At 62.6% G+C, this 54,771-nt stretch carries 57 protein-coding genes and 7 pseudogenes (2 of these 64 only partly in view); 36 read left to right on the top strand and 28 right to left on the bottom strand.

What is annotated here, in order from left to right; translation table 11 throughout:
* On the bottom strand, positions 1–716 hold the 5' portion of the coding sequence (locus tag WKW77_RS25235; RefSeq protein ID WP_340359633.1) for a TetR/AcrR family transcriptional regulator. 76 nt of this gene lie to the left of the window's left edge; only the first 716 of its 792 coding nucleotides appear in the window; the start codon lies at positions 714–716; the stop codon falls past the left edge of the window.
* Positions 717–806: 90 nt separating this feature from the next.
* Here WKW77_RS25235 and WKW77_RS25230 point away from each other — a divergent pair, with 90 nt between their 5' ends.
* From WKW77_RS25230 to WKW77_RS25200, 7 genes are all read left to right on the top strand, one after another.
* Positions 807–1,646, top strand: a complete 840-nt coding sequence (locus tag WKW77_RS25230; protein ID WP_340359632.1) for a fumarylacetoacetate hydrolase family protein — start codon at positions 807–809, stop codon at positions 1,644–1,646.
* Between the two features lie 108 nt (positions 1,647–1,754).
* Positions 1,755–2,714, top strand: coding sequence for a VOC family protein (locus WKW77_RS25225; protein WP_340359631.1), 960 nt, complete (start codon positions 1,755–1,757; stop codon positions 2,712–2,714).
* 21 nt (positions 2,715–2,735) lie between these two features.
* The gene (mhpA, locus tag WKW77_RS25220) at positions 2,736–4,355 is read left to right on the top strand and encodes a bifunctional 3-(3-hydroxy-phenyl)propionate/3-hydroxycinnamic acid hydroxylase MhpA (RefSeq protein ID WP_340359630.1); all 1,620 of its coding nucleotides are present in this window, start codon (positions 2,736–2,738) and stop codon (positions 4,353–4,355) included.
* A 20-nt stretch (positions 4,356–4,375) separates the two neighbouring features.
* Entirely contained in the window at positions 4,376–5,626 is a 1,251-nt protein-coding gene (locus tag WKW77_RS25215; RefSeq protein ID WP_340359629.1) for an MFS transporter, read from the top strand.
* A 58-nt stretch (positions 5,627–5,684) separates the two neighbouring features.
* Positions 5,685–6,686 (top strand): MBL fold metallo-hydrolase, encoded by a 1,002-nt coding sequence (locus tag WKW77_RS25210; protein ID WP_340359628.1) that lies wholly within the window; start codon positions 5,685–5,687, stop codon positions 6,684–6,686.
* 3 nt (positions 6,687–6,689) lie between these two features.
* A complete protein-coding gene (locus WKW77_RS25205) occupies positions 6,690–7,115 on the top strand; it encodes a cupin domain-containing protein (RefSeq protein WP_340359627.1) in 426 nt (141 codons plus the stop codon).
* Between the two features lie 16 nt (positions 7,116–7,131).
* Complete coding sequence (locus WKW77_RS25200) at positions 7,132–8,163, top strand: amidohydrolase family protein (RefSeq protein ID WP_340359626.1); 1,032 nt, start codon at positions 7,132–7,134, stop codon at positions 8,161–8,163.
* Positions 8,164–8,717: 554 nt separating this feature from the next.
* Here WKW77_RS25200 and WKW77_RS25195 read toward each other — a convergent pair.
* The 4 genes from WKW77_RS25195 to WKW77_RS25180 form a co-directional block, all read right to left on the bottom strand.
* The gene (locus WKW77_RS25195) at positions 8,718–9,128 is read right to left on the bottom strand and encodes a helix-turn-helix domain-containing protein (protein WP_340359625.1); all 411 of its coding nucleotides are present in this window, start codon (positions 9,126–9,128) and stop codon (positions 8,718–8,720) included.
* An 894-nt stretch (positions 9,129–10,022) separates the two neighbouring features.
* Positions 10,023–10,574 (bottom strand): hypothetical protein, encoded by a 552-nt coding sequence (locus WKW77_RS25190; protein WP_340359624.1) that lies wholly within the window; start codon positions 10,572–10,574, stop codon positions 10,023–10,025.
* Positions 10,575–10,633: 59 nt separating this feature from the next.
* Complete coding sequence (locus WKW77_RS25185; RefSeq protein WP_340359623.1) at positions 10,634–10,792, bottom strand: DUF3309 family protein; 159 nt, start codon at positions 10,790–10,792, stop codon at positions 10,634–10,636.
* Positions 10,793–10,873: 81 nt separating this feature from the next.
* The gene (locus WKW77_RS25180; RefSeq protein ID WP_093169423.1) at positions 10,874–11,095 is read right to left on the bottom strand and encodes a CsbD family protein; all 222 of its coding nucleotides are present in this window, start codon (positions 11,093–11,095) and stop codon (positions 10,874–10,876) included.
* A 238-nt stretch (positions 11,096–11,333) separates the two neighbouring features.
* On the opposite strand from WKW77_RS25180, the gene WKW77_RS25175 reads away from it, so the two are divergent.
* Positions 11,334–12,020, top strand: coding sequence for a Crp/Fnr family transcriptional regulator (locus tag WKW77_RS25175; protein ID WP_340359622.1), 687 nt, complete (start codon positions 11,334–11,336; stop codon positions 12,018–12,020).
* Positions 12,021–12,219: 199 nt separating this feature from the next.
* Positions 12,220–12,534, top strand: a complete 315-nt coding sequence (locus tag WKW77_RS25170; RefSeq protein ID WP_340359621.1) for a BON domain-containing protein — start codon at positions 12,220–12,222, stop codon at positions 12,532–12,534.
* Positions 12,535–13,338: 804 nt separating this feature from the next.
* Here the strand turns inward: WKW77_RS25170 and WKW77_RS25165 are convergent.
* Complete coding sequence (locus WKW77_RS25165; RefSeq protein WP_340359620.1) at positions 13,339–14,358, bottom strand: IS110 family RNA-guided transposase; 1,020 nt, start codon at positions 14,356–14,358, stop codon at positions 13,339–13,341.
* Between the two features lie 282 nt (positions 14,359–14,640).
* Here WKW77_RS25165 and WKW77_RS25160 point away from each other — a divergent pair, with 282 nt between their 5' ends.
* On the top strand, positions 14,641–15,840 hold the full coding sequence (locus WKW77_RS25160) for an IS256 family transposase (RefSeq protein ID WP_340359619.1): 1,200 nt from the start codon (positions 14,641–14,643) through the stop codon (positions 15,838–15,840).
* 332 nt (positions 15,841–16,172) lie between these two features.
* On the opposite strand, the gene WKW77_RS25155 is transcribed toward WKW77_RS25160, so the two are convergent.
* Both WKW77_RS25155 and WKW77_RS25150 read right to left on the bottom strand, forming a co-directional pair.
* Positions 16,173–16,466 carry a hypothetical protein gene (locus WKW77_RS25155; RefSeq protein ID WP_340359618.1) on the bottom strand — a complete coding sequence of 98 codons (294 nt, stop codon included), beginning with the start codon at positions 16,464–16,466 and terminating at the stop codon, positions 16,173–16,175.
* Positions 16,467–16,901: 435 nt separating this feature from the next.
* Positions 16,902–18,029 (bottom strand): sensor histidine kinase, encoded by a 1,128-nt coding sequence (locus tag WKW77_RS25150; protein WP_340359617.1) that lies wholly within the window; start codon positions 18,027–18,029, stop codon positions 16,902–16,904.
* Positions 18,030–18,479: 450 nt separating this feature from the next.
* Between WKW77_RS25150 and WKW77_RS25145 the strand changes: the two genes are divergently transcribed.
* The gene (locus WKW77_RS25145; protein WP_340359616.1) at positions 18,480–19,079 is read left to right on the top strand and encodes a Crp/Fnr family transcriptional regulator; all 600 of its coding nucleotides are present in this window, start codon (positions 18,480–18,482) and stop codon (positions 19,077–19,079) included.
* A 239-nt stretch (positions 19,080–19,318) separates the two neighbouring features.
* Here the strand turns inward: WKW77_RS25145 and WKW77_RS25140 are convergent, their stop codons facing one another.
* Both WKW77_RS25140 and WKW77_RS25135 read right to left on the bottom strand, forming a co-directional pair.
* Positions 19,319–20,629 (bottom strand): PQQ-dependent sugar dehydrogenase, encoded by a 1,311-nt coding sequence (locus WKW77_RS25140; protein ID WP_340359615.1) that lies wholly within the window; start codon positions 20,627–20,629, stop codon positions 19,319–19,321.
* A complete protein-coding gene (locus WKW77_RS25135; RefSeq protein WP_340359614.1) occupies positions 20,617–21,024 on the bottom strand; it encodes a DUF2231 domain-containing protein in 408 nt (135 codons plus the stop codon). Before WKW77_RS25135 ends, WKW77_RS25140 begins: the two co-directional genes overlap by 13 nt.
* Positions 21,025–21,451: 427 nt before the next feature.
* Here WKW77_RS25135 and WKW77_RS25130 point away from each other — a divergent pair.
* Positions 21,452–21,712, top strand: a pseudogene (locus WKW77_RS25130) (IS630 family transposase); the annotation flags it as partial.
* Positions 21,713–21,758: 46 nt separating this feature from the next.
* Here WKW77_RS25130 and WKW77_RS25125 read toward each other — a convergent pair.
* Positions 21,759–22,341 (bottom strand): annotated as a pseudogene (locus tag WKW77_RS25125) (IS630 family transposase); the annotation flags it as partial.
* Between the two features lie 350 nt (positions 22,342–22,691).
* Between WKW77_RS25125 and WKW77_RS25120 the strand changes: the two are divergent.
* The 6 genes from WKW77_RS25120 (at position 22,692) to WKW77_RS25095 (ending at position 25,126) form a co-directional block, all read left to right on the top strand.
* Positions 22,692–23,024, top strand: a complete 333-nt coding sequence (locus WKW77_RS25120; RefSeq protein ID WP_340359613.1) for a cupin domain-containing protein — start codon at positions 22,692–22,694, stop codon at positions 23,022–23,024.
* 40 nt (positions 23,025–23,064) lie between these two features.
* Positions 23,065–23,604 carry a DUF488 domain-containing protein gene (locus WKW77_RS25115; protein WP_340359612.1) on the top strand — a complete coding sequence of 180 codons (540 nt, stop codon included), beginning with the start codon at positions 23,065–23,067 and terminating at the stop codon, positions 23,602–23,604.
* Positions 23,601–24,242, top strand: a complete 642-nt coding sequence (locus WKW77_RS25110; RefSeq protein ID WP_340359611.1) for a uracil-DNA glycosylase family protein — start codon at positions 23,601–23,603, stop codon at positions 24,240–24,242. The genes WKW77_RS25115 and WKW77_RS25110 overlap by 4 nt, the downstream gene beginning before the upstream one ends.
* Positions 24,243–24,315: 73 nt before the next feature.
* Positions 24,316–24,597 carry a succinate dehydrogenase, cytochrome b556 subunit gene (locus tag WKW77_RS25105; protein ID WP_340359643.1) on the top strand — a complete coding sequence of 94 codons (282 nt, stop codon included), beginning with the start codon at positions 24,316–24,318 and terminating at the stop codon, positions 24,595–24,597.
* Positions 24,598–24,656: 59 nt separating this feature from the next.
* The gene (locus tag WKW77_RS25100; RefSeq protein ID WP_340359610.1) at positions 24,657–24,788 is read left to right on the top strand and encodes a hypothetical protein; all 132 of its coding nucleotides are present in this window, start codon (positions 24,657–24,659) and stop codon (positions 24,786–24,788) included.
* A 188-nt stretch (positions 24,789–24,976) separates the two neighbouring features.
* The gene (locus tag WKW77_RS25095; RefSeq protein WP_340359609.1) at positions 24,977–25,126 is read left to right on the top strand and encodes a hypothetical protein; all 150 of its coding nucleotides are present in this window, start codon (positions 24,977–24,979) and stop codon (positions 25,124–25,126) included.
* Between the two features lie 236 nt (positions 25,127–25,362).
* On the opposite strand, the gene WKW77_RS25090 is transcribed toward WKW77_RS25095, so the two are convergent.
* The 11 genes and pseudogenes from WKW77_RS25090 to WKW77_RS25045 all read right to left on the bottom strand — a co-directional run bounded on the left by WKW77_RS25090 (position 25,363) and on the right by WKW77_RS25045 (position 33,767).
* Positions 25,363–26,022, bottom strand: a complete 660-nt coding sequence (locus WKW77_RS25090; RefSeq protein ID WP_340359608.1) for a competence protein CoiA — start codon at positions 26,020–26,022, stop codon at positions 25,363–25,365.
* 127 nt (positions 26,023–26,149) lie between these two features.
* Positions 26,150–26,362, bottom strand: coding sequence for a hypervirulence associated TUDOR domain-containing protein (locus WKW77_RS25085; RefSeq protein ID WP_340359607.1), 213 nt, complete (start codon positions 26,360–26,362; stop codon positions 26,150–26,152).
* A complete protein-coding gene (locus tag WKW77_RS25080) occupies positions 26,352–27,680 on the bottom strand; it encodes a transketolase-like TK C-terminal-containing protein (RefSeq protein WP_340359606.1) in 1,329 nt (442 codons plus the stop codon). The genes WKW77_RS25085 and WKW77_RS25080 overlap by 11 nt, the downstream gene beginning before the upstream one ends.
* A gap of 19 nt (positions 27,681–27,699) precedes the next feature.
* Positions 27,700–27,900 carry a hypothetical protein gene (locus WKW77_RS25075; protein ID WP_340359644.1) on the bottom strand — a complete coding sequence of 67 codons (201 nt, stop codon included), beginning with the start codon at positions 27,898–27,900 and terminating at the stop codon, positions 27,700–27,702.
* On the bottom strand, positions 27,845–28,075 hold the full coding sequence (locus WKW77_RS25070) for a hypothetical protein (RefSeq protein ID WP_340359605.1): 231 nt from the start codon (positions 28,073–28,075) through the stop codon (positions 27,845–27,847). The genes WKW77_RS25075 and WKW77_RS25070 overlap by 56 nt, the downstream gene beginning before the upstream one ends.
* Positions 28,072–29,097: a phosphogluconate dehydrogenase (NAD(+)-dependent, decarboxylating) gene (gene gnd / locus WKW77_RS25065; protein WP_340359604.1), complete on the bottom strand. Its 1,026-nt coding sequence runs from the start codon at positions 29,095–29,097 to the stop codon at positions 28,072–28,074. The genes WKW77_RS25070 and gnd overlap by 4 nt, the downstream gene beginning before the upstream one ends.
* A gap of 665 nt (positions 29,098–29,762) precedes the next feature.
* A pseudogene (locus tag WKW77_RS35055) lies at positions 29,763–29,858 on the bottom strand (tyrosine-type recombinase/integrase); the annotation flags it as partial.
* Between the two features lie 55 nt (positions 29,859–29,913).
* Complete coding sequence (locus WKW77_RS25060) at positions 29,914–30,663, bottom strand: succinate dehydrogenase iron-sulfur subunit (RefSeq protein WP_340359603.1); 750 nt, start codon at positions 30,661–30,663, stop codon at positions 29,914–29,916.
* Between the two features lie 34 nt (positions 30,664–30,697).
* Positions 30,698–31,039, bottom strand: coding sequence for a succinate dehydrogenase, hydrophobic membrane anchor protein (gene sdhD, locus WKW77_RS25055; protein ID WP_340359602.1), 342 nt, complete (start codon positions 31,037–31,039; stop codon positions 30,698–30,700).
* Positions 31,033–31,410: a succinate dehydrogenase, cytochrome b556 subunit gene (gene sdhC, locus WKW77_RS25050; protein ID WP_340359601.1), complete on the bottom strand. Its 378-nt coding sequence runs from the start codon at positions 31,408–31,410 to the stop codon at positions 31,033–31,035. The genes sdhD and sdhC overlap by 7 nt, the downstream gene beginning before the upstream one ends.
* Positions 31,411–31,421: 11 nt before the next feature.
* On the bottom strand, positions 31,422–33,767 hold the full coding sequence (locus WKW77_RS25045) for a nitric-oxide reductase large subunit (RefSeq protein WP_340359600.1): 2,346 nt from the start codon (positions 33,765–33,767) through the stop codon (positions 31,422–31,424).
* Between the two features lie 370 nt (positions 33,768–34,137).
* On the opposite strand from WKW77_RS25045, the gene WKW77_RS25040 reads away from it, so the two are divergent.
* A complete protein-coding gene (locus tag WKW77_RS25040) occupies positions 34,138–34,527 on the top strand; it encodes a hypothetical protein (protein WP_340359599.1) in 390 nt (129 codons plus the stop codon).
* A gap of 1,670 nt (positions 34,528–36,197) precedes the next feature.
* Here WKW77_RS25040 and WKW77_RS35050 read toward each other — a convergent pair.
* Positions 36,198–36,929: pseudogene (locus WKW77_RS35050) on the bottom strand (YihY/virulence factor BrkB family protein); the annotation flags it as partial.
* Between the two features lie 211 nt (positions 36,930–37,140).
* Between WKW77_RS35050 and WKW77_RS25030 the strand changes: the two are divergent.
* From WKW77_RS25030 to WKW77_RS24960, 15 genes are all read left to right on the top strand, one after another.
* Positions 37,141–37,302 carry a hypothetical protein gene (locus WKW77_RS25030; RefSeq protein WP_340359598.1) on the top strand — a complete coding sequence of 54 codons (162 nt, stop codon included), beginning with the start codon at positions 37,141–37,143 and terminating at the stop codon, positions 37,300–37,302.
* 14 nt (positions 37,303–37,316) lie between these two features.
* On the top strand, positions 37,317–37,628 hold the full coding sequence (locus tag WKW77_RS25025) for a c-type cytochrome (protein WP_340359597.1): 312 nt from the start codon (positions 37,317–37,319) through the stop codon (positions 37,626–37,628).
* Positions 37,601–37,849, top strand: coding sequence for a hypothetical protein (locus WKW77_RS25020; protein WP_340359596.1), 249 nt, complete (start codon positions 37,601–37,603; stop codon positions 37,847–37,849). Before WKW77_RS25025 ends, WKW77_RS25020 begins: the two co-directional genes overlap by 28 nt.
* 124 nt (positions 37,850–37,973) lie before the next feature.
* The gene (locus WKW77_RS25015; RefSeq protein ID WP_340359595.1) at positions 37,974–38,297 is read left to right on the top strand and encodes a DUF1840 domain-containing protein; all 324 of its coding nucleotides are present in this window, start codon (positions 37,974–37,976) and stop codon (positions 38,295–38,297) included.
* A 482-nt stretch (positions 38,298–38,779) separates the two neighbouring features.
* Positions 38,780–40,288: a F0F1 ATP synthase subunit beta gene (atpD, locus tag WKW77_RS25010; RefSeq protein WP_340359594.1), complete on the top strand. Its 1,509-nt coding sequence runs from the start codon at positions 38,780–38,782 to the stop codon at positions 40,286–40,288.
* Positions 40,278–40,667: a F0F1 ATP synthase subunit epsilon gene (locus tag WKW77_RS25005; RefSeq protein ID WP_340359593.1), complete on the top strand. Its 390-nt coding sequence runs from the start codon at positions 40,278–40,280 to the stop codon at positions 40,665–40,667. The genes atpD and WKW77_RS25005 overlap by 11 nt, the downstream gene beginning before the upstream one ends.
* On the top strand, positions 40,660–41,067 hold the full coding sequence (locus WKW77_RS25000; protein WP_340359592.1) for an AtpZ/AtpI family protein: 408 nt from the start codon (positions 40,660–40,662) through the stop codon (positions 41,065–41,067). Before WKW77_RS25005 ends, WKW77_RS25000 begins: the two co-directional genes overlap by 8 nt.
* Positions 41,060–41,392 carry an N-ATPase subunit AtpR gene (locus tag WKW77_RS24995; protein WP_340359591.1) on the top strand — a complete coding sequence of 111 codons (333 nt, stop codon included), beginning with the start codon at positions 41,060–41,062 and terminating at the stop codon, positions 41,390–41,392. Before WKW77_RS25000 ends, WKW77_RS24995 begins: the two co-directional genes overlap by 8 nt.
* Entirely contained in the window at positions 41,382–42,083 is a 702-nt protein-coding gene (locus tag WKW77_RS24990) for a F0F1 ATP synthase subunit A (RefSeq protein WP_340359590.1), read from the top strand. The genes WKW77_RS24995 and WKW77_RS24990 overlap by 11 nt, the downstream gene beginning before the upstream one ends.
* A 27-nt stretch (positions 42,084–42,110) precedes the next feature.
* Entirely contained in the window at positions 42,111–42,392 is a 282-nt protein-coding gene (locus tag WKW77_RS24985) for a F0F1 ATP synthase subunit C (protein ID WP_340359589.1), read from the top strand.
* Positions 42,393–42,395: 3 nt separating this feature from the next.
* On the top strand, positions 42,396–43,190 hold the full coding sequence (locus tag WKW77_RS24980) for a F0F1 ATP synthase subunit delta (protein WP_340359588.1): 795 nt from the start codon (positions 42,396–42,398) through the stop codon (positions 43,188–43,190).
* Positions 43,187–44,770, top strand: coding sequence for an alternate F1F0 ATPase, F1 subunit alpha (locus WKW77_RS24975; RefSeq protein ID WP_340359587.1), 1,584 nt, complete (start codon positions 43,187–43,189; stop codon positions 44,768–44,770). Before WKW77_RS24980 ends, WKW77_RS24975 begins: the two co-directional genes overlap by 4 nt.
* On the top strand, positions 44,767–45,687 hold the full coding sequence (locus tag WKW77_RS24970; RefSeq protein ID WP_340359586.1) for a F0F1 ATP synthase subunit gamma: 921 nt from the start codon (positions 44,767–44,769) through the stop codon (positions 45,685–45,687). Before WKW77_RS24975 ends, WKW77_RS24970 begins: the two co-directional genes overlap by 4 nt.
* Positions 45,684–46,586 carry an ADP-polyphosphate phosphotransferase gene (locus tag WKW77_RS24965; RefSeq protein ID WP_340359585.1) on the top strand — a complete coding sequence of 301 codons (903 nt, stop codon included), beginning with the start codon at positions 45,684–45,686 and terminating at the stop codon, positions 46,584–46,586. The genes WKW77_RS24970 and WKW77_RS24965 overlap by 4 nt, the downstream gene beginning before the upstream one ends.
* Positions 46,587–46,724: 138 nt before the next feature.
* On the top strand, positions 46,725–47,168 hold the full coding sequence (locus WKW77_RS24960) for a universal stress protein (protein ID WP_340359584.1): 444 nt from the start codon (positions 46,725–46,727) through the stop codon (positions 47,166–47,168).
* 46 nt (positions 47,169–47,214) lie between these two features.
* Here the strand turns inward: WKW77_RS24960 and WKW77_RS24955 are convergent.
* The 3 genes and pseudogenes from WKW77_RS24955 to WKW77_RS35045 form a co-directional block, all read right to left on the bottom strand.
* A pseudogene (locus tag WKW77_RS24955) lies at positions 47,215–48,012 on the bottom strand (hypothetical protein).
* Positions 48,013–48,146: 134 nt separating this feature from the next.
* The gene (locus WKW77_RS24950; protein WP_340359583.1) at positions 48,147–48,479 is read right to left on the bottom strand and encodes a hypothetical protein; all 333 of its coding nucleotides are present in this window, start codon (positions 48,477–48,479) and stop codon (positions 48,147–48,149) included.
* Positions 48,480–49,040: 561 nt separating this feature from the next.
* Positions 49,041–49,529, bottom strand: a pseudogene (locus WKW77_RS35045) (DUF3619 family protein).
* Positions 49,530–50,298: 769 nt separating this feature from the next.
* Here WKW77_RS35045 and zwf point away from each other — a divergent pair.
* Together zwf and WKW77_RS24940 are read left to right on the top strand one after the other, a co-directional pair.
* Positions 50,299–51,702 carry a glucose-6-phosphate dehydrogenase gene (zwf, locus tag WKW77_RS24945; RefSeq protein ID WP_340359582.1) on the top strand — a complete coding sequence of 468 codons (1,404 nt, stop codon included), beginning with the start codon at positions 50,299–50,301 and terminating at the stop codon, positions 51,700–51,702.
* A gap of 4 nt (positions 51,703–51,706) precedes the next feature.
* Positions 51,707–53,530: a glycoside hydrolase family 15 protein gene (locus WKW77_RS24940; protein WP_340359581.1), complete on the top strand. Its 1,824-nt coding sequence runs from the start codon at positions 51,707–51,709 to the stop codon at positions 53,528–53,530.
* A 410-nt stretch (positions 53,531–53,940) separates the two neighbouring features.
* Here the strand turns inward: WKW77_RS24940 and WKW77_RS24935 are convergent, their stop codons facing one another.
* Complete coding sequence (locus tag WKW77_RS24935) at positions 53,941–54,351, bottom strand: DUF302 domain-containing protein (protein WP_340359580.1); 411 nt, start codon at positions 54,349–54,351, stop codon at positions 53,941–53,943.
* Positions 54,327–54,771, bottom strand: a pseudogene (locus WKW77_RS24930) (ArsA-related P-loop ATPase); its annotated part runs 455 nt beyond the window's last position; the annotation flags it as partial. The gene WKW77_RS24935 and the pseudogene WKW77_RS24930, both read right to left, overlap by 25 nt.

Genomic DNA, 54,771 nt, shown 5'->3' with positions numbered 1-54,771 from the left:
CCTGGAATCTCGAGGGACATGAACGCAATGCGTTCCGCTTCCTTCGGCGAGATGCCGAAACCGATCAAAACGCTGCGCAGGATCTGCTCTGCGTGGTTGGCTCGGGTGGGCTCGGTCAGCATCGTCTCGATCCCGTAGAAGATCGCGCCGAGCACGATGTCGCGTGCCACGATCACGCTGTCGACGCTCAGCCGCTTTTGCTTCATTGCCAGTTCGAGGTCGCGCGTCAGGTAGACGTCGATGAGCTGGCCGCGAGTAGCGATTCGCGTGCCGACCCGCGTGATGAAACTTCCCCAGACTGGGTAGCGCAGCGCCATCTGCATGTAGAGCCGCGTGCCGCACGCAAAGCGCTCGACAGGATCATCGAGGTGAAGCACCAGCGGGTCCACGATCTCCAGGACCTCGTCGCTCATGGCCGTTGCCAAAGCGAGCAACAGCTCGTTGGTGGTCCGGAAGTGGTTGTAGAAGGTGCCCCGCGAAACGCCCGCCGCGGCGATGAAATCATCGATGACGGCCACATCCGGCCCCTTGTCGGTGAAGACCACCAGTGCACTTTCGAGCAGCCGTAAACGCGTCTTTTCACGGCGCTGAGCGCCGACCCTCACACGGTGGTCCTCGACCTTGGATTCAGTTGCTGCTTGTGCCATTGGCGTCGAGCGTACACCAGCGCTCCTTGCCGAAAAAGCAGTGTCGGTGCCTAGGGAAATCCCTATCATTTTGGCTCTAGTGTCATGTTGACGAAAACGTCACAACGGATAAAGTTCGTTCTAGACAAACAGTCTAAATCAACCAAGGAAGACATCACCATGAAGCTGCTACGTCACGGTCCCGTTGGAGCAGAAAAGCCCGGAGCGCTGGACGCCGCTGGCCAGGCGCGCGACCTTTCTCTCCTGATTCCCGACTTCACGCCCGAGTGGATGGCCCCCACCAAGCTGGAAGCCCTGAAGGCCATCGACCTGACGCGCCTGCCGCTCGTGCCCAAGGGCACGCGTCTGGGCGCACCGGTAGCGGGCGTTCGCCAGTTCGTTGCCATCGGCCTGAACTACCGCAAGCACGCGGCCGAGTCGGGGCTCGAGATTCCGAAAGAGCCGGTGGTCTTCACCAAGGCGCTCACCTCGCTCGCGGGGCCGGACGATGACATCGAGATGCCGGCCGGTTCCGAGGCCACCGATTGGGAGATCGAACTGGGCTTCGTCATCGGCACGCAGGCGCGCAAGGTGGCCGTGGCCGATGCGCTGAAGCACGTGGCCGGCTACTGCCTCGCCAACGACGTGTCGGAGCGCGACTGGCAGATCAAGCGCAACGGTCAGTGGGGCAAGGGCAAGAGCTTCGACGGCTTCGGGCCGATCGGCCCGTGGCTGGTGACCGCCGACGAACTGCCCGATCCGCAAGGTATCCCGCTGGAGCTCGCGGTCAACGGCGAGACGAAGCAGAGGAGCAACACGGCCGACATGATCTTCCCGGTCGCCGAGATCGTGTCCTACCTGAGCCAGTTCATGACGCTGCTGCCCGGCGACGTGGTGATCACCGGCACGCCCGAAGGCGTGGGCCTCGGCATCAAGCCGCTGCCGCAATTCCTCAAGCGTGGGGACGTCATGACCCTGAGCGCGGGCCCGCTCGGCATGCAGCGACAACGGGTGATCTGAGCGGGCATGGGCTCGCCCCTGCCCAACTTTCTACCAATTCGTGACAAGACAACGCCGTGCCCCAGGCACGGTGCGGGCGCAGCTTTGCCCGAACCATGGAGACAAGAGATGACTGCTGCAATCCCCACGCGCTCCGGCGTGCTCGCCGTGCACTCGGTGGACGAATTCGTCTTCAGCGTGCCTGCGCTCGAAGAAGCGCGGCACTTCTACACCAGCTTCGGCCTGGACGTGCGAGACGAAGGCGAAGCGCTTGCGCTCTACACCCACGGCCATCCGCACCGCTGGGCGCGGATCGTTGCCGGCACGAGCAAGCGACTTCTCTGGATGAGTCTGGGGATTCATGAAGCCGACGCGCAGCGCTTCGCACAGCGTCTGGCCGAGCGGGACATCGCTCGCATCGCGCCGCCCGCCGAGGCAGATCCCGAGGGCTTCTGGATCGAAGGGCCCGACGGCCTGGCGTTGCAACTCAAGGTGGCCCGGAAGTGCTCTCCTTCGCAGCCTGCGCCGCGCGAGTTCGTGCCTGCCTGCGACAACCAAGGCCGCGCGCCGAGCCGCAGCAAGGCGCAGGCCACGCGGCCGTTGTATCTCTCGCACATCCTTCTCTTCAGCGCCGACGTGGATCAGGCACGCAGCTTCTACGAAGACGTGCTTGGCCTGCGCCTGTCGGACAAGTCGGGCTCGGTCATCGCCTTCCTGCACACCCCGCACGGCAGCGACCACCACCTGATCGCGCTGGCCAAGTCAAACGGGGGCGGTCTTCATCACAGCAGCTGGTGCGTGCCCTCCATCGACGCGGTCGGGCAAGGGGCGCAGCAGATGGCCGAGGCCGGCTATGCGCAGGGCTGGGGCATGGGGCGCCACGTGCTGGGCTCCAACTACTTCCGCTACGTGCGAGACCCCTGGGGCAGCTACGCGGAGTACTCCTACGACATCGACTTCGTGGAGGCGGGCAACGCATGGCCCGCGGCCGATCACCCGGGCGAGGACTCCCTCTATGTGTGGGGGCCCGAACTCCCCGCCGATTTCATTGCGAACCACGAGCTGCCGGCTCCATCCGGCAATCACTGAACCTTCCTTCAGGAGACACCCATGAGCAACCCGATCCCTTTCTACGACGTCGTCCAGATCGGCTATGGCCCGGTCAGCGAAGTCATGGCCCTGGCATTGGCGCGCCAAGGCCGCAAGGTGGCCGTGTTCGAACGCTGGCGCGAACGCTACCCCTTGCCGCGCGCGGTGTGCATCGATCACGAGTTGTATCGCGTGCTGTCGGCGCTCGGCATGAGCAAGGACCTGCCCGCAGTGAGCCATGAGGGGCCGATGTACCGCTGGTTCAACGCCGAGTGGAAAGAGCTGTTGGCCATCGACTGGAAGTCCGAATCCATCTCGGGCGGCCCGGAAGTCAACTTCGTGCATCAGCCGACGCTCGAGAAGATGTTCGAGGAGCAGGTGCAGGCTTGCGCCAACGTCGAAGTGAACCTCGGATGGGAAGCCGTCGAGGCCACGCAGACGGCCGACTACGTCGAACTGGTGGTGCGGGACTTCGAGACCGACGAACGCCGCACGGTGCGTGCAAAGTACCTGATCGGCGCGGACGGTGCCAACAGCCTCGTGCGGCAGGCAATCGGATCGACCCAGGAAGACCGTGGGTTCGAGGCCGACTGGCTCGTGATCGACGTGCTGCCGAACGAGGGCGTCACGCTCGACATTCCGCCGGCCGCCCAGTACTGCAATCCGGCGCGGCCTACGACCATCGTGCCTGCCGGCATCAAGGACGGTCGCTACTACCGCCGGTGGGAGTTCATGCGGCTGCCGCATGAAAGCCGCGAAGACCTGGAGCACGAGCATGTGGCCTGGGAACTGCTCTCGCCCTGGGTCCGGCGCGACCAGGCGGTCATCGTGCGACACAAGGTCTACACCTTTCGCTCGCTGCTGGCCGACACGTGGCGCAAGGGTCGCATGCTGATCGCCGGCGATGCCGCCCACGTGATGCCTCCATTCATGGGGCAGGGCATGTGCGCGGGGTTGCGCGACGACTGGAACCTGGCCTGGAAACTGAACCTCGTGCTCGATGGCAAGGCGAGCGACAGCCTGCTCGACACCTATCAGCCCGAGCGTCGGCCGCACGTCAGCGATGTGATCGACCTGTCGATGTACCTCGGCAAGATCATCTGCATTCCCGATGCCGCCAAGGCCGCCGAACGCGATGAGGCTTTCTTCAGCGGCAAGGCGCCGCCACCGCCTGCGTTCCCCCGCCTGACCGACGGCATCCTGCGCCGAGACGAGACCGGCGAAGTCCAGGCGCCGGCCGGACTGCTCAGCCCGCACGGCGCGGTTCGGGCCGGCCAGCGGACCGGCAGGTTCGACGATGTCGTGGGCCTGGGCTTCGTGCTGGTGTTACGCAACGGCGCCTCTACAACGCAGCTCGGCGCCCGGCAGAAGGAATTCCTCGAGGCGCTCGATGCGAAGCACGTCGTCATTGCAGCGCAGGGCGAGAAGACGCCGGCCGCAGCGCTGATCGACGTGGACGACAAGTTCATTCCCTTCATGCAGGAACACGGCATCGATTCGATGATCGTTCGACCCGACTTCTACCTGTATGGCGCGGTAGCCGGTAGCGGTGATCTCAACGAACTTGTCGACGACCTGGCGGCCGACCTCGAACGCCACGGCGTGAGCTTCGAATCCGCCGCGCATTTCGTGACCGCCTGATCGCAACAGAAGGACATCCCATGAACTCCTACATCGCGAATGCGCCCGGCGCGACCTTCACGCGCCGCAAGGATGCGGGCTACGAATGGAAAACCGTGACCCTGCTGTGCCTGGGATTCGGACTGGTCGGCATCGACCGCTTCATGATCCTGCCGCTGTTTCCGGTCATCTCGAAAGAGCTGAACCTCAACTACCAGGACCTCGGCCATATCACCGGCATCCTCGCGATAGCCTGGGGCGTGGCAGCACTGTTCATGGGCAACCTGTCGGACCGTATCGGCCACCGCAGGGTGATCATCCCGGCCATCGTCGTGTTCTCGCTGCTCGCGGGGCTGAGTGGCCTGGCGACGGGCGTGGGCAGCCTGCTGATCATCCGGGCACTCATGGGTCTGGCCGAAGGCGCCTACACACCGGCGAGCATCGTCGCGACCATCGATGCGTCGAAGCCCAGCCGGCAGGGGCTGAACGTGGGCATCCAGCAGGCGGCGCTGCCTTTGTTCGGCCTCGGCATTGCGCCGATCCTCGTCACTCAGTTGCTCAAGGTCGTCGAATGGCACTGGATCTTTGCGATGGTTTCGCTGCCCGGCCTGCTCGTCGCCTACCTGCTTTATCGCGGCCTGCGCAACCCTGACCCGCAAGTGGCCGCCGCGCACACGGCCACCCGCGATGCGTCGGATCACAAATGGAGCGACGTCTTCAGGTATCGCAACATTCCGCTCAACATGATCGGCATGCTCTGCTGGCTCACGAATCTGGTGGTCCTGAGCGCCTTGCTGCCCAGTTATCTGATCGACTATCTGCACCTGACGCTGGAACAGATGGGCTACGTGCTGTCTGCAATCGGCTTCGGCGGCACGCTGGGCACATTGGTGATGCCGGCCGTCTCCGACCGCCTCGGGCGCAAGCCGGTGATGATCGTGTCGGTTCTCGGTGCGGGCGTCGGCCTCTACTTCCTCATGCAGGCGGGCGCGGAGCCGGCGCGGCTCTTCTTCAGCCTGGCCGCGACCTTGTTCTTCGTCTTCAGCATGATTTGTCTCACCGTCGGACCCATCAGCGCGGAGTCGGTGCCCGCCAAGCTGATGTCGACCGCTTCGGGCGTCGTCATCGGCACCGGAGAGATCTTCGGCGGCGGCATCGCGCCGGTGATCGCGGGCTACGTCGCGCAGCACTACGGCATTCAATACATCCTTCATCTGGCGGCAATCGCGCTCGTCGTCGGCCTCGTCGTCGCGCTGCTGCTGAAGGAAACCGCGCCGCTCAAGAGGCGCTGAGCAGCGACTCCAGGCAGCAACCTCCTCCTCGATCATTCATCACCACACCGGAGACTCCATGTTCGGCACCCTTTTCCCCGCCGCGCTGCGGCGCACCGCATGCGCGGCCATCATCGCCTGCGGAGCGATCACCACATCGGCCCAGGCGGCTCCCCTGAACGTGACGCTGCTGGGCACCGGCAGTCCGGTTCCGAGCAACGTCCGGTTCAGCCAATCCATCCTGGTGGAAGCCGGCAAGGACAAGCTCGTCTTCGACCTCGGCCGCGGGGTGACCATTCGCCTCGCGCAGCTTGGCATTCCGTTTCGCGACGTCACCGCCGGTTTCATCACCCACTTTCACTCCGACCATCTCGTGGGCCTGCCCGACCTGTGGCTGACCGGCTGGCTGCCGACACCCTTCGCATCTCGCACCATGCCGATGGAGATCTACGGTCCAAAGGGCACCGAGGCGATGACGAGGAACCTGACCGCGGCATTCGCGGAGGACATCCGCACCCGGATCGCCGATGAGAAGCTGCCGCCCAGCGGCATCGCGTTCAACGCACACGACATCGGCCCCGGCGTGGTCTACGAGCGCAGCGGCGTCAAGGTGACCGCGTTTCCCACGCATCACGGCGACCTGATCGAACCCAACTTCGGCTACGCGGTGGAGTACGACGGCAAGAAGGTCGTGATTTCAAGCGACACCACCTATGACGAGCGCATCGCGGCGCAGGCGAAGGGCGCGGACCTGCTGATCCACGAGGTGGCCGACATCGACCCCGAACTCCTGAAGGCCTACCCCCGCTTCAAGGAGATCACCGCGCATCACACGTCGCCGGAGGAGGCGGGGCGCATCTTCTCGATGGCTCGACCCAAGCTGGCGGCCTTCACACACATCATCGTGCTCAAGGCGAATGCACCGTTGGACGTGCCGCCCACCGAGGTGCTCGCGCGCACGCGCAAGACCTATGACGGCCCTCTCGCCTTGGGTGAGGACTTGATGCGCTTCGAGATCGGTGACACCGTCGAGGTGTTCAATGCTCGCAAGGAAAAAGTGAACGTCGATGAGCGCTTCTGAATCATGAGCAAACTTGCGCTCGAAACGATCTTCTCCCATGTCAAGCCCGCGGATACGCCGTTCGTTTCTGGCGGCTTGCGGGACTTCTTCACCTACCGCGATCTCGGAGTCGAAGAGGCCACCGGCGGCCGGGTGATCGCGCAGCTCGTGCGCGCCAACGAGGCGCCCGGGAAGGGCACCGGTTGGCACGTGCATGAGGCAAGGTTTCACATCGTCTACATGCTCAAAGGATGGGCCCGTTTCATGTACGAGGATCGCAATACGCTGGTGGAGGCTGGCGACTGCGTGCATCAAGCGCCCGGCATTCGGCACTTCCTGTTCGACTACTCACCCGACATGGAATACCTCGAAGTCGTGGGACCGGCGGATTTCGGCAGCATCGAGGTGGAGGGACCTTGCTCGGTTCCTGAGCCAACGCCTTGGGCATGAAGCGAAGCCGAGCATCATGACGCTCAAGCCAACCAATCCGTCGCGGCGCGCCGCGTTGGGAACCCTGACGTCCACGCTCGCGCTGGCGGCCGCGGGCTGTGCGACGGAACTGGCATCCGGCGACGAACGCAACCTTGCGGCGGTCGGCCGCTGCAACTGCGGACTGATCGACGTGCATTCCCACTACTTGCCCCCGGTCTACGCGCGTGCCTTGCAGGAAGCCGGACTCGTCACGCTCGACGGCGGGTTCCCCGTCCCGCGGTGGTCCGAGGAAATGGCGCTGTCGCACATGGACCGGCACAACATCGAGACTTCGATGCTGTCCGTCTCTTCGCCGACCGTCGGCTTCCTGAAGGATTCGCGCGCGCGCCGCCTGCTTGCGAGGGAGGTGAATGTCTTTGCCGCCGAACTCGTGCAGCGCAAACCCAACCGCTTTGGCGCTTTCGCGACCTTGCCTTTGCCCGATGTGCAGGCGTCGCTCGAAGAGATCGGCCATGCGCTGGACGTGCTGCATCTCGATGGCGTCGTCGTGGAGACGAACATCCATGGCATCTATCTGGGCGACGCGCGGCTGGACCCGTTGTTCGCAGAGCTGAATCGGCGGCGCGCAACGCTCTTCCTGCATCCCACATCGCCGCCATGCCTAGAAGCGGTGGGCCTCGGAAGGCCGGCGCCGATTCTCGAGTTCCCGATGGACACCGCTCGCACGGTCACGGACCTGGTGTTCGCCGGCACGCTGACGCGCTATCCGGACATTCGCATGATCGTTCCACATGCCGGCGGCGCTTTGGCGGCGGTTGCGGAGCGAATCGCCGGCTTTTCGACTCTGCCATTCATCAAGCAGCGGCCGGCGGGTGGTGCCGAGGAAGTCAAGCGGGTGCTGGCATCGCTTTACTATGACCTTGCGGGCTCGGCGGGCGACAGCGCAATCGAGCGCCTTCGGCGCCTGACGTCGTTGAGCCATGTGATGTTCGGCAGTGACTTCCGTTCACACCCGCCGCTGGCATTGATGCCAATGTCGAAGGATTCAGGAGACTCCGCGGCCTGAGTGACCTTGAGCACGAAGAGATGGCGAAGAGAAACGCGCTGAGGATATTTCCTCGGCTCGCTCCGAGCATTGCTGCCCTGGGCCGATCCAGTCATGAAGCATGACGCAATTCCAAGACTTGCAGCATTCCTACAAACAACACGACACACGACAACACGTGTAGGAACTCAGCGAAGATTTCAGTGGCTCCATTGGGAAGTGGGTCACTGGATCAAGCTACTTTTCAGTGATTTGACTCAGCGAAGATTTCAGTTTCGTACGCGGATGGGCCTCAGCCTGGATTGGCGACTCGCCTGGCGGCTGGCGGGCCGCGTTAGGCCCATCCCGACGGGCCCCGGCGCACCGCACTTCGGGCGATAACTGGCGCTTACCGGCTCCGACCCGACCGGCCGAGGGCCGGACCGGGTGGGCGCTTCGCGGGCGGGCCCCTCTCGGCAAGGAGATCTGCGCGCGAATCCGTCTCACAGCACGGCAAGCGTTCGAGCGCAAGGATCGGCGCGCGTCGCGGGGCGCGCACCAAGCCACGCATCCCGCCAGTCCGCGTCGATCGTTCTTCAGAGAGCACCCTGCAATGCGCGACCGGACCGCGCGTTGCCAATCAGTCTGTCTTTTTTGCTGAGCGGTTTGTCCGTCGATGGTTTCGCGCGAACCGATTTCTTCGCAGCGGGCGCGGCGTCCTTTTTCCGCGCGTGCTTTTGGGGCTCCATTCTGCGCAGGTGCAGGTGGGCCGAGAAAAAGGCACCCGGCTCCATGTTCAGACCTTCGAGGATGCGCATGATGTTGGAGAAGGACAGGTTGCGCTCGCCGCGCTCGACGCCTCCCATGTAGCTGCGGTCCATTTTGACGCGGTCCGCAAAGCCTTCCTGCGAAAACCCAAGCGCCTTGCGCTCTTGGCGAACCGCCGCGCCGAGTTGCGCCAGATATAGGGCGGTTGATTCGTTTTCCGTCGGGGGCGCGGCGCTCATGGGCGGGATGTTCCAACGGTGGGCAGAAAAACACCACGGACCATAAGTCGCCGGTTGATGAGTACGCTGACTTTAAGTACCATTTGCGAATGAGGCAGGCTGCGGATGCGCAAGGGCAAATCGATTGCGAAGCTGAATGGATTTAGGGCCATGCCAGCCCCGACAGGCAGTTCGCCGAGGGGTCAAGCAGTCGCTGGTCTGGTCTGGAATGAGCGCCTGCGCATTTTTGGCGTTTGGACAATAAATCGCGACGGCGAGTGTCCGAGGATCCTGATCACACGGCAAGGAGGGCAGACGTGCCCTGGGAAATCAATGCGAATGGAACATCACAGCGGGCAAGGCAGACGCGTGCCCATCACCGCGTGCCCTGAAGCTCTCGTCGACTTCACCGCTCTCCTGCGCTTGAAGTGATCTCGTCAACTGGTCCAGAAAAATCGGAATGCCGTTGGCGAGCTGCGCGGTCGTACTGGCTCGCCTGGGCCGCCGAGCGAAATTGGCCTTGCACCGTTCAAGGAGTTCGACCCGATGGTTGGAGATGAATCGATGCATAGGCTCCTCCCTCACCAGCCCCCGTTTCGACGAAGTCGAAATGCCGGGGGCATCGGTGCGTCGTCTGCACGCCGGCGAGGTCCGGCCAAAATAGTCCATGGCATTCACGGTCAGCTTGTCTAAGCCTTCGAGGTGAGCAAATAAGAGCAGAACGCCCGAAGCGCTACGAAGCCCGCATCAAGTGCCCCGTCGTAGTCCGGGAATCGACTTGATGACGCGACGACACATTCAAGGCAGCCACTGCTCTGCTTACTTACCAGCGTCCACGAGAATTCGCTCGGCCCAAACTCCTTGACGACCACCCGGAGTTCGCGGCTGGTCATTGGTCTCTTGCGCTGCGTCACTTCAGTTCTTGCCGAACCGTTGCTTCGCAGCAGCTATGCAATTGCCCTTGGCGTCGCCCGCCATAGCGTCACATTTTTCCACCGCCACCTTGTAGTCGGCATCGCGCTTTTCATCTGCGGCGTCCTTTCGGGCTCCACCGATTTCCTTGCCTAGTTTCGCGTCGGCCAAGGCCTTGATTTCAACCGCCTTCGCCTCCTTGATGCACACATCCTTGGCGTTGCCGGCCCGGTCATCGCACTTTTCCTTGGCGACGGCAAAAGCTGATTCGGCCTTGGCGACAAGTACCTTGTTGTGGTCGGTCTTCTTGCCCGTGTAGCCGAATTCCAGTTCGGCGCGCGCGACCTTTTCCTTTGCCTTGGCCTGTTCGATGCAGATGTCCTTGGCATTGGCCGCCAACGGAGCACACGCTGCCTTGTCGGTCTTGAAATCGGCGCTGATGCGGGTCTTGGCTTCCTGATAGTCGGCCTTGCTCATGGTGGCGGCGCTCGCCATTGGAATCACAAGCATGATGCCGGCTGCAAGCACGGCGTGGAACATGGAAATCCTGGTCATGACACCCTCTCAAAATCAAAACGTCGAACTGCGAAATGGCGCACTCCCGCAACGCCTCCCTAAATCCGTCCAAGGAGCAAGAGCACGATCACGACGAGCACCACAAAACCGAGCACGCCGCTGGGCGCGTAGCCCCAACTTCTGCTGTGGGGCCAACTCGGAATGACGCCGATCAGCAAAAGGATCAGAACAATCAGCAGAATGGTGCCTAAAGTCATGAGGTTCTCCCGGTTCGAGTCTATGAATTCGGCTTCCAAGCGTTGAGCTCTGCCGGATCCATTGCATTGACTTGGTCTTCACTAGCTCTTTGTGAACCACGAATCAGTTGCCTTGCTTTGCCATTCGTCGAGCTGCTTTTCGGCTTCCTCTTTCGCGATACCGTACCGCTCCTGAATCTTCCCGGCCAGTTGGTCCCGCTGGCCGGAGATGACGTCCAAGTCGTCATCGGTCAGCTTGCCCCATTGCGTCTTTGCCTTGCCGGTTACCTGCTTCCAATTGCCCTGAATTCGGTCCCAGTTCATGTGGTTCTCCTTGGCTGTGATTTCAAAATGAGCGATCGCAATGCCCACCAGCACCAGCCTAGGACGAAGCCGGAGCGCCATCTGTGCGTTACCGAACACAAGGGGATCCATCGTTTGACGTGGATCAAACGAGCGCCATTGAGGCAGCCGTACAACCTTTCATCCGGTTGAGACCAAGCCCCTCCTTGGTCTGAAGCCTCAACCAGAGATGTCGCTGTTGGACGGATGGACTCCAAGGATGAATCACCTCCTCGCCGCGCTGCCGGAGACGGTCCGGAATCGTTGGGCGCCGTTGTCCGATAGGGTGGAGATGCAGGCTGGCGTGGTGCTGTGCGAGCCGGGCAGCACCGTGGACAGTGTGTACTTTCCGATCAGCGCGATTGTTGCGCTGATGTACGGCACAAGAGACGGCGAACTCGCCGAAGTCGCAATCGTTGGCAACGAGGGTGTCGTTGGCATCTCATCGTTCATGGGCGGCGGGTCCACGCCCAGCCGAGCGGTCGTGCAATGTCCAGGCCAGTTCATACGAATTCCCGCCCGCGTCGTGAAAGCCGAGTTCGACGAGAGCGCTGAGACAAGGTATCTTCTGCTGCGCTATGCGCAGGCCCTGATGTCGCAGATTGAGCAAATCGCGGTATGCAACCGCTTTCATTCCGTAGACCAGCAGCTTTGCCGGTGGCTTCTAGTCAACATGGACAGCATTCAGGCCAGTGAACTCGCAGTCACGCAGGATTTGATGGCAGACATGCTCGGTGTTCGCCGCGAGAGTGTCTGCGAAACAGAGCAGAACTTGCAGAAGGCCGGCTTGATCTCGCGCTCACGAGGCCGTGTCCGGGTGCTCGACCGTGCCGGTCTTGAGCACCGAGCGTGCGAGTGCTACCGCGTGGTCAAGAAAGAGTACGAACGATTGCTGGGCGCACATTGAGACGATCAAGAGGAGTCTCACGGCTTGTCCGATCCGAAGCGAGAATTCGTCGCGACGGAGGTTCATCGGATTTCTCTTGATCTGAATCAACAGAACCGGTGGCGGCCGGGTTTCAATGTCTTGGCATGAGATCTTCCTCACCTTATGGGGAATTCCCGATCACGAGCGAGTCATTGTCAAACTTCGCAGGAGACAAGAGATGTTCATTCGTCACACCATCGCTGCCGCCATCACAGCCGCGGCGCTGCTCGCAGCGTCGGGCTGTGCAGTTACCCGGGGGCAGGAATCCACGGGCGCTTACATGAGCGATGCGGGCATCACAACGACGGTCAAGGCCAAGTTTGTCGAGAACAAGGCGGTTGACGCATCCAGCATTTCGGTCGAGACGCTGAACGGCACGGTCATGCTTTCGGGCTTCGCCAAGAACGCCACGGAGAAATCCACGGCGGAAAGCGTTGCTCGGAGCGTGAATGGTGTGAAAGCGGTCAAGAACGACATCATCGTGCGACCTTGAGATGCGCAAGCGCGACTTCTGTGGGTGAGGCCGCCTCCTCTCTTTGTTAGGTGGTGGCGACCGGCACAGAACCCTATTGGGTTAGGGACGTGAGGGACTGCTTTGGGGCGCACCCAAGGTCTCTTTTGGGCCCGAAGCTCCGACGGCCGCAACCGGCTACAGTCGGCCCAGAACCTGACGTTCGTGCCGGCCGTTCGGTTTCCAAATCGTCGGCCACGCACGCTGCCGTGTTCGCTATGGACGCAAGGTGGTTTGAGTGCGCAATACGTCACGAAATGAGGCTTGCCGTTGCAAGGCCGATTTCGGTGCCTGCGCAGCCATTGCTGACATTCGGTGGCCATGCCTTTGAATGACCGCTACGACTCGGCGCTGACCGAACGCCGCGAGCCAATGTCCGCGTGGGAGCGTGGACTGCGTCCTGCGAGGTCCTCGAACCGAACTCTGTTCTTTGGCCTCGCGGCGGCGCTCGTGGCGTTTGCGTTGGCTCAGGGGTTGATGTCCCGGCAAGTGGTGTAAGTCTTCTACATGAACGTCCCCCTTGTGCAAGCTCTCGTTCGTGGTGACGCTCAGGATGGGTTGCAGCTCTACATCCGGCCTGTAGTGTGGCTAGGTACAGCCACGGGCCCATATGAAATCCGCTGACTCGCGCCTCATTCTTTCGTCGAGGTCTGGGCCTCCACGACTTACTCAGGTTTGACGAGTTCCGGTCTTACCTGTGGTGTCATCACTTCTCGAAACGCCTGCGCAACCTTGGGACGGGTTGTACCGATCAACGTCTTGCTAGGAAGGCCTGGCTAAGGTCGCTCAGATTGCCGATGCATTGCCATCCCCGTTCCGGTATTGCTGGTCATGCGCCAATACCGCCCAAATCATCCTGGCCAACTTGTTGGCCATTGCCACGATGACGACGTTCTTCGGGCGACGCTTGAGCAGTTGCGCGGCCCATGCTCCAGGCTCCCTCACATGCAGCACCACACTGCGCGCGCCATGCACGAGCAATGTTCTCAAATACGTATCACCCCTCTTGCTGATGCCCTTGAGGCGGACCTTACCGCCCGAACCTGTCTGTGCGGGCACAAGGCCCAACCAAGCCGCGAACTCGCGCCCGGACCGGAACGACTTGGCGTCGCCCATTGTCGCCACGGCGGCCGTGGCTGTGAGTAGCCCGACACCCGGGATCTCGGCAATCGCCTTGCTGGATCGATCTTGCTTCATCCATTCCCGCAGACGGTGCTCGATGAGAGCGATCTGCTCGTCGATCGACGTTAGCCGCATCCACTGCTCGCGAAGGGTATCGATCAACATTGCCGGAAGGCGATCTGCCAGCCTTGCCAGCACGTCCGCGATTGCCTTGTCCAGCACCTCCCGGCGCCTGCCCATGACTTCGCCGTACTCGGCCATCAGACCACGCAAGCCGTTGATCTGCATCGTGCGAAACTTCAACAGCTGCTGACGCATACGGTGCAGTGCCAAGACCGCCTGCTGCGCTTCGGACTTGATCGCCACAGCCTTGCCTGGCTGCTGCACAGCAAGCCAGATTGCTCTCGCATCGGCAGCATCATTCTTGTTACCGATGTTGAAGGCCTTGACGAATTTCGCCGGCATTAACTTCACCTCGTGACCCATGGCGATCAGGCAACGCCCCCAGTGCTGTGATCCGCCGCAGGCCTCCATGCCAATCAGGCAAGGCGTGCGGTTGGCGAAGTACTCGAGGAATTTATTGCGTCTGATGGCCTTGTTGGTGATCTCACCGGTTTCGCTGTCAATCCAATGAACCTGGATGACGCTCTTTGCAATATCCACTCCAACTGGCGTAAGCTTCATGATGGATCCTCCGGTTTGCCTAGGAAGATCTCCATGATCTTCCACCTTGGGCACTTTGATGCCGTCGGCCCGTGAGGATCCAACCCTGATTCCTCACTGCGGCCTCACTCGTCGAGGAGGGGGACGTTCATATCATTCTTTCACTCGCTGCACGGCAAGGCGCGTAGGGCGTAGCCCGAAGCGGCTTGCCGTGCAGCGGCCGCTCTCTTCGGGGTGGTCATCGTGAAGTCCGGATAAGGTTTGAGGTGCGACCCACCAAACCTGTCCGTAAAGGAAATCACAATGACCACCGCCACTATGGCATTAGCCGAGCTCGCCGAGAAGGGAGCCGATGTCGATGTCCTGCGCCAGATGGTGCAATTCATGGCACAACGCCTGATGGAACTCGATGTCGAGGGCCGCTGCGGCGCCGCCTACGACGAGAAGAATCCGTCTGAACGCCTCAACAGCCGAAACGGCTACCGCGAGCGCACCTGGGACACCCGAGCCGGCAGCGTCGAGCTGAAGATCCCCAAGCTGCGCCAGGGCAGCTACTTCCCCGAATTCCTGGAGCCTCGGCGCACAGCCGAGAAGGCGCTCACCGCCGTCATCCAGGAAGCCTATGTGCAAGGCATCTCTACCCGCTCGGTGGACGATCTGGTCAAGTCGCTCGGCATGAGCGGCGTCTCCAAGAGCCAGGTCAGCCGGTTGTGCGGGGAGCTCGACGAGCGAGTCAACGCTTTCTTGGGGCGCCAGATCGAGGGCGACTGGCCCTACCTCTGGGTTGACGCCACCTACGTGAAGACGCGCGAGGCTGGGCGTATCGTGAGCGTGGCGGTGATAGTGGCCGTGGGCGTGAACACCGACGGCCAGCGCGAGGTCCTGGGGTTGAAGGTCGGTGCTTCGGAGGCCGAGCCGTTCTGGACCGAGTTCCTGCGCAGCCTGAACCGTCGAGGCCTGCGCGGTGTGAAGCTCGTGATCAGCGACAGCCATGAGGGCATCAAGGCGGCGGCTGCGAAGGTCCTCAAGGCCACCTGGCAGCGTTGCCGAGTGCACTTCATGCGTAATGCCCTCGCACACGCCGGCAAGACCCAGCGGCGCATGGTCTCGGCCGCCATCGGCACGGTGTTCGTGCAGGACTCGGCCGATGCAGCGCGGGCGCAATGGCGCTCGGTGGCCGATCAGCTCCGGGACAAGTTCCCAAAGCTCGGCTCGCTGATGGACGACGCGGAGAACGACGTGCTGGCCTTCATGACCTTCCCACGAGCGCACTGGACGCAGATCTACAGCACGAACCCTCTGGAGCGGCTGAACGCGGAGATCAAGCGACGCACGAATGTGGTGGGCATCTTCCCCAATGACGCCTCAATCACGCGCCTGGTCGGCGCCATGATGCTCGAGCAGAACGATGAGTGGTCGCTCAACCGGCGCTACATGCAACTTGAGGGTCTGCAGACCCTCAGCGATACTGCGCCCACTCGGCTGTCCGCAGTGGCACGCTGAGTACCGTGCATCTCAGCCTTCTCCGGGCTGTGGAGCTACACCACGGAATGGGACGCGATCGCTCAGGGTTGGCTTGTCCTGCCAAGACAGCGGCCATCCGGGGCGAAGCAGGGTGCGTCATTTGCACCAGTCGTGCCCGCTTCAACTCCGCCAGGTACGCCGGTGCCGGAGCCTTCTGCGAATCCCCGAGTTCAGCTCATCACCAAGTGCGTGGCACCTTCGGGCAGAGCGACTCTGATGGTGCCTGCCCCACGGGAACACGGGCCAGTACCGTTGCCGTTCGACCGGACGTCAACCTCGCCGGCGGCATGGACCCTGTGGCTCGGGCGGCATCAATCCAAGAGAACAGCGTCGTCACCCAGGAATTGCACGCCCACGAGCGACGTGTTGCTCTGAACGTGGACACCGCCGTTGCGCAATGCGCCCAGCTCGATGCGGTGATTGCCGCTCTTGATGCACAGGCCCGACAGCCTGCATCGGGCCTTGAGCAGGACCGCATAAGAGGCGAGCGCAAGCGAGCGCGAGACCGGCAGTTTGCCCTTCGGTGCCAGTGACGGCATTGAGGCAAATGGGAATTGGATGTGGGCCTGTCGGTCAAATTTCGGCCAGTTGCTGACCTTCAACATTCCGGCAGAATCCGGCAAGTCGTCCACCTTCCCGACCAACCTCTAGAGGTCCCTAACCACCGTCGACCATGGTGTTTCACCTGACCCACCGCTACGGCAGCATGAGCTCCGGGGAGCAGTCATCTGATTTCGCGGCGTTGCTGCGAGAGCTCGACGACCGACCGGAAGACACCGAGCATGGCTCGGTAGCCGTTACTCATGAGACTGAATGGAGCGTGTCCGTCTCCCGAGGTGGCGAGGTGGCGACGTCGCGTTCGAGAATCTGAAGACCGGGGGCGAACGGCACATGGACAACGTGGTCAGCAGAGGCACGTTGCAGCCAGGAACGGACCTTCGACTGCTGGGCTCACTCACCCAAAATGCGGAACTTCGCTAGCAACGCGTCAAACGTCCCAGATTGAACGGAACTGACCGTAGCCAAGGGATGCCCCCTTGCTAGTGAAGCGTCCTGAGCAGAAGCTTGATGGTGAAGACACAGCCCGTGCCCGGGAGGTCCCGGACGGTCAATACGCCTCCGTCAGCCTCCACGCTTCGTCGCGCGATGGAAAGACCGAGTCCCAACCCGCTCTTGTTCTCGCCAACTTGGACGAAGGGCTGGAAGATGCGTGCGGTAGCTCCTGGAGGAAGTCCCCCGCAATGGTCCTTGACGTCGACCAGGACATATTCGGCTTCGGCATGGGCGCTCAGTGTGACCTCGGTATGGGCGTGGGTGAACTTCAGGGCGTTCTGCAGCAGGTTCACCAACGCCGCCAGGAGCCGTTCCCGATTGCCGGAAATGCCCAGCGCGGCATCGACGTCCAGGACCGAGAGCGTGCAGCCCCGGGCGCTCGCGTCGAGCGAGGCGACGTTCCTGGCCTCCGCGACGAACAGGGCGACCGAAAAGGCCGCCTCCTTCGGAGCTTCGGCTGTGCCCCTGACCTGGGACAGCGACAGGTTGAGCAAGGCGGCCAACGAAGTCAGGCTCCTTTTCAACACGGCGCCGGTTGCACCGCCAATTGGAACCCTTCCCGATTCCAGGGCCATGAATGCGAGCGTTGCGGTGTGCAAGTAGTTCCGAAGCTCATGCACCAGTACGCCCAGGCGCTCGTTCTCCTCGGCGGTCTGCTGAAGTGCGACGCTGGCGTCCCGCCAGGTGCTGAACTCCGTGACCGCGTCGGCAATGGCGTTGTCGAGGCAACGGTTCAAGGTGCGGAACTCATCGACGGAGAAGGGTGCATCGCGCTCGACCGCGAGGTCTGTGATAGCTTGGCAAAGGTCGCCGTAGTCATGCACCACCTGGTCTACTGTAAATCCTAGCTCCGACAGTTGCTTGCCATGTGCAGCGGCGCTCAGGCCCATCTCGGACAAATCGCTTGCATCACCGCCTGCGGCCCCGGAAATTCGGAAGCTCTCACTAACATTGCCGTCTTCCTGGGCCTCGAGCGTTCTCATCAACTGGTCCAGGAACAGTGGAACTCCGTTGGCCAATTGCGCTTCTGTCGCGGCTCGTCTGGGTCGCTGTGCGACCTTCGTCTTGCAGCGTGCAATCAACTCTTCTCGGTTGTTGAATAGAAATTGATGCATGTGGTCCTCCGTCAGGGCCCTGGCCGAATCGTTCAGCGCGGAGCTCGGGCTTCCGAAAAGCGCCCACCCTCCGAGCACACATCGCGGAGCGAGCATCGTCAGGGTGAACGACAGACACTCCCCAACGAATAAGACATCTGGTGGCGGGGATGAGTTCCAGACGCTGATTCATCGAGCCCAAAACGGTAGCCTTGGCCGCACCTCACGTACCTCCGGTAGCCCTCATACGACGTTTGGCCACCTGGAGCCCTCTGTGCGCTAGCACACCAACCTTGGCAGTATGCGCCAGAATCTTTCATGCGTACTCGGTGTTCTGACATGTCTTCTACGCCGAGCTCATCGAAGCTTGGTGCAGCGCACAATGGCCTCTTGGAGGCATACCCCGGGCTTCATCAGCGCGGCTCTCCGGTTTCCCGTCAATCGGCAGCGCAATCGCGATCGGAGCTCCGTTTGGTCAATTTCGACAATCAGCTCATCAAGCTGCTGCCTCGCGTCGCACGTCTGAAACTGATCTCCGCCAGCGATAGTTTCGAACTCGTTCTGAATGATGTGATCTGCCAGGCAGGCGACGCGACGCGCTATGCGTACTTTCCGACCGACGGGTTCATCTCCCTGTTGAGGACGGTTGACAGCAGGCCCGGTCTGGAGGTCGGGATGGTGGGCCGCGAAGGAATGCTCGGCGTGCAAGCCGTCCTTGGCGTTGGGAGTATGCCTTTGCTTGCGGTGGTGCAAGGCCCGGGCGTTGCGCTGCGCATCGGCGTCGACCAGTTGGACTCTCAGCTGGCGGACAGTCGGGATCTACGGCGTGTGCTGAATCGCTACGTGTATGTCCTCATGGCACAGCTTGCGACCTCCGCCGCGTGCCTGCGCCACCATCAAATCGAGCAGCGACTAGCTCGCTGGCTTCTGATGACGCAGGACCGGGCACGGGCCGATCGCTTTCAAATGACTCAGGAGTTCCTCGCCTACATGCGGCGTGCGCCGTGTCAGCATCACCGCCGCCGCACGGGTGTTGCAGCGCGAGGGGCTCATCCGATATGCGCGGGGTGACCTTTCGGTCAACCCAGAAGATGAAGCCCGGTTCCGAAATGCCGGCTGTTGCGCTCAGCGAATCCGATCTGGACGCTGTCGTCCGCTACCTGGGGACTCTGCGCTGATCCCTGAGCGGCGGTGGGTCAGCCGATCGAGCGCCGATTGGCACACGTCGACCCTCCCACGCATCGATAGGGGCAAGTGCGCCTCGGCCGCCGCCCGCAGCGGCACGAACGTCCGGAGCGACTTGGCCGGGATTAGTCCCCGGCCGTCACGGACCACACGGCATTTCCAACATCGTCAGCGATCAGCAAGGCACCTTCTGCGGATTGCGCAAGACCGACGGGAGCGCCGAAAAGAGATTTCTCGTCTACAGACACGAACCCGGTGACGACGGGCACCTTTTGTCCGGTCGGATGCCCGTCCACGAACTTGACGTAGCTCACCTCATAGCCATTCAGTGGAGACCGGTCCCAACTTCCGTGCTCGCCGATAAACGCCCCACCTCTGTACATCGCTGGCAGGGCGGTGCCAGTGTAGAAAAGCAGTCCCAGGGGAGCCACGTGAGAGCTGAGCGCGAAATCGGGCGTGATGGCCTTCGACACGAGGTCGGGCCGCTGCGGCTGCACCCGCTGATCGACGTGCTGGCCGAAGTAGCTGTAGGGCCAGCCGTAGAAGCCGCCCTGCTGCACCGCGGTCATGTAGTCCGGAACCAAATCCGCGCCGATCTCGTCGCGCTCGTTGACGATGGCCCAGAGCTTTCCGGTTTGCGGCTCCCATTGGAGCCCGGTCGGGTTACGAAGCCCGGAGGCAAAGACGCGGCTGGCCCCCGTCGCGACATCCACTTCGAGGATCGATGCGCGCCGGTACTCCACCTCCAGGCCGTTTTCGGTGATGTTGCTGTTCGAGCCGACGCCGACGTAGAGCTTCTTTCCATCCGGACTGGCCAGCAGGGACTTGGTCCAGTGGTGGTTGATGGTGGCGGGCAGATCGGCCAACTCGACGCCTGGATCTGAGATGCGGGTCGCCCCCGCGGTGTAGGCGAATGCCATGATCTTGTCGGTGTCAGCCACGTACAGGGTCTGGCCGATCAACTGCACCCCGAACGGAGAATGCAGGTGTTCCAGGAAAACGTGCTGCTCCCATGGTCCGGTGCCCGCTGTCTTGCGCAGCAGCGTGATCCGGTTCCCGCCTTTGGCCCCCTTGCCGGAACGGTTCTTGACCATGCCTGCAATGAGCTGCTTGGGCGTCGTCACCGGCTCGGTGCCTGGCCCGTTGGATTCGACGACGAGCACATCACCGTTCGGAAGCGTCATGAGCTGCCGGGGATGCTGCAGGCCGCTTGCGATCTTTTCAATCGTGAGGCCGCTCGCCACCGTAGGATGCGCGTCGCCCTGCCATCCCACGCCGTCCGGAACTTGCATCGGTGGGACAAGAAAGTTCTTCGCAGCGGGCAAGCTAGGTTGAGCTCCAGTCTGCTGTTGCGGGTCGACTGCAGCCCGCTCTCCGCACCCGCTGAGTGCTGCGACCACGGCCGCTGCAAAGACTGTCCGCTTCATGTAGCCCATGCTCGTCCCCTGTGATCGTCGTTCGAATGGCGGAGGGTCAAGAACACGTTGCAGACGACCAGAAGCGCAACGGTCAATGCGGAAAGCCACAGGCCCTCCGGCACGACACCGTAGGCGTCCCGGCTGTGAACGAAGGCATTCGCAATGGCGGCCGCCACGCCCAGCAGGTAGAGGAAGAAGGCCACCTTGCTGGAGGCGGTGCTCTGCGTCCCGCGCGGAAACCAAACCTGAAACAGATTGATGAAGCGAGGGATCACCGCGAAAAGAAGACCGATGGAAATCAACCATGCGGCCGATTTGAACCACAGTACGTCCGCGCTATTGGCATAAAGCACGTCGAATATCAACGCCCCGACAAAGAACCCGAAGGGTATGGGATTGAGCAGATGGAACATGACCGCGGATGCCACGGATGATCGCTTTTCGGGTGTCATAGGCTCGGGCCGCTCCCATAGTTTGGAACCATGCGTCAGGGGGTGAAGATGAACCCATTTAGAGCGTCGTCGCGATACCTCTGCGGCTCCGTCTGTCCTGACTCTGTGTAAGGCAAATTCTCTTGTGCTGTCGCGCCACGGCGGCTGGAGCCAACCCGGTTTTCCTGATCGATGAGATCGACAAGGCCCCGTGCGTCTTGGTTCCGGTGCACTAGTCCAATGAATCATTGAAATCGGCTGTGTATGCTCCATCTCGGAAGAAGTTGACGGCCGACGAGCGCGGCGAATTGGAAGCGGTGATTCGCAAGCGCAGTGACAGTGCGGCGATGGAGCGGCGCGCGCGTTGCGTGCTGATGTGGGTCGACGGCGTTTGAACTTCAAGGTCTCCGCCGGGGTGGTGTCGCTGCACCCGGGCCGCGCGCCTGTACGGCCGGTGGCCAAGCTGGAAGCGGGGGTGCTCAACAAGACGCTCAAGCACAAGCCGAAAGATGGCTCCACGCACTGGAGCAGCCGCAAGCTCGCGGCCGAGCTGGGCGACGTGTCGTTCTCTGCCGTGCAGCGCATCTGGCGCAAGCACGGACTGCAGCCGCATCGGCTGGAGCGTCACCTTGTCTCCAACGATCCCGACTTCGAGACCAAGGCCGCGGACGGATGCGTCGGCCTTCGCCGGTCAAAAGTTCGCCTAGTCCACTGAATCAGAAGAATTGGTGGTGTCGGCGTTGGGGATTGTCGTACTTCCACTTCAGCGGCTTGGGGTCCTTGTTGTGCTGACGGATGTATCGCATGAGCTTCTTGTCCAGGTCCTTGAGCGAGGTGAAGATGCCGCGGCTGATGACGTCACGCTGGATGCGCGAGAACCAGTTCTCGACTTGGTTGAGCCAGGACGAGTAGGTGGGCGTGTAGTGAATCCGCACGTTCTTGTGTTCAGCCAGGAAGGCTTCGACCAGTTCGGTCTTGTGGCTGCTGACGTTGTCGCAGATGACGTGGATCTCGCGGCCCTGCGGCTGAGTGCCGACCACGTCGCCGAGGAAGCTGACGAACTGCTCGCTGGTGTGGCGCGGGGCGGTCATGCCCAGGACCTCGCCGGTGGCGGTGTTCAGGGCAGCGAACAGGCTGAGGGTGCCGTTGCGCTTGTACTCATCGTGATCGGCCTGTACCTGAACCCGCCTACGCACGCCGCCGTGTTCTGCGTGGACGAAACCCGTGGCTCTCGGCGCGGCCCGGCGCCAACGGCAGCATGCGGTCCTTGCGGTCCAGCGCCTGGATCGCCGTCTTCTCGCTGCCTCGAGTCGGAACATTGAGCAGAGCCGCGCCATCGGGCAGGACCCGCCCACTGGCCGGCCGAATGGGACGAGATGCCAACAACAAGAAAGCCGGCTTCCCTGGAACGCCGGACATCGGGACCGACCCGGCGCAAACCGAGGACGCGGCGGGGAAAAAGGGGCCAAGCAGTTTCCTGGGACATTCCTGGCTCTGGCTGACCGCGCCGTCGTGGCATCCCTGCGCGGATCGCGCGGAACGAAGCACCGTAATCCCATACTCGAGCGAATGCCTCAAGGCCGTGTGCGGCAACGCACAGACGCCATGGCGTACCGTGACAGTATTTTGAAAATCAGGAGCGTTGAGCAATGGCCATCCACCATGCCCTCTCGGGCGAAATGATCGACATCCGACCACTCGGCAACACGATACGGGCAACGCAAAGCGGTACGCTGTACAAGACGCAGCACCTCGAGGTGTTTCGCATGGTCCTGTTCGCCGGCAAGGAGATTCCCGAGCACAAGGTGGTGGGCGAGTCCACGGTTCGATGCCTCGAAGATAGCGTCGAGTTCTCCATCGGCACCACGCGAGACATCCTGCGGGCAGGAGACCTAAGGTGTCTGGCGGGGGGCGTGACGCAGTCGCTCTTGGCCATTGAGGACTCGTCTGTGCTGGTCACGTTGCTGCTTCATGGCGCCTAGCTTTATGCGAACGGTAAGCACATCGTCAAAGCCCGAGGGGGTGGTCTTCACCATCGGCCACTCGAGCCGGGCCATCGAGGACTTCATCGGTCTGTTGTGGTCGAATGAGGTGGCCGAGGTGATCGATGTGAGAACCATCCCGCGCTCGCGCCACAACCCTCAGTTTAATCTCGAGACGCTCCCCGGGTCGCTCGCTGCTGCGCGCATCGAGTATTCGCACATGGCGGGTTTGGGTGGGCTGCGCCACGCACGTGCCGATTCGCCAAACACCGGTTGGCACAACGCGTCGTTCAGGGGTTACGCGGACTACATGCAGTCCACAGAGTTCGCTTCGAACGTCGACGCGGTCGTGGCGCTTGCGCGCTCCCGGCAGTGTGCGCTGATGTGTGCAGAGGCTGTCCCCTGGCGGTGTCACCGTTCGCTGATCGCCGACGCGCTCCTGGTGCGAGGCGTACGCGTGGAGGACATCATTGGACTCCACGGGCGCAAGCCGCATGCGCTCACCTCGTTCGCCCATGTCGAGGGCCTGCGCGTCACGTATCCTGCAGTGGGGCCAACTCCGGATCGGGCGAGTCCATGAATGCGGCGGCGCGCCCGTGTCGGCTCGAGGCGATCACGCCTAGACAGGACCTCGACAGTGTGTTGGCTGCCGCACGCGGCTGTCGTGCGTGCGAGGCCCATCTCCCGCTGGGCCCGCGTCCGGTGCTGCAGGCCGGCTACGCCGCACGCATCCTCGTGGTGGGCCAAGCTCCCGGTGTTCGCGTGCACAAGTCGGGAATCCCATGGGACGACCCCAGCGGAGAGCGGCTGCGAAACTGGACAGGCCTCTGCGAGAAGCGCTTCTACGATGCGTGCCTGGTAGCGATCATTCCGATGGGATTCTGCTACCCCGGGCGCGGGCAAGGCGGTGATCTACCGCCTCGGCGCGAATGCGCGGACCTGTGGCTAGATGCGTTACTCGCCCAGCTGCCTCATGTCGAGCTCACACTGTTGATTGGCCTGCACGCACAGCGTCATTTCTTGGGACGTCGACGCAAGGAATCGCTCACAGAGACGGTCAAGGCCTGGCGGGAGTTCGCGCCGAATTGTTTTCCACTGCCGCATCCATCTGCCCGCAACACGCCCTGGTTTCAGCGGAACCCCTGGTTTGAGCAGGACCTGCTGCCAGCGTTGAGGCAGCGCGTCGTATTGTTGAAGCAGGATGGAGTGACCCCATGAGGCGGCGCGCTCCGGCTCGACCCGTGTTCTTCAGACTGACCAAGATTCGGATGCCGGTGGGCGCTCTACCTCGATCGCGTATCGCGTCACGGGCGTGATTCTGGCGACCGGCATCCCCTTTTGCCATGCATCATTCGCTCGACAGCGCGCAGTCGTACGAACGCCTGACGCGAATTGCGAGCAACGGTTTGTTGCGTTCGTCTGCGCGCTGTTTAATCGCCTCTTGGCAGGCGTGCGGCATCTGCTGATGGGCATCGGCATCGGTTCCGACCTGGCTGATGCGCGCCGAAGCGCTTGGCTGACTGACTTAGGCGGTGTGAGCCCGGCGCTCATGGCCGCTGGAGTCGTGCTGTGAGAAATCCCCTCGGCGGCGGCCCCACGCCATGGTTGATCCAGTGCCTAAGCGCGGTGTCCATGTTGGCATTCATCCGCTTCGTGCTGGCGCACTTTCTGGTCGATCCGACGGCTACGTACGAGGCATGGAGAGCCTGGGTGAGCAATTCCGGCCTCGGCGTCGCCGCGTTGTTTTTTTCGCCGACCTGCTGACGCATGCATAGGTCGGCTTGCGTGATGTGATCCTGGACTACGTCAAGCCGATCGCCGCCCGCACCGCAGCTCCGGTGCTGTTCGCAGTCGTACTGCTGGTGCAGGAGCTTTGGTCTTTCGCATTCTCTGGCTGGTTCAAGCGTAGAGGCTTCCCCCGAGGACTGTCTCAGATCCCTTGAAGGACGTTCATGAAATTTTCGATCGATCGATTCACTCCCGAGCAAGCCGTCAAGCCCTATCGAATTGAGCGCCTGAAGCGACAGACCGAAGAGCAGAACCGTCGGCCGCAGCCGCTGCAGGATGACGAATCAGAGCCAAAAGAACAGTGGGAACCATGAGGTTTCCGCATACCAGCAGTGCGGCCACGATCCCCGACCAGCGAGCTGGACGCTTTGGACCATCCGCGGGACCGTTCCGAAACCGGTGATCTGGACCGGCTCGCTTTTCTTGACTGCTGCCACGAACTTCGGCACCTTCGGTGCGGCGATCTTGATCTTCGTGCCGGCCTTCGGGTTGAATCCGGTGCGGGCCGGCGCGCGCCACTTGCTTGAACTCGGCACGCCAGGTTGCGGCCTCATCCAAAGCTTGGATCGCTTCTCGTAGCCGCCGGCGCTGTGTTCCTCTCCATGCTTGCGCCAAGTCTGATGCGCCACATGCAGCGCGAAGAGGCGAAGTGGACCGGGCTCGGCACCTGGCCATGACCAGTAGTAGACGCGCCGAAGTTCGCCGCATGGCACCAACGCTCCCAGGCCGAGGGGCTGTAGCGCTCGAAGTCGAGATCCCCGTTCGATAGAGCCCCCCAAATGACCGCGATGCCAAGGCGGCGGTAGTTGAGGGTACGGGCCGCGATGCCCTCTACGCCGAGGACGCTGCGCTGAACCTCGATCGCGACAGGGACGCCTAAGATGACCGCGTAGATATCAGGCACCGCGCCAGGCAAGCGCTTCTCCAGTTCGAGGTGCGTGACGCTGGCCTGATTGCGCGGCCCGTCGAAGATGGCGAGCTTCACCTGGAAGTGGGCTTGCATCTCGCGGAACCCCAGCCGGCACGACGTCGGCGCCTTGTGCGCGAAGTGGTGAATCCGGATGGATCCCTTCCTCATGATCAGCTCGGCCAGGTACGCGGGGCATGTGAACGGCGCGTGATGGCAGCCGGCATCGCGAGCCAGCATCTTGAGGTTGTCCGACCGGCGGTTGCACGCGGGCATCGTAGACGGCAGGATGTCCCGCGACAAGAGTCTGAGTCGCCAGGTTCTTCGGGTTGTGCCCGTGCGGGATAGCCGCGGGGCTTCTATTCACACGCGTGCCACGGTCATCAATATTTCGGCGCGCAAGCGCGCCGAGGCCGAGGTGAGGATTGAATCAGTCTATAGCGTGCAGCACCGCGCCTTTGTGCAGCGCGATGTGCTCGGTCTTGTCGCTCTTGATCTCGTACTGGGGCTCGGCCGGGCTGCAGCGATGGGTGTGGCCTTTGTAATCGGTGTCGCTGGTGTGCACCTTGATGATGCGGCCTGTCACGTGCCCCGCCTCAGAATTCCAGCGCACATGGTCGCCGACCTTGAACTCATGCGTCATGCGGGTCTCCCAGTCGTGGCAGCAGGGCGCGTGCGCGCGCGACCACGTTCTCGACCGTGAAGCCGTATCTCTCGAGCAGTACCTGCGCGGGCGCCGATGCACCGAAGCGGTCGATGCCGAGCATGTCGCCGCGATTGCCCACGTAGCGGTCCCAACCTTGTCTGACCCCGAGCTCGATCGCCAGGCGGGCCGTGACCTGCGGCGGCAGCACCTCATCGCGATAGCTTTTCGGCTGCGCCTCGAAGAGTTCCCAACTCGGCATAGAGACGCAGCGCACGGCGACGCCTTCGGCGCCAAGGCGCTCGGCGGCGGCGACGATGAGGCCGACCTCCGAGCCGCTTGCCATCAGGATCAGCGAGGGCGGCGTCTTCTCGGCGTCAGCGAGCACGTAGGCGCCCCGGCGCACGCCTTCGGCGCTCGCGTACCGGCTGCGGTCGAGAGTGGGGACGTCCTGCCGCGTCAGCGCCAGAAGCACCGGCCGGTCGCGCGTTTCGAGTGCCACCCTCCAGGCGACCGCCGTTTCGTTGGCATCGGCCGGGCGGATCAGTGTGAGGCGTGGAATGGCGCGCAGGTTGGCGAGTTGCTCGACGGGTTGGTGCGTCGGCCCGTCCTCGCCGAGGGCGAGGCTGTCGTGCGTGAACACGTGGACGACGTGTATACCCATCAACGCCGCCAGGCGGACCGGCGGTCGCATGTAGTCGGAGAAGATCAGGAAGGTCGAGCCGTAGCCGATGAAACCGTCGTGTGCCGCCAGGCCGTTGGCGATCGCCCCCATCGCGTGCTCGCGGACGCCGAAGTGGATGTTGCGCCCGCCATGGCTCCAGCCGCCGCCGTCGGAGCCCTCGTCGTCCTCGCCCGGGGTCAGCGGCGAGTTGAAGTCGCCCTCGCCCTTGAGCGCAGTGTGCGTCGACGGATCGAGATCGGCCGATCCACCCGACAGCGCCGGCAGCCTTGGCGCGATTGCGTTCATCACCTTGCCGCCGGCGACGCGTGTCGCCATGCCCTTGGCATCGGCGGCGAAGACCGGAACGTCGGCGTCCCATCCGTCTGGCAGCTCCTCGCGAAGCTGCCCCTGCAACTCGTGCGCGAGTTCCGGAAAGCCTTGCGCATAGGCTCCGATGCGCTCATTCCAATCGTCTTCCGCGGTCTTGCCGCGCCCCAGCGCTTCGCGAAAATGGGCGAGCGCCGCCTCGGGAACGAGGAATGGCGGCTCGATCGACCAGCCAAGCGCTTCCTTCGTTTTCTTCACGTGCTGCACCATGTCCACCGACAGGAAGCGGAGTGTGTCGATGCATTGGCGATCTAACGTGTCTGTCATGGGAAGATCCTCGATTCGTTCAGGCGTGTGGGCGGTCCGGTGCCGGGTTGTGCCAACCGCCGCCACCGGCGATGAGGGCGTCGGCGACCGCCAGACCCCAGCTACCGGGCGCGACGGCCGAGCCCGGCTGCAGCTCGAAGCGGGTGTAGTTGGCACCGTTCGCGTCAGTCGGCGAATCGTCGAACACGCGCTGCGGCGGCGCCTTCAGGCCAACGATCACTTCGGCTGCCGTCGGCGGCAGGTACTTGCCGGCGCGCAGATGCCACGGGCACGCCGGCCCAGCGCCACGAGTCGACGAACAGGCGCAGGGCGCAAAAGGTCTCGACCTCCGAATCGGCGGCGACGTCCTTTTCCTGGCGATAGCCGCGGTACCCCGGTGCCCGCGGCGCGCTCACTGTGCGCCTCCTGTCTTCTTCTCGACGTGGCCACCGAACTCGTGACGCATCGCCGAGAGAATCTGGTTGGCGAAGTCGGCTTCCCCGCGTGAGGTGAAGCGCTCGTAGAGCGCGGCGCTCAGTACGTGCGTTGGCACGGCTTCGTCGATCGCCGCCTCGATCGTCCAGCGGCTTTCGCCCGAATCGGAGACGCGGCCGCTGTAGGCAGCGAGCTGCGCGTTCTTTTGCAAAGCGCTCGCGGTCAGGTCGAGCAGCCATGAACCGATGACGCTGCCGCGCCGCCAGACCTCGGTGATCTCCGGCAGGTTCATCTCGTATTGGTAGAACTCGGGATGGCGCAGTGGGGTCGTCTCGGCGTCGAGGACGCGAGCGCGCTGGCCGACGTTGGCGTTCTTCAGGACATTGAGGCCTTCGGCGTACGCCGCCATGAGTCCATATTCGATGCCGTTGTGGACCATCTTGACGAAGTGGCCAGCGCCATGCGGGCCGCAGTGCAGGAAGCCCTGCTCCGCGCTGGCCGGGGCGCCGTCGCGGCCGGGCGTGCGCGGCGCCGCCTCTAAGCCCGGCGCGAGCGCCGCGAAGATCGGCGTCAGCCGCGCGACGACTTCGGCCTCGCCGCCGATCATCAGGCAGTAGCTGCGATCGACGCCGGCGACGCCTCCGCTGGTGCCGACGTCGACGTAGTGATGGCCTCGCGCGCTCAGCGTCTTGGCGCGGCGGATATCGTCGCGGTAGTACGAATTGCCGCCGTCGATGACGATGTCGCCCGGATCGAGATGCGGCATCAGCTGTTCCAGCGCCTGGTCGACGATGGCCGCCGGCACCATCAGCCAGATCGCGCGCGGCCGCGCCATCTTCGCGACCATGTCGGCGAGGGACGCCGAGCCGGACGCGCCTTCCTTCTGTAGCGCCAGCACCAGCGCCGCCTGTGTGTCGTGGACGACGCACTCGTGGCCCTTGGCCATGAGGCGCCGCACCATGCTGGAGCCCATGCGTCCCAGGCCGATCATCGAGAGTTGCATTGCTGTTCTCCTTATCAATCGACGGGTCGGGCCGGCGCGGGTCGCGGGCCGCGACTTCGAGATCGACCTTCCGAGTCCTGCCGTTGTGGACCAAGCCGACCCATCCGTCGGGGGGACAGTTGACGCTGTCGACACAGCATCGGGCGGCCTAGTCGACACCTACCGCTCGACACGGGATTTCGTAACTCGAAGCGCCACACCGATAGCGCATCTCGAATCCGGGCCACGCAATCGGTAGGAGGGGTCGCACGCGAAGTTGGTTCCCGCGCCGCTCGAGTTCGAGCAGCGACTCGACGAGCAACCGGTACATCCAGCTGGGTGACCCGGTGTACCAGCTCGAGCCACCGCAGCCAGCGTATGGGTTGCACGCGTAGACGTCGCCGTTCCGCGTCGGCGGCGCCTGCACGACGCCGCCTGGGGACAGCGGCGCCTGACCGGGCTACGCCGACTTCGTCCAGTCTCCGGCCGATCCATATGACCCGGGACACGAGAACCTGGCCGAATGGATCTGCGTAGAGACCTGGGATCCCAAGGCGTTCGATTCCATGAAGGCCAGCGGCTGCCTGGCCGCGATCAAGCATTGACGCTGACATGGCGTAATCGACGAAGAACACCGAGACGTTGACTATCGATGACGGTTACATCAACATCGGCGCGCCACCGCCTCACGAGTGGGCCATCGAGGTCATCGAAACGGAAGCATGCCTAAGGTTGTCGCTCACGGTGGTGTGCTCGGCCCTGCGCGCCAGCGCATGCGTCGAACTCGCTCACGCTCTGCCGTAAAGACCCGCTCCAGCCTATCCGTGAAACGAGCACCTAGGAGTTTTTGTCGAGACCGGAGCCTGGCTCGTGAACTTCCAGTCCACCTCCATGGCCGGTGACATTCAGCATTTTCAATCTGATTTTCTCGATGGCATGCGAAGGCTCCAGGCCCTTCGGACATACCTCTGCGCAGTTCATGATAGTTCTGCATCGAAACAGACGATATGGACCCTTCAGGTTCTCCAGCCGCGCGGTCGTGGCGTGGTCTCGGCTGTCCATGATGAACCGATACGCCTGAAGCAGTCCTGCAGGCCCGACGAACTTGTCCGGGTTCCACCAGTACGACGGGCACTGGCTGCTGCAACAGCCGCACAGAATGCACTCGTAGGAGCCGTTCAACGAGTCCCTTTCTGCGGGCGACTGGAGGCGCTCCTTCTCCGGTGGCGCATCGTCGTTCACTAGGAAAGGACTGATTGAGTGGTACTGCCTGAAGAAGTTGGTCATGTCGACGACCAAATCCCGGATGATGGGGAGGCCGGGCAACGGGCGCAGGACGACCGGCTCCTTCAGTCCATGGACCCGCGTGATGCAGGCCAACCCGTTCCTGCCGTTGATGTTCATCGCGTCGGACCCGCAAACGCCTTCGCGACAGGATTTCCTCAATGTCAGAGTGTTGTCCGCCTTCTTCAGCCGCAGGATGACATCGAGCAACATGTGGTCCTCAGGCGCGGGCTCAATCTCGTAGTCCTGCATGTACGGCTTGCTGTCCACTTCCGGGTTGTACCGGGAAACAGAGAGTTTCATTGATCGTCACCTTTGGTTCCTGATAGGGAAGCGACTATGTTCCGGCGCCTAGAATGATCTGGAAGACCCACGCCGCCAAGCTCAGCAGGCACAACGCCAAGACTGCAATCAAGGTGTTGCGTAGTCCGGCCGGTTTCGCATAGTCCAGCAGCACGTCGCGTAGGCCGACCCACATGTGCGAGAACAGCGCGACGAAAAAGACGGCGAACGCAATTCCGACTAGCGGGTCGGCGACACACGCCCGCCAGTCCTGGTAGGTGCGCCTCGGCTGAAAGGCCAAAGCTGCGAGCGAGAAGAGTATGAATAGCAGCATGTAGATGGCGCTTACACGTTGCACTACCCACGCTGGCAACCCCGTGAATCCCCGATTCACCATAGGAGAACCGTCATTGCTACGGCGACGGCGATGCCACCGATGTTTGCGAGATAAGCGCTTCGACGCGCCAGCCGTAGCGGTGAACCCACGTTGAAGTCCGACAACAAATGTCGAATGCCTGCGAAGATGTGATGGGCGATCGCCCAAGTCACTAGAATCGCGCCGCCCTTAACAGGCCAATAGCCCAGCAGCGCCAGGACGCGCTCGAAGCCTTGCTCATCTCGCAGCGACTGGGCCAAGAGATAGATGCCGAGCGGGACGCCCGCAGCGAGAATGACACCGGACACTCGGTGCCCGATAGAGGTGATGGCGCCCACCGGCATCTGGATTTGGAACGGGTTCAGAAAGGCCGGACGAGACGAGCGAGCCATGGCGGGTGCGCCTATGCGTGAGGTTGAATCGCGGGCAAGGTCATCGCTGCACCGGTAGGTGGGGCTCTGCTTGCCAGGTAAGCCCGAGCGGCCGCAAAGGTGACAGGGACGACGCCAAGCAATATGAAGACGAGGTCCCCAGGCAGGCGGCTCCATTCCAGAAATATGGGAATCGTCCCAGCCGTATACGCTTGACTGCGAGCGTGCCAATAGCCATTTGCGAGCACGTCCGCGAGTTGCAAGATGCCGGCCGGAAACAAGCTTAGCACTATCATCAACACCAAGCCGCCGTTCATGCCCCAGAAGCCCACCCTGACGTACCGTTCAAGCACCTTCCAAAGAGGCTCGTCAACGGTCTGCCGGATGGCGAAGACGATGAGGGCGATGCCCAACATGCCGAAGACGCCCATCATCGTGGCATGGGCGTGGTTGATCGTGAGGAGCGTGCCGGTCTCGAAGTAGCTCACGATGGGCAGGTTGATGAGGAAGCCAAAGACGCCCGCACCGACAAAGTTCCAGAACCCGACAGCCATCAGGAAGTAAAAGGTCCACTTGTGTGGCACCTCGATTCGCTCACGGTCAGGGTCAGAACTGGGGCGCGACAGTCTGACAAAGTCCCAGGCATCCAGAGTGATGAGGGTGAGCGGCACGACCTCCAGCGCCGAGAAGAGGGCGCTTGCCGCCATGTTGAAGGTTGTCTGACCGGTCCAGTACCAGTGATGCCCAGTTCCGATGAATCCCCCGGCGAAATAGAGGATGGCATCTAGGTAGATGACGCGCGTGGCTGTGATTCGACTCACAACGCCAAACTGAAAAAAGATAATCGCAACCATCACCGTCACGAAGAATTCGAAGAAGCCCTCGACCCAGAGGTGAATAATCCAGAAGCGCCAGACGTCGACGACTGAAAAATGCGTTCTCCCGTCGAAGAACATTGCTGGCAGGTAAAAGACGGGAATCGCGATGGCGGCACATAAGAATAGGGCCGCAATCTCTCGCCGCTCAGGGTCGTGCAGTGCGGGTAGCACCGCCCGGAGAAGAAGCGCGAACCAGAACAGGAGCGCGACTGCCAGCATCATCTGCCACGCCCGGCCAAGTTCGAGGTACTCCCACCCCTGATGACCGAACCAGAACCACAGCTGCGGCAGAAGTTGCCGCATTCCTGCCCACTCACCGAGGAGGCTACCAATCACCACGGTCGCCAAGGCCCAGAACAGAACATCGATGCTCCTACGTTGGCCAGGGGGGTCGCCCCCCCCCAATGAGGCTGCCAAGAAAAGAGCGCCTGCGACATATGCGGTGGCAATCCAGAATATGGCCAGTTGCAGGTGCCAGGTGCGTAGCAGATTGCTGGGTAGCCACGCTGCCAGGTCGAAGCCATAGAAGCTGCCCGGGTCCGCGCGGTAGTGCGCCACGGCGCCGCCGACCAAAGTTTGAGCCAAGACCAAGAAAGCCACCAACGCGAAATACTTCAGCGTCGCGCGTTGGGCGGGTGTGACCGAGGCGCCGAGTACTTTCGGAAGCAGGTAGCCGGGCCTAGCCTTCCAGCCAAGATAGTCGAATTTGCCGAATGCCAGAAGGACCGTAGCGGTACCGCCGAGCAAAAAGATGAGGCTCAGTGCGCTCCACAGCACCGCATCCGCCGGCGGCGTGTTGCCCGCGACAGGGTCGAAAGGGAAGTTGTTGGTGTACGAATGCGCGGTTCCCGGCCGGTTTGCAACCGCCGCCCAGGCCGTCCATGCGACGAACGCGCTGAGTTGATTCAACTCGGAAGGGTCCGAAATTGTCCGGGTCCGTAGCCCGCCATTTCGCGCGGGCAATGAGAAGTATTCCTCCCAGCCGCGGGTACGACCCTCGAACCACTCTCGGTACGACCGGTCGACCACCAGGACTGCGCTCTGCTGGTCGTAACGGTTCTCCTTGAGTCGGGTTCTCACTTCTGCCTCGACCAATGCGCGCTGCATGGCTGTCAGGGACTCCAGCTTTACACCTTGATTCTGCCGCGCAAGGCTCTCTGCCTGGTGCAGCGCCAAACTGTGAAGGAACTCGGCCGAGAAATCCGGCCCCAGAAGCGCGCCATGGCCCCAGATGGAGCCATTTTCCATCAGGGCATACCTCAGGAAGACTTGCTGGCCCTGTTGGACATCCACCCCGGTGTAGACGAGCGTTCCGTCCACCGTGACGACTCTCTCAGGAATCGGAGGCGCCTCGTGGTAGACCTTGAACGTGAGAAGCACCAGGACGGCAAAGCCGAGTGCCATCGTGAAGAGGCTCGCGCCGCGCCACCACGGTGATAGTCGCTCGGTAGTCCGGATGTCGGACAAGGGAGGCGCAGCTGCCGCGACTTTCGCCATCATCGACTGAGCCCTTTCAGTGGTGCCGTATCGGTTTCACCCATCGTCCTTCTGGATTCAAGGTGAAAGGTTGCTTCACCTTGTTTTTCGGGAAGACCAGGGTCATGAGGACACTCTTTGGCACAGTATGCGCGCCGTTGTGCCCGCCGTATGTGCGTTGCCGAACACAGGAGCCCTTGTGTCGAGTCATGCCACTATTTCGAATGGAGTAGCTCATCGACCGACCCTTGAGCGCCGGGGCGCTCCTTGTCGAGCGGGTCACACCGATGAAGGATTGCTCACCCTATTTGTCACCCGTACAGCTAGACTTGGCAGCTTCGGCGGTCCACGCTTTGCAGGCGTCTAACTGTTCGCAATTTCTGCTTGGAAGCCAATGTCCACTTCAGCTACGAAACCACTTGGCCTCGAAACCTTGCTCGAACAGGCGCTTGCTAGATGGGAAAACGAGGGAGGCTCGGACGCGTGTGGACCGCAACAGAGCCCACTGGGCGAAGATGCGGAGTCTCCGGTTCCGGCGTTGACGAATGCTGAGTTGGTTCAGCTGCAGGTTCGCGTCATCGCGCTCGAGAATCTGGTCATCTCGCTCCTCGCCGATTCCTCCGACGCCCAACGCGTGCTTGCTCGCGAAATGGCAGCCTACATTTCTCCGCGGCCGGGCTTCACACGTCACCATTTGACCACCCACGCGGCTGCGCAGATGAAGCATATGCTGGAACGTGCGGGTCTCTTTCGCGGAGTGGCCGATTGGGCCGTTGATGGGTGAATGCACCTGGGAGGCTCGCTTGTCGCGGTGAGGAGGGCCCTGGCGGCACCCGTCCCCGCGCCATGAGGGCCTACGCCAAGGTGATCAGCGAACGAACAACCAAGCTCGCCCAGATCGACACTCTGCAGATCGCCTTAAAACGGCAAAACACGAACTTGACGCGCGGGACGCGTTCTTTGCCCGCCTTGCGCACGAGATCAGGGAATGCTCTCGCTCCGATCTCGATGTGGCAAAAGGTCCAGGACGCGCATGGTGGGTTCAGCGCGGAGACCGTCCACCGAGACCTCCGCACCCAATCTGTTGGGCGATCGGCGCACCGTGGACCCTAATCAGCTCGACGAGCTGGCTGCCGACCTATGGGGCGATGCGCGCCTGCGCGCCATGCCCTCTGCAGGGGCTGCCGTAGACTGACTCAAGCCCGTCGAAACTATGGATGACCGCTGACAGCGCGCGCTTGGCGGATGGCGTAAATTTTTGTTGCCTGAAAATCTGGCTCGCATCAGGATGTCGGCGATGTCGTTCACTGCAGCAGTGCATCGGTCCGAGTACGGCGGAGGGGACGTAGTTGTCGAGTTGGATGGCTCCACGCCTGATGGGTGTTATCAAGGCACGCGGATCTCGGCCCAAAGGGAGAGCACAAGTGCCGGATCGCATTGGCGGGGAAACATGAAAGCGGCGCCTGCGCCATAACGCGATGAAAAGGTCCCCGCAGATCTCGCGCTCGAGCGCGTGCTACGAATTGCTCGAGCGGTTGTCGCAACGACCGCTGCCCGCCGTGGTTTTCGCCCCGGAAGACATCCACCTGGTCCTTGCTATGCGCAGCGCGGGACTCATTGAGGCAGAGACCTCGATGCCCGTGATTCTTCGAAACGGCGAGCGCAGGATCGAAAGTGCGCAGGTGACAGCCATCACTGCCGAGGGGCGCTCTACATTGCTTTCGCGCAACGCGATGGCGCTGCCACCCCGGCAGGGCTGAACGTTGGTTTTTGCGAATTCTTGCGCAAGAAGGGTCTTGTCGCGGTCGGCACGTCGGGCGCGGCAGTGGGGCCGCCGCAATTCCCTGATGTGCAACCGCCAATCCCCCGACGTCTGGGAAATTGAACGTCACTGCTCGGCCGCCGCACTTCCGAGAACTGGGCGCTCAAGCGCTGCGTCATCGCAATCGAGCGCAAGAACTGGGATTGGTGGCTGAAGGGAACGGTCGGATAGGAAAGGCGGAGCACTCTTGACCGCGGCTCGGGTCAGGTCGCCGGAAACGCTTCCAACGCGCTCGCCCAAATAAGGCAATCCCACGCCGATGCGGCGCGTTGCTCGGTGGCGGTCGACGCAAGTACTCCCGGGCGGTCAACCATCCCCTTTGGACGGCACCGACCAGGCCCACAGAGGTACATCAAAGTTTGCGCATAGCATGGCGTCGTGCACGCTGGCGTTTTTTGACCTGGTCCAGCAATGAACTGACGATCGTTGCGATTCCCAATACGAGCACCTGCTTGGTCATGCGAGAACACCGCCTGCTGCGTGCGCTGATCGATTTCACGTTGCGCGTCGACGGCTCTGGCGAGCACGCTTCCATCAGTCTCGGCGGGCAGCGCGGACGGCCTTGGAGCGCCGCCCGCGTTGACCGCCTCTTTCAGCGACCGCGTGGCAACCACCGCCCTGATGCCGGCATCCGACCCTTGGGCCTCCGAATAAACCTTGGTGAACTCGGCCCCGAGCAGAAAGATCTGGGCAGCGTAGTACACCCATGCCAACAGCACCACCAGAGAGCCGGCGGCCGCAAAGCTTCCGCCCACGCCACTCTTGCCCAGATAGAGTCCTATGCCGGACTTGCCCACCTCGAAGAGCAGCGCGGTCACGCCTGCGCCGACCCAGACATCTCGCCATGCGATCGTGACCGTCGGCATGAACTTGAAGATCATCGCGAACAGGACGGCGCTCGTAGCAACCGAGAACAGGACGTTGATACCCTGTAGCAGCAATTCCCAGCCTGGCAAGAGGCTTCCAGCCCATTGGCCGAACGCGGCCACGGCAGTGCTGACCAAGAGCGACACAATCAGCAGAAAGGCAAGCCCGAGAATGAGCCCAAACGACAGGACCCGCGCGCGCAGCAACGCCCAGACACCGGTTGGCTTGGCCTTTTCGGGAACGTGCCAGATGCGGTCCAAGGCACTTTGCAGTTCGGCAAAGACGGTCGTGGCACCCACGATCAGCACGCCGATGCTGATCGCGCCGGCCAACAACCCTTTTGACGGTTCGCTCGCGCTGCGGATCATGCCTTGGACGGCAATCGCGCCGTCGCGCCCCATCAGGCCCTGCAGTTGGCCCACGATTTCCCCGCGCACCGCTTGCTCACCGAAGACTGCACCAGTCACGGCGATCACGATCACCAGCAGAGGCGCTAGCGGCAGAACTACACCTCCAGCTTCATCCAGGGATTGACCGCGAATCCCAGCGATACCCTGAATTCGACGCGGCTGAAGGCCTCCTACTACTACGACCGCAAGTACGGCATCACCCTCAGCAGCTTCTCTATCAACGACGGCGCCGAACCCAACCTGTACACACCCGCACCCGTCACCGGCAGGTTCAACGGCAGGCAGCAGCCGGGGCTACGTGGTCGAGCTCGACTACCTGCCGATCCAGTACGTTCGCCTCATGCTGCAGTACACGGCGTACTCCAAGTTCAACGGCGGCGGCTGGGGCTACGATGGTGTCACGACGCGAAAACCCAGCGACAACAACACTTGGTTCTTCAATGTGTGGTTCGCCTACTGAATCGGGGAGCCCCCATGAGCACATCGTCTCTGGCGTTCCTCGCGCAAACCTTGCTGGCCGGCGCCCTGCTGGCAGCGCAAGGCGCCGCCTCCGCGCAAGACAAGTCGCCCGACGCCGAACAGGCCGCACGGAAGGTGGCCGGATCGATCTGCGCGTCCTGCCACGGTCCGGGCGGCGTCAGCACCTCACCGGTCTTTCCGCGCCTTGCGGGTCAGCAGGAACTCTACTTGGTCGCACAACTGAAGGCCTTCAAGTCCAAGACGCGTGGCGAGCAGGATGCGCACGACTACATGTGGGCATGGCCACCCTGCTCGAAGACTCCGTGATCGAGGGCCTCGCGCGCTATTACGCGGCCCAGAAGCCCGGACCGGGCATCGCGGGCGATCCTCGACTGATCGCCCGGGGCAAGACGCTGTACGAAAAGGGGGATTCGTCGCGCAACGTCGTCGCCTGTTCAACGTGCCACGGCCAGCGGCCCAGGGCAATGCGATCTTCCCGCGCCTGGCCGGCCAGTATGCAGCCTACGTGGCGCGTCATCTCGAAGTGATCCAGGGCAAGTTAGGCAGCAGCCGCAAGAACCACGCCGATGACGCAGCAGCTGTACGAGTCCCTCAAGATCTCACACCGGGCGCATAATGGTCCCGTTGGTTCAAGCGAAGCCATGTCTTGCGATGCACTACACGTTTAAATCCAAAGCAACGGGTGACTTGATCATGATGGGCCCGATTGGCGACGAGGTGTTGCGCGTGATCGGTAAGGAGCCCGCGGTCCAAGGCATCATAGAGCCCGCGACGATGCCGGGGGCCATCTCTGCAATCGAAAGGGCGATCGCGGGCGAGGAGTCGCAGCCCGCGCCAACCCAGAGCGACTCGGCGGGCGAGGGCACCGACCTGTCGAGCGAAGAGAGAGTGAGCTTGCGGCAGCGCGCTTGGCCACTCGTCGAGATGATGAAGCGCGCGTACGCCGAGAATGCATCAATCGTCTGGGGCGTTTAATTCAGAACGAGGCGGCCGGTGGGGTTGCTATCGAGGCGTGTCTGCGCTTTCCGCACGACGCCGCTCGGCGGACCGGGCGGGCGCGTCGACCTTTGACGATGTGTGTGCCGCATCGCCTCGTGTTGCTAGCCTATGGGGGCGGGTCTATCGCGCCGCAGGGGCGGGCGCTGCCTGTTGGGCGATGGCCCAACGTTGCCGAATCCTTGCAGGTCCGATGTTGGCGCCCATTCGCGAACTCATGTGGACGACCCGCGCTTCGCGGGTTCGGCAAAAGACTTGCAGGAGCCGCGGCCATCCTGTCTGGCTGACCACGCTCGTTTGAGCGAACTGCGCAACCCACATCTGCCCCCAGGGCTGCGCGGCGATTGATCTTGCGCAATGTACGGTCAGCATGCGGCCGGATACTGTGCCCTGCAGTTCTATTCCGCCTCTTTCCGATTTCGTCGGACGAGAGGTTTAGTCTTGCGGACGCGAAGAACATCTTGATCACATCATCCGTAGCCACAGGAGTGCCGTCGGCCCGATCAGCGCCCGCCGCCTCCAACATCGGATCCGTTGTGTCCGTGCGCGGAAGCGTCGTCGACGTCCGGTTCGATGGGTATCTGCCCCCCATCTACACCGTGCTGCGCGCCGGCGACAAGGGACAAATTGTGATCGAGGTGCTATCGCAGCGTGATGCGCATCATGTGCGCGGGATCGCCTTGACGCCGACGCAGGGATTAGCCCGTGGCACAGCGGTGAGGGACACCGGTGGCCCACTGACGGCACCTGTCGGGCGATTGATTCTCTCGCGGATGTTCGACGCGTTTGGCAACACCATCGATCGCGAGACGGCGTTGTCCGATGTCAAGTGGCGTTCAGTGCATCGGACGCCACCGCCGCTGGCACGGCGCTCCACGAAGTCCGAGATCTTCGAGACAGGCATCAAGGTCATTGATGTGCTCTCGCCGCTCGAGCGCGGTGGCAAGGCGGGCTTGTTCGGCGGGGCGGGCGTGGGCAAGACGGTACTGCTCACCGAAATGATCCACAACATGATCGGGCACCAGGAGGGCGTCAGCATCTTCTGCGGTATTGGCGAGCGTTCTCGTGAAGGCGAGGAGCTCTATCGCGACATGAAGGCAGCCGGCGTGCTGTCGAGCATGGTGATGGTCTTCGGACAGATGAACGAGCCTCCTGGCGCCCGATTCCGAGTGGGTCACGCGGCGCTGACCATGGCCGAGTACTTCCGCGACGACGAGCACCGCGATGTGCTGCTGTTGATCGACAACATCTTCCGCTTCATCCAGGCCGGCGCGGAGGTGTCGGGTCTGCTGGGGCAGATGCCATCGAGGCTGGGCTATCAACCCACAATGGGCACCGAATTGGCGGGGCTGGAGGAGCGCATCGCCAACACCGACACCGGCGCAATCACGAGTATTCAGGCAGTCTACGTGCCGGCTGACGATTTCACCGATCCGGCGGCGGTGCACACGTTCTCGCATCTCTCGGCGTCGATCGTGCTGTCGCGCAAACGCGCCAGCGAAGGACTGTTTCCGGCCGTGGACCCGCTGCAGTCGAATTCCAAGATGGCCACACCAGGAATTGTTGGCCAGCGGCACTACGCGCTGGCGCAGGAGATCCGGCGCACCTTGGCGCAATACGCACAGCTCAAGGACATCATCGCGATGCTGGGCTTGGAACAGCTCTCGACGCAGGATCGGAATGTGGTCGAGCGGGCCCGGCGCCTGGAGCGCTTTCTCACCCAGCCCTTTGTGACGACCGAGCAGTTCAGCGGCCTGGCCGGAAAGCTCGTCGGTCTTGAAGACGCGCTGGATGGCTGCGAGCGCATCCTCGCCGATGAGTTCAAGGACTACCCCGAGAGTGCGCTCTACATGATCGGCAAGGTCGACGAAGCGAAGGCCAAGGCCGAACCTGGCCCCGGGCCGGCCTCGAAGCCCGCCGCCAAGCCGCAGCACCGGGTAGCTCCGGTATTGGATGTTCATGAACCTTAAGGTATTGCTGCCATTCGAGGTCTTCACCGAGAAGACCGGTGTGTCCCGGATCCTCGCCGAGACGAGGCAAGGTTCGTTCGGCCTGCTGCCCCGGCGGTTGGACTGCGTGCTGGCGCTGGTTCCTGGCATCCTCATCTATGAAACCAAAGCGCAGGGCGAGGTCTGTCTGGCCGTGGACGAGGGCGTGCTCGTGAAGACCGGCCTCGACGTCCTGGTCTCGGTACGCCGCGCCTTGGGCGGTACCGACCTCGGCCGGCTGCGCCAGGCGGTGGAGCGCGAGTTCCTGACCCAGGACGAGGACGAGCAGAGTCTGCGCCGGGTCATGGCCAAGCTGGAGGCCGGCTTCCTGCGCAGCCTTGGGGGCTTTCGTCGTGGTTGACGAACGCCGATCGGCAGCGGGAAAGCTGCCGCCCGCCGAAGGTTCAGGGGGCCCACCCGAATGGAACCGATCGCTCGCAGGTGACCGGTCCAAAGATGCGCCAGGCTTTGTTGTGCAGGCAGGTGCGAAGGCCACCCGAAAGCTCAAGGCGCGCCGAAATGCCTCGCACGGCGTATGGTTTGGCCTTGGCATGATGGGATTGATCGGCTGGTCGGTGGTCGTGCCGACGTTGCTGGGCGCGGCGCTCGGGATGTGGCTGGACAAGCGACACCAAGACACGCATTCATGGACGCTGGCTCTGCTGGTCGCCGGGCTCGCCATCGGATGCCTTAACGCGTGGCATTGGGTCGCCAAGGAGGACAGAGCCATGCGCGAGGATCAGGAGGCCGACGATGAATGAAATGTTCGCATCGCCAGTCGCGACGGTACTCGTGCTGGTCCTGTCGGCCTTGGCGGGTGCAGCGCTGGGCACGCTCTTCTTTGGCGGGCTGTGGTGGACGGCGCGGCGGGGAGCGGTGTCATCCCAACCGGCGCTGTGGTTCTTCGTCAGCCTGTTTCTGCGCATGAGCATCGCACTCTTGGGTTTCTATGCCGTTTCTGACGGTCGTTGGGAGAGGATGCTGACATGCCTGCTCGGCTTCGTTGTGGCGCGAGCGGCGGTGATGCGCCTGACGCGGCCGCAAGACTGTGCCCCTGCGTCACAGGAGGCCGAACATGCGCCTTAGTCCCGACGAACTGATCTACTGGCAGTTCGGACACGTCAAGATCAACGCCACCATTGCGTTCACCTGGGCGCTGATGCTCGTGCTGGTGGTGGGCTCCAAGCTCATCACCAGAAGGCTTTCCCACGGGCTGCAGCGCTCGCGCTGGCAGAACCTGCTGGAGATCGTCGTGACTGCCCTCGAGAAGCAAATCCGGGAGGTGGGCCTGCGCCAGCCGCGCAAGTACCTCGGCTTTCTCGGCACGCTGTTCCTGTTCGTCGCGATTTCCGCCCTGTGCACCGTCGTTCCCGGCTACGAGCCGCCCACAGGGTCGTTATCGACCACGGCTGCCCTTGCGCTGTGCGTGCTGGTCGCGGTGCCGTATTTCGGCATCGCGGACCAGGGGCTGCGAAGGTACCTCGCGTCCTACGCCGAACCGACGGTCATCATGCTGCCCTTCAACATCATCAGCGAGGTCTCGCGCACGCTGGCCCTTGCGGTACGCCTGTTCGGCAACATGATGAGCGGCGCCATGATCATTGCCATCCTGCTGACCATCACGCCGTTCATCTTCCCTGTGGTCATGACCTTGCTGGGCTTGCTCACCGGGATGGTGCAGGCGTACATCTTCTTCATCCTCGCCACGGTCTACATTGCGGCGGCCATCGGCGTCCGCAAGGATCGGCCCGACGTTGAGGCGCCACCGGAAGCCTGATCGACAGCAACCATCGAAGGAGCCCGAATGGAAACCCTCACAATCATCGCGGTGGCCTCCATCGTCACAGCCGGCCTCACCATCTGCATCGGCGTCATCGGCACGGCGCTGGGGGAAGGCCATGCGGTTGCGACTGCGCTCAGTTCGCTGGCCCAGCAGCCCGATGCGTCCTCGACTATCACCCGCACGCTGTTCGTCGGCCTGGCGATGATCGAGTCCACGGCCATCTACTGCTTCGTGGTATCGATGATCCTCATCTTCGCCAATCCGTTCTGGAACCACGCGATCGCGCAGGTCGCGGGAAAGTAGGGCATGCTCATCGACTGGTTCACCGTCGGGGCGCAGGCGCTGAACTTCGTCATCCTCGTGTGGCTGATGAAGCGCTTTCTCTATAAGCCCATCCTCGACGCGATCGACTCACGCGAAAAGCGCATTGCTGCAGCCCTTTCGGATGCCCAAGCGAAGAAGGCCGAAGCGCAGAGGGAGCGCGACGAACTCCAGCTCAAGAATGACGAGTTCGGAAGGCAACGCGCTGCGCTGATCGATCAAGCGACAAAGGAGGCCGACGCCGAGCGCCGCCGTCTCGTTGACGAGGCAAGACAGGCGGCCGATGCGCTCGGTGCCAGGCGCCGCGCGGCGCTTATCGGCGACTCGCGGCGCCTGAACCAGGCCCTCGTCCGCCGGACGCAGCAGGAGGTGTTCGCCATCGCGCGGAAGGCGCTGTCGGAACTTGCGGCGACGAGTCTGGAAAAGCAGATTGCCGAGGTACTTGTGCGCCGCCTGCGAGCCCTAGATGGTCCAGCCAAGGAAGGCGTTGCCCAGGCGCTGACGAGCGGGACCGGCCCCGCGCTTGTGCGTAGTGCATTCGAGCTGCCCGCCGAGCAGCGCGAGGCGATTCAGTCCGCGGTCAACGAATCCTTCTCGACCGACATCGCGCTGCGGTTCGAGACAGCGCCGGACCTCGTAGCCGGCGTTGAACTCAGCTCGAACGGGCTGAAGGTTGCATGGAGCATCGCCGACTATCTGTCGTCGCTGCGAGAGGAGGTGGAAAAACTCACCCAACCGCAAGCGCAACCGCAGTCGGTGGCCGATCAGGGCGTCCCATGAAAGCATCGGCCGAAGACATCGAGGGTGCGTTCGACCGTGCATTCGCGGGCCTCGAACAGGCGCGCGAAAACCATGGTACGAAGCTCGCGCCGCGCGAGGTCGGCACGGTCACCGCGCTGAGCATGGGCATTGCCAGCGTGTCCGGCCTGCCCGGTATCGGCTTCGAGGAACTCATCCGTTTCCCTGGTGACGTGTTCGGCATTGCGTTCAATGTGGACGAGGACGAGATCGGCGTGGTTTTGCTCGGCGACTACGCACATTTGAGTGCGGGCGATGAAGTCGAGCGAACGGGCCGTGTGATGGACGTGGCAGTAGGTGACGGATTGCTGGGGCGCGTGATCGATGCGCTGGGCGCGCCGCTCGATGGCGGCGGGTCGGTCGATGCGGGTGAACGTATGCCGATCGAACGCCCTGCTGCGCACATCATGGATCGAGCGCCCGTCACGGTGCCCCTGCAGACGGGCTTGAAGGTCATCGATGCGCTGATTCCCATCGGCCGCGGCCAGCGCGAGTTGATCCTGGGCGACCGCCAGACGGGCAAGACGGCGATTGCGATCGACGCCATCCTCAACCAGCGCGGCAAAGACGTCGTGTGCGTCTATTGCGCCATCGGCCAGCGCGCTTCGTCCGTGGCGAAGGTCGTGGCCGTTCTGCGCGATCAGGGGGCGATGTCGCACACCGTGGTCGTCGTGACCGAAGGCAACGAAGCGCCGGGCCTTGCCTATATCGCGCCCTACGCGGCCACCAGCATCGCCGAGCATTTCATGGAGGCGGGTCGCGACGTACTGATCGTCTACGACGATCTTACGCAGCATGCCCGCGCCTACCGCGAGCTGTCGCTGCTGTTGCGGCGACCGCCCGGACGCGAGGCTTTCCCGGGCGACATCTTCTACGTCCACTCGCGCCTGCTCGAACGCTCCACGCGCCTGCGCAAGGAGCTCGGCGGCGGATCGCTCACTGCCTTGCCCATCATTGAGACCGAGGCGCAGAACATGTCGGCCTACATCCCGACCAACCTGATTTCCATCACCGATGGACAGATTGTGCTGTCGCCGACGTTGTTCGAACTGGGCGTGCTGCCCGCCGTCGATGTCGGCAAGTCCGTGTCCCGGGTCGGCGGCAAGGCGCAACGGGCCGCCTACCGCGCAGTGGCGGGCGACCTCAAGCTCGCCTACGCGCAGTTCGAGGAGCTCGAGACATTCGCCCGGTTCGGCGCCCGATTGGATGACGGCACCCGCAAATCGATCGAGCACGGACGGCGCATCCGGGCCTGTCTGAACCAGGCCGAGTCCGCGCCAGTACCGGTGCCGGCGCAAATCGCCATTCTGCTGGCGCTGGCCGCCGGCCTGCTCGATGACGTTCCAATCGACCGGATAGCCGATGCTGAACGCACATTGCGTGAGCTCGCAGCCGTGATTCCGGCTGAGGTGCGCGAGCACCTGGACACCGGAGACACACTGAGTGACGAGGATCGCGCGACCATTCTCGATATGGCCCGCCACGCGATCGCAGCATTTCTGCCGCCGACCACCCCCGGGACTGGGCCGGAGCCTGAACCCGGACATCGAGAAGCTCGATGAGCAACAGCACAGCCGGCCTGCGCCGTCAGATCGACAGCGCGGCAGACCTCCAATCGGTCGTTCGCACCATGAAGGCGATCGCGGCTTCGAGCATCGGACAGTACGAAAGGTCGGTGCGCGCGCTGGTGGATTACAAGCGCACGGTCGACCTTGGGTTGGGCGCTTGCCTGCGGACCCTCGGATCTTCCGCTTCGCGCGCGACGCGACGCACATCGGCCACGCGCCGCGTCGTAAGCGTCGTGGTGTTCGGGTCCGACCAGGGGCTGGTCGGCCGTTTCAACGAAGCGGTCGCCGACCATGCAATCGCGACGCTGGGGAGCCTGCCCGATGTGCCCCGGGTCTTTGCGGTCGGTGAGCGTGTCCACGCACTGCTCGTTGACGCGGGCCTGGCACCCGTGGGCCGGTTCGCTGTACCGACATCGGTCAATGCCATCCCGCCTCTGGTCGGACAGATTCTCGTGGACAGTCAGCGAGCAGGCCGACATGAGGCGGACAGCCAACTCCACCTCATCTATAACAGCCCGGCATCCGCGGCAGCCTATAGAACCGTCAGCAAGCAACTGCTGCCTCTCGATGAAGGCTGGCGCCGCACCTGTATCGAAACCCCGTGGCCGACGAAGAATCTCCCCGAGGTCATGGGGGGCGCTGCCGTAACGCTGGCGGCGCTCGTCGGCGAGTACCTGTTTGTCTCGCTCTTCCGCGCGTGCGCGGAATCGCTCGCGAGCGAGAACTCAAGCCGTCTGGCCGCAATGGAACGCGCCGACAAGAACATCGACGAGTTGTTGGTCGATTTGCGCGGCAGTTTCCACCGACTGCGTCAGGACGGCATCGACGAGGAGTTGTTCGACGTGATCTCAGGCTTCGAGGCGTTGAATCGGCCGCGACAGCGGCCGAAAGGGCAAGGGGCACCACCATGAAAATCAAACCCGATGATTTCCGGGTTCGTGAAGGTGAAGAAGTAAGTCTCGCCAAGTGGAAGACGCTGGTGAAGCCGGCTTACCGATCCAAGCACCAGTACGCGGAACTTCTGGCATTGCATGTCGAGGAGTTGAGCGCGTTGCAGGAGCTGCACTATGCATCCAATCGCTATGCGCTGTTGCTCATCTTTCAGGCCATGGACGCAGCCGGCAAGGACGGCTCCATCCGGCACGTGATGTCCGGGGTGAATCCCCAGGGTTGCCAAGTCTTCAGTTTCAAGCATCCGAGCACGACGGAACTTGAGCACGATTTTTTATGGCGCACCACCCAATGCCTTCCGGAACGCGGCCGGATCGGCATCTTCAACCGCTCGTACTACGAGGAAGTCCTGATAGTCCGCGTCCACCCCGAAATACTTCGAAGCCAGGGGCTGCCTGACGCGCTGCTGGACGACAAGACGGTCTGGGGAAACCGCTATCGCTCGATTGTCGGTCTCGAGAAGCACCTGTATCGAAATGGCACGAGGATCCTCAAGTTCTTTCTCCATCTCTCGAAGGCAGAACAGCGAAAGCGATTCCTCGAACGCATCGACGACCCGACGAAGAACTGGAAGCTCAGCGTCGCCGATATTGAAGAGCGGGGATTCTGGAAGGAGTACATGCGTGCCTACGAAGCCTGCCTGAGCGCGACGAGCACGGAAATCGCGCCTTGGTACGTGGTTCCTGCCGACGACAAAGACAACGCGCGTTTGATCGTTTCGCAGATCGTGCTCGAAGCATTCAGGAAACTCAAAATGCACTATCCCAAGATCGACGAAGAGCGCAGGAAGGAGCTGCTCGCCATCCACGAGCGCCTGGCAGGCGAAATCGTCGATCCCGCCCGTGTGCGGCCGGGATGAAAAGTGCACCGCCGTAGGGGAAATGTCGTGAACTCAACACCTCTTTGACCTATCCAACCGGCCTTGTGCACCAATTCACCATGCTTGCGTCCTCACGGCGCGCTCGGTGAGCGCGGGCCAGATTCGCAGTCCAGATTTATGTATCAGCACATCCTGGTTCCGATCGACGACACCTCGGTCTCGGAGCGTGGTCTGCACGAGGCGATTCTTCTGGCCGCCGCGTTGAAGAGTCGCCTGAGGCTGCTGCATGTGATTGACGATTTCCAGGCGCAGGTCGATCAATCGCCGGAATCCACCTTCGATGCTGCGGTCCAGGAAGTCCGCCGAAAGGCAGAGGCTTTGCTCGCCACCGCACAGAAAAGCGCCCTCGAATCCGGGATTTCGGCTGAGTGCGTTCTGATCGATGCAGTCCCCACTACGGTTTCGGATCTGATCTTGCAAGAGGCCCAATCACGCAAATGCGATCTCATCGTCATGGGCACGCATGCACGTCACGGCTTGATCCGCCTGGTCTTTGGCAGCGATGCGGACCTGATCGTCCGAGGAAGTCTCGTCCCGGTGCTGCTTGTACGATCCTCGTAGCCGGGAGCGGCTTGGTTGGCTCGGAAGCGCCTTACTCCAGGCAACCTCACTGCATTTCGATCCATCGTGCAATCGCGGGCGAGTGGTCCGCAAGTGTTCGCGCGCCCATGAACAAACCGATGTGGCCGCCCGGAACCATCTTGCAGACGATCCGGTCGGCGGGTGTGCCAACATACTTGGCCGCGTTCAGCACCTGCTCCGGCGTCGTGATGTCAATGTCGTGAAGATCGAGCGTTCGACCCAGTCCGACAAACTTTCCTTTGGCGAGGCGATTTTCCTTGAACAGCTGGCTGATCGCCTGGAGATACCGGCGCCCGGCAGATTGATCGGGTTCTCGTACCAGTTCTCTAAGCCCCCCCTTTGCGACACCAGCGAACGGACCTTGTCCGGGAATCGGAAAGCGAGCATCGCGGAGAGCCAGCTACTCTGACACACGCCGACCAGATTCACTCGCCCGCCAAGAATCATCGATTGCGGCCAACAATTCGGCCAGGTAGCTGTCGATGTCGAGATCCTTCATGTCCAATGTCGCGGACTTCCAGTCGGTCAAGGCGATGTGTTGGACACCGTTGGCCAGGAGCGTCTCGATAAGGCTCTGTCCTTGATGGTAGTCGGCGATCATCGCCGTGTGGCCGGCATGCGGGGCTTCGACGATCGCGGGGACGCCATCAGGTTCGCCGTACTCTCGCAGCAACATCGTGGGCAGATGCCAGCCGCACCTGATTCCTTGTCGCCGGCTGAGGCCTGCGGTGCTCATGGATCTTGGTTTCTTCGTCCACGAACCGGAGATTCTTGGCGTAGAGAGTAAGCTTCCTTGTTCGATAAGGGCTGCGGCCATCGCCATCGGCCAGAACGCTCGCCAGCATCAACTCGGAGGGACTGGGGACGGCAGGAATTTTCACGATAGCGGACTACGGCAACTGTGCCGAGGATCTGCGTCGTCCCATGGTCCGCGCGGCATGAAGCGAACTTGCCGGATTACAGGCCTCGGGTGTCCAGGATCGCCGTGAGCGCTCTCTCGAACTGCGTCCCCAATTCGTTGAGGGCAGTTTTCAAGCCTTTGCCGCGCTCGACAGTGGCTTGGTTGCTCCCGTCCACGAAGCCTCGGCGGAGGTCTTCCAGGTCACGCCCCAGGCGTGCGCGGGTTTCACTGACTTGACTCAGCAGCGTCTGGACCTCCGGATCCGAGGTCTTGTCGGCGGCGCTCTGGCTTGCCTTGGCCATCAATTCGTCAATATGTCGAAGGTGCGATTCCGATTCGCGGATATGTTGTTCGGCAAGTAGGTCTATGGTTTGCATGGCTTCCTTCATTCGTTGCGAATTCAGGCGATCGTGCATGTCAGAGAGAGTATGGCGTGAGCAAGTTCCAGCATTCGTTGATCGGTCGCGTCGGATTTGATCCGCGACAATCCGCGTCTCCACCGGCAACGCGGAAAACACCTCATCCAATCTGAAGCGTCGTCGATGACGTGAACCGGTCGGAGCGATACGAAGTTGGTGCGCCGCTCCGGCGGCATGGCCGCATCCAGGGCGGCCCTCACCTGCGGGATGCCGGAGCCCGCGGCTGTCGACGCCCAGCGTCCTGTCGCCCAGACGTCGCAGCGGTGGCGGCCGGCGTCCACAGCAGGATGACCCAACCGTGACTCTGATGGAGGCGCTGGAACAGTGCGAATGCCCGGTCGCTGGCGGTTGTGAAACCCACAACGAATAGCCCTGCGATGATCGCGTAGCCAAGCACGATGGCGCGGTCTAGCCATTTGCGGCTGCTCGAAAGCTCGGGAGTAAGTTCGCTAGAAAATCCGGCTCGTGGTACATGGCCGTGATGGGCTTGGGTTGGGCAACGCCGTCGTGCGCTTGTTCGCGAATCGAGCATCAAGCATGTTGGGCGGTACTCTGGGTGGTGCCCGACTTCGACGAGTCGGGGGGAATGGCCGTTCGCCGCTGGGCGGGCCTGAGAAACTCGCGAAAGCCGGCATCGCCGTAAGCGGACGGTGGCAACACGTCCGTGAGGAACTGGGCGTCGACGTCTGCCTCCGTCCGTACCGCACGCTCATCAAGTTCGCCGCTGATGAAAGCGAGCCCGGCGACGAGCGCGACGAGTGGGGCAACGGAGGCAATGCGTATCTAGTGCTGGCTGCCTCCGAGCAAGACAATGAATTTCGGCCATGCAAAAGGCCGTGGCACCGTTCGCGGCGCCACCTTGCGATGGGCGCTGGCCCGGAATCGTGCCGTCTGCAGTCGTTCAGCGGTCTCGTGCGACAGTTCGCGTTCCCCGTTTGAAAGCCAAGCGGCGATCGTGCGCGCGAACTCGTCAGCCGGGTCGTTGGACGTCGAAGGAATTACCCGAGACGCCCGTTCCATCCACCGTTTCATTCCTTCACCACCTTGGCAAGTTGCACTACCTCGGTCAAACTGGCGGCGGACCGCCAATGAATACCTCAAGTCCGAGGATCGAAGGGGGCATAGTGCATGAACGGGCGACTCCTCATCAGGACTACAACGCCATTGGCTCACAAAATTGCCTCGTATCGTGAGCGTTTTCGGCGATGCCAGCCTAGCGCCGGCCAAGGTTAGCGCGCACGGATCCGCATGACGACCCTGGAGCCGTCGTCTCAAACGAACGGAATCCAGAGCGGGCTCGCGACAGACGGTCGTTAGTCTCGTCCGGCAGACGGATGGACGCCAGCATCCAGCCGAGGGTTTCGTTCGCTGGCCTGGATCACCTAAATCCTTGGTGGACACCATCGTCATGGACATAAGGTCCGCGCTCAAGACGGGATCACTGCGCGCTTACGTCTGGATGGATTTCCCGACACCCAAGCGAACAAAGCCTGGGTCGTCTTCGAAGGAAGGAGTGCAGTCATGAGTGCCCTGATCATCCGCGTGTGCCAGAACAAGGAAAGCGCCCCTACGAAGAATGGGCGGCGGCCTACGTGGTTCTGTTGCGCAAGTCGGGAACGATCAGGGATGCTGCAGTTTGGCGAACGCAAGTTCGCTTTGGCCGCGGCCAACCGGCTTCCGAGTTCTCTGACTAAAAGCATGAACGGCCTTCAGCGCGAGCCGCTCGAACGCAGCGGGAGTATCCGTCAGTTGCGCCACTAGCCTACAGATCCACAGTTAAGGGTTTGATATGAGCGGAATCTCTTCGCAACCGGCCGTTTCGTCGGACGCGCTCGTGGTGTTCGGCGCAACCGGCGACCTGGCGCACAAGATGATCTTTCCAGCGTTGTATGCGCTGTGCAGGCGCGGCGCATTGACGGTGCCGGTGATCGGCGTAGCGTCGTCGGCATGGAGCCTGGACCGGTTTCGCGCGTATGCGCGGTCCAGCATCGATCGCGATCACGGCGCTGACGACGCGATCGCCCTGGAGCGACTACTCTCGCAGTTGCGGTTCGTGAGTGGGGACTACAACGACTCCGACACGTTTACCAGGCTCAGGCAGACGCTGGGTGCCATCGAGCGCCCGGCGTACTACTTGGCGATACCGCCGGCGCTCTTTCCCACCGTCATCGGGAGCCTCGGCGCGGCTGGACTTGCTTCGAATGCGCGTGTGGTCGTCGAAAAGCCGTTCGGCCGCGACCTCGCCTCTGCCCGTGACCTCAACCGCGTCGCGAGGAAGGTGTTTCCGGAAGACGCCATCTTCAGGATCGATCACTTTCTCGGCAAGGAGGCGGTCATGAACATCCTGTACTTCCGCTTCGCCAATTCCTTTCTCGAACCGATCTGGAATCGACAGTACGTCGCGAGCGTCCAGATCACGCTGGCCGAGCAATTCGGCGTCGAGGGCCGGGGCGCCTTCTACGAGAGTGCCGGGTGCCTACGTGACGTGGTGCAGAACCACTTGTTCCAAATCGTCGCATTGCTTGCAATGGAGCCCCCCGCCAAGCGGGACTTCGAAGCCGTCCATCGCCATAAGGCCGATGTTTTCGACGCGATGCGGCCTTTGACACCGGACAACATCGTCCGCGGCCAATACGCGGGGTATCGCAGCGAGCCGCAGGTTGCGCCCGATTCCGATGTCGAGACCTACTGCGCCGTTCGCCTCCATATCGACTCCTGGCGCTGGGATGGCGTGCCATGGTATCTACGATCAGGGAAGATGCTATCCGCAACGGCGTGCGAAGTACTGGTTCGCCTCAAGCGGCCGCCACAGAACCTGTTTGCCGACTCAGCGGTGCGGGAGGACGCGAACTACTTGCGCTTTCATCTTTCGCCGAGCTCGATGATTGCATTGGGAGCTCGGGTCAAGCGCGCTGGCAAAGAGTTCGCCGGTGACCAGCGCGAATTTCGACTGCTTGAAGAGGAGCCGGATGCACAGAGTCCCTACGAGCGACTGCTCGGCGATGCGATGGAAGGCGACGGCGCACTGTTCACCCGCGAGAGCGCTGTCGAGGCTGCCTGGGCGGTCGTGGATCCGGTTTTGATAGACCATCCTCGCTCGATCGACTATGCGCCGGGCAGCTGGGGTCCGCCGGCCGCGAACCATTTCATCGCAGCCGACGGCGGTTGGCACAACCCCGTGCCGGTGGGCTGACGCGATGCCGTTGCCCATCGAGGACTACGCGCTGATCGGCGACTGTCACACCGCGGCCCTGGTCGGCCGCAACGGTTCGATTGACTGGCTGTGCCTGCCTCGCTTCGATTCGGGTGCCTGCTTCGCAGCCCTGTTGGGCAGCCCCGAACATGGACGCTGGTTGATTGCGCCCTGCGATGGCCTTCGTCAGGTGCGCCGTCGCTATCGGGACGGGACGTTGATCCTGGAAACAGACTTCGACACCGAGGAAGGGGTGGTGCGCGTGATCGACCTCATGCCGCTGTCCGACGAGCGCTGGGATGTGGTGCGCATCGTCGAGGGCCTGCGGGGCCGAGTTCGCATGCAGATGGAGCTTGTCATTCGCTTCGACTACGGATCGGTTGTCCCCTGGGTTCGAAAGACGGATGGGACACTGCTCGCGACGGGCGGGCCTGACACGCTGGAATTGCACACTCGGGTGTCCACCCGCGGCGAGCACATGAAAACGATGGCCGGCTTCGAGGTTGCTGCGGGCGAGCGCATTCCCTTCGTCCTCAACTACAGGCCGTCGCACGAGCCGGCGCAGGCGCCGGCCGATGGCGAGCAGGCCCTGCGCGATACCGAGCGCCGTTGGCTCGAATGGTCCGAGCGCTGCATCGACCAGGGGCGCTGGCACACGCAAGTGCTGCGCTCCTTGATCACGTTGAAGGCCCTGACCTACGAACCCACCGGGGGCATCGTCGCCGCGCCAACCACGTCCTTGCCCGAGCAGCCCGGCGGCGTACGCAACTGGGACTATCGCTACTGCTGGCTGCGCGACTCCACCTTCACACTTAACGCGCTGCTGCTCGCCGGCTATAGCGCCGAAGCGTTCGCCTGGCAGGACTGGCTGCTGCGTGCCGTGGCCGGAAGTCCGGCCGACATGCAGATCCTCTACAGCGTCACCGGAGAACGCCGAATCGACGAGACCGAGCTGACCTGGCTGCCCGGCTATCTTGGCGCAGCGCCTGTGCGCGTCGGCAATGAAGCGGCCAGGCAGTTCCAGCTCGACGTTTACGGCGAAGTAATGGACACATTGCACCTCGCGCGCGCTGACGGTCAGACACCCCGGCCGCATGCCTGGCAGATCCAGCGCGCGCTGCTCTCCTTCCTGGAAACGCATTGGCGTGATCCGGACGAGGGAATATGGGAAGTCCGGGGCCCGAGGAGGCAGTTTACGCATTCGAAGGTGATGGCCTGGGTCGCCTTCGACCGCGCCGTCAAGGACGCCGAGCGCTACAGCCTGCAAGGGCCGGTCGATGCATGGCGACGCACGCGCGATTCCATTCACGCGCAGGTCTGCGAACAAGGCTTCAACGTGCGGCGCAACAGCTTCGTCCAGCACTATGGCAGCGCCGAACTCGACGCCAGCCTTTTACTGATTCCGCTCGTGGGTTTCCTGCCGCCGGAGGATTTACGGGTGCGAACGACGATTGAAGCGATTCAGCGAGAGCTGCAGGTGGGCGGTCTGGTGCTGCGATACCAGACTGCCAGCGGCGTCGATGAACTTCCGCCTGGCGAAGGTGTGTTTTTGCCATGCTCGTTCTGGCTCGCTGACTGCCTCGCGCTGACCGGGCGACGCGAAGAGGCAGTGGCGCTGTTTGAGCAACTGCTGGCGTTACGCAACGACCTGGGCCTCCTGTCAGAGGAACTCGATCCACGTACGCACCGCATGTTGGGCAACTTCCCACAGGCGCTGACCCACATGGCGCTCGTCAACACTGCGCGGGTGCTCTCGCTGCCGCAGCGGAACATCGAGGAAACGAGCAAAAAGGGAGAACGGCCCGCTTCGGCAGCCTCGACGTCTTGAAGGTGCCGGGCGCTTCCCGCGCCACGTCCTCGGATTTCAATCACATGTTGCTGGTTCGGGCGACCCGACGCCAGCCGAGCAGGGCTTCCTGCACTGCGGCCCCAATGGCGCCGGCCACTTTGTCAAAATGGTTCGCAACGGCGTCGAATGCGGCCTCATGGCCCCCTCACCCTCGAGAATCCCGAATATCACTTTCCGAAGCCTTCGAAGCTGAGGGTCGCCTGATCGCAGTTCAACCTCACTACCGTCGCCGAGCGGTGCGCAAGCGTGATCCCTTTGGTATGCGTCCGGCTTCCAGCGATGCGGCAACAAGTCATCGATGCGGCTGGCCGCATGCGTGGGCAGCCTGTCCAGGACGCCTGAGGCTTCGACCCAACTCAACCGCCCGGAACGTCGACCCGCTTAGTGCGTCACGCCGCATTCGTCCCACTGCCGCCGAGGCTCAGACAGACTCGGCGCAGCCGTTTCTCAGCTTCGTCGGCGACAGCCTTGACCGCGGGATCGCCGACCAAGTTGACCATGACCTGCGGATCGAGGAAGCCGACCACCACCCGACCGCGCGCCTCCTCGCGTACGATCACGTTGCACGGCAGGAGCAGGCCGATGTCGGGCACAGCCTGAAGGGCCTGGTGCGCCAATGGTGGGTTGCACGCGCCCAGGATTCGATACGGCGCCATATCCTTCCCGAGTTTTTCTTTCATGGCATGTTGCACATCGATGTCGCTCAGTACGCCGAATCCTTCAGCCTTCAGCGCAGCAATCGTCCTTGATAGCGCTTCGTCGAACGATGTGTCGATCAGCGTGGTGGTGAATCCGTACATGATTGCCCTCCGTTGGCAAGGGTGGGGATCTGGGTGCGCGCGACTGCTGCACGCTCTCTCTTGGCTGTCAGTCTGGACAGCTCGGCAAATCCGATCGGCGGCCGAGTCAGCCAGGCCAGCGTGAAGATCCGTCTGGTTAACCCGCCGGACAGGCGCTCCATCTGCTTGCGTTCGCCGGTGAGCCGCGCAGCAAGCAGCGGGTCTTGCGTTCCCGCCGCCAGAACGCTCTTGTTGAGGACCCACGCATAGGGTTCGATGCCGGAGCGGCGCAGGTCATCTTGCAGGGCAGCAGCTTGCGAGACCGGCGTCACTTCGGGCAGCGTCACCAGGATGATCCTGGTGTACGCGGCATCTTGCAGCCTCATCAGGGGCGTGACGACACGTGCGCTGCCATGTCCTTCGAACTCACGCATCATCTGC

The sequence above is a fragment of the Variovorax ureilyticus genome, from assembly GCF_037889935.1.
Lineage (GTDB): Bacteria > Pseudomonadota > Gammaproteobacteria > Burkholderiales > Burkholderiaceae_C > Variovorax > Variovorax ureilyticus.
Note: the sequence above shows the minus strand (reverse complement) of the source record. Positions and strands in the feature narration are given on the sequence as shown.

Bases quoted from the DNA above. Each gene is read 5' to 3' on its own strand.
- WKW77_RS25215 (WP_340359629.1), top strand. From the start codon at position 4,376: ATGAACTCCTACATCGCGAATGCGCCCGGCGCGACCTTCACGCGCCGC.
- WKW77_RS25185 (WP_340359623.1), bottom strand. From the start codon at position 10,792: ATGACTTTAGGCACCATTCTGCTGATTGTTCTGATCCTTTTGCTGATC.
- sdhD (WP_340359602.1), bottom strand. From the start codon at position 31,039: ATGGTGAATCGGGGATTCACGGGGTTGCCAGCGTGGGTAGTGCAACGT.
- WKW77_RS25200 (WP_340359626.1), top strand. From the start codon at position 7,132: ATGACGCTCAAGCCAACCAATCCGTCGCGGCGCGCCGCGTTGGGAACC.
- WKW77_RS25210 (WP_340359628.1), top strand. From the start codon at position 5,685: ATGTTCGGCACCCTTTTCCCCGCCGCGCTGCGGCGCACCGCATGCGCG.
- WKW77_RS24985 (WP_340359589.1), top strand. From the start codon at position 42,111: ATGGAAACCCTCACAATCATCGCGGTGGCCTCCATCGTCACAGCCGGC.
- WKW77_RS25135 (WP_340359614.1), bottom strand. From the start codon at position 21,024: ATGTTCCATCTGCTCAATCCCATACCCTTCGGGTTCTTTGTCGGGGCG.
- WKW77_RS24970 (WP_340359586.1), top strand. From the start codon at position 44,767: ATGAGCAACAGCACAGCCGGCCTGCGCCGTCAGATCGACAGCGCGGCA.
- WKW77_RS24965 (WP_340359585.1), top strand. From the start codon at position 45,684: ATGAAAATCAAACCCGATGATTTCCGGGTTCGTGAAGGTGAAGAAGTA.
- WKW77_RS24950 (WP_340359583.1), bottom strand. From the start codon at position 48,479: ATGAAGGAAGCCATGCAAACCATAGACCTACTTGCCGAACAACATATC.
- WKW77_RS25025 (WP_340359597.1), top strand. From the start codon at position 37,317: ATGAGCACATCGTCTCTGGCGTTCCTCGCGCAAACCTTGCTGGCCGGC.
- WKW77_RS25205 (WP_340359627.1), top strand. From the start codon at position 6,690: ATGAGCAAACTTGCGCTCGAAACGATCTTCTCCCATGTCAAGCCCGCG.
- WKW77_RS25085 (WP_340359607.1), bottom strand. From the start codon at position 26,362: ATGACGCATGAGTTCAAGGTCGGCGACCATGTGCGCTGGAATTCTGAG.
- WKW77_RS25060 (WP_340359603.1), bottom strand. From the start codon at position 30,663: ATGAAACTCTCTGTTTCCCGGTACAACCCGGAAGTGGACAGCAAGCCG.
- WKW77_RS24975 (WP_340359587.1), top strand. From the start codon at position 43,187: ATGAAAGCATCGGCCGAAGACATCGAGGGTGCGTTCGACCGTGCATTC.
- WKW77_RS25005 (WP_340359593.1), top strand. From the start codon at position 40,278: ATGAACCTTAAGGTATTGCTGCCATTCGAGGTCTTCACCGAGAAGACC.
- WKW77_RS25150 (WP_340359617.1), bottom strand. From the start codon at position 18,029: ATGCATCAATTTCTATTCAACAACCGAGAAGAGTTGATTGCACGCTGC.
- mhpA (WP_340359630.1), top strand. From the start codon at position 2,736: ATGAGCAACCCGATCCCTTTCTACGACGTCGTCCAGATCGGCTATGGC.
- sdhC (WP_340359601.1), bottom strand. From the start codon at position 31,410: ATGGCTCGCTCGTCTCGTCCGGCCTTTCTGAACCCGTTCCAAATCCAG.
- WKW77_RS25160 (WP_340359619.1), top strand. From the start codon at position 14,641: ATGACCACCGCCACTATGGCATTAGCCGAGCTCGCCGAGAAGGGAGCC.
- WKW77_RS25120 (WP_340359613.1), top strand. From the start codon at position 22,692: ATGGCCATCCACCATGCCCTCTCGGGCGAAATGATCGACATCCGACCA.
- WKW77_RS25020 (WP_340359596.1), top strand. From the start codon at position 37,601: ATGGCCACCCTGCTCGAAGACTCCGTGATCGAGGGCCTCGCGCGCTAT.
- WKW77_RS25230 (WP_340359632.1), top strand. From the start codon at position 807: ATGAAGCTGCTACGTCACGGTCCCGTTGGAGCAGAAAAGCCCGGAGCG.
- zwf (WP_340359582.1), top strand. From the start codon at position 50,299: ATGAGCGGAATCTCTTCGCAACCGGCCGTTTCGTCGGACGCGCTCGTG.
- WKW77_RS25195 (WP_340359625.1), bottom strand. From the start codon at position 9,128: ATGAGCGCCGCGCCCCCGACGGAAAACGAATCAACCGCCCTATATCTG.
- WKW77_RS24940 (WP_340359581.1), top strand. From the start codon at position 51,707: ATGCCGTTGCCCATCGAGGACTACGCGCTGATCGGCGACTGTCACACC.
- WKW77_RS25225 (WP_340359631.1), top strand. From the start codon at position 1,755: ATGACTGCTGCAATCCCCACGCGCTCCGGCGTGCTCGCCGTGCACTCG.
- gnd (WP_340359604.1), bottom strand. From the start codon at position 29,097: ATGCAACTCTCGATGATCGGCCTGGGACGCATGGGCTCCAGCATGGTG.
- WKW77_RS25175 (WP_340359622.1), top strand. From the start codon at position 11,334: ATGAATCACCTCCTCGCCGCGCTGCCGGAGACGGTCCGGAATCGTTGG.
- WKW77_RS25015 (WP_340359595.1), top strand. From the start codon at position 37,974: ATGCACTACACGTTTAAATCCAAAGCAACGGGTGACTTGATCATGATG.
- WKW77_RS24960 (WP_340359584.1), top strand. From the start codon at position 46,725: ATGTATCAGCACATCCTGGTTCCGATCGACGACACCTCGGTCTCGGAG.
- WKW77_RS25165 (WP_340359620.1), bottom strand. From the start codon at position 14,358: ATGAAGCTTACGCCAGTTGGAGTGGATATTGCAAAGAGCGTCATCCAG.
- WKW77_RS25180 (WP_093169423.1), bottom strand. From the start codon at position 11,095: ATGAACTGGGACCGAATTCAGGGCAATTGGAAGCAGGTAACCGGCAAG.
- WKW77_RS25045 (WP_340359600.1), bottom strand. From the start codon at position 33,767: ATGATGGCGAAAGTCGCGGCAGCTGCGCCTCCCTTGTCCGACATCCGG.
- WKW77_RS25100 (WP_340359610.1), top strand. From the start codon at position 24,657: ATGTTGGCATTCATCCGCTTCGTGCTGGCGCACTTTCTGGTCGATCCG.
- WKW77_RS25110 (WP_340359611.1), top strand. From the start codon at position 23,601: ATGAATGCGGCGGCGCGCCCGTGTCGGCTCGAGGCGATCACGCCTAGA.
- WKW77_RS25080 (WP_340359606.1), bottom strand. From the start codon at position 27,680: ATGACAGACACGTTAGATCGCCAATGCATCGACACACTCCGCTTCCTG.
- WKW77_RS24935 (WP_340359580.1), bottom strand. From the start codon at position 54,351: ATGTACGGATTCACCACCACGCTGATCGACACATCGTTCGACGAAGCG.
- WKW77_RS24995 (WP_340359591.1), top strand. From the start codon at position 41,060: ATGAATGAAATGTTCGCATCGCCAGTCGCGACGGTACTCGTGCTGGTC.
- WKW77_RS25155 (WP_340359618.1), bottom strand. From the start codon at position 16,466: ATGTTGAAGGTCAGCAACTGGCCGAAATTTGACCGACAGGCCCACATC.
- WKW77_RS24990 (WP_340359590.1), top strand. From the start codon at position 41,382: ATGCGCCTTAGTCCCGACGAACTGATCTACTGGCAGTTCGGACACGTC.
- WKW77_RS25040 (WP_340359599.1), top strand. From the start codon at position 34,138: ATGTCCACTTCAGCTACGAAACCACTTGGCCTCGAAACCTTGCTCGAA.
- WKW77_RS25095 (WP_340359609.1), top strand. From the start codon at position 24,977: ATGAAATTTTCGATCGATCGATTCACTCCCGAGCAAGCCGTCAAGCCC.
- WKW77_RS25190 (WP_340359624.1), bottom strand. From the start codon at position 10,574: ATGACCAGGATTTCCATGTTCCACGCCGTGCTTGCAGCCGGCATCATG.
- WKW77_RS24980 (WP_340359588.1), top strand. From the start codon at position 42,396: ATGCTCATCGACTGGTTCACCGTCGGGGCGCAGGCGCTGAACTTCGTC.
- WKW77_RS25170 (WP_340359621.1), top strand. From the start codon at position 12,220: ATGTTCATTCGTCACACCATCGCTGCCGCCATCACAGCCGCGGCGCTG.
- WKW77_RS25140 (WP_340359615.1), bottom strand. From the start codon at position 20,629: ATGGGCTACATGAAGCGGACAGTCTTTGCAGCGGCCGTGGTCGCAGCA.